Annotated in this window: 61 protein-coding genes and 1 tRNA gene (1 of these 62 running past the window's edge); 11 read left to right on the top strand and 51 right to left on the bottom strand. The window is 41.2% G+C overall.

The window, feature by feature from the left end:
* On the bottom strand, positions 1-661 hold the 5' portion of the coding sequence (gene typA / locus HA044_RS08775) for a translational GTPase TypA (protein ID WP_187540818.1). The gene continues 1,187 nt to the left of window position 1, outside the view; 661 of the gene's 1,848 nt are visible here — the first part of the coding sequence; the start codon lies at positions 659-661; its stop codon lies off the left edge, out of view.
* A 177-nt stretch (positions 662-838) separates the two neighbouring features.
* Here typA and HA044_RS08770 point away from each other — a divergent pair, with 177 nt between their 5' ends.
* Positions 839-1,561: a pseudouridine synthase gene (locus HA044_RS08770; RefSeq protein WP_187540817.1), complete on the top strand. Its 723-nt coding sequence runs from the start codon at positions 839-841 to the stop codon at positions 1,559-1,561.
* Between the two features lie 34 nt (positions 1,562-1,595).
* Here the strand turns inward: HA044_RS08770 and HA044_RS08765 are convergent, their stop codons facing one another.
* From HA044_RS08765 to HA044_RS08755, 3 genes are all read right to left on the bottom strand, one after another.
* Positions 1,596-1,829 (bottom strand): hypothetical protein, encoded by a 234-nt coding sequence (locus HA044_RS08765; protein ID WP_187540816.1) that lies wholly within the window; start codon positions 1,827-1,829, stop codon positions 1,596-1,598.
* An 81-nt stretch (positions 1,830-1,910) separates the two neighbouring features.
* A complete protein-coding gene (locus HA044_RS08760) occupies positions 1,911-2,291 on the bottom strand; it encodes a rhodanese-like domain-containing protein (protein ID WP_187540815.1) in 381 nt (126 codons plus the stop codon).
* A complete protein-coding gene (locus HA044_RS08755; RefSeq protein WP_187540814.1) occupies positions 2,291-2,509 on the bottom strand; it encodes a YqgQ family protein in 219 nt (72 codons plus the stop codon). Before HA044_RS08755 ends, HA044_RS08760 begins: the two co-directional genes overlap by 1 nt.
* 85 nt (positions 2,510-2,594) lie before the next feature.
* On the opposite strand from HA044_RS08755, the gene HA044_RS08750 reads away from it, so the two are divergent.
* On the top strand, positions 2,595-3,254 hold the full coding sequence (locus tag HA044_RS08750; protein ID WP_187540813.1) for an A24 family peptidase: 660 nt from the start codon (positions 2,595-2,597) through the stop codon (positions 3,252-3,254).
* Between the two features lie 6 nt (positions 3,255-3,260).
* Here HA044_RS08750 and trpB read toward each other — a convergent pair whose 3' ends face one another.
* From trpB to asnA, 16 genes are all read right to left on the bottom strand, one after another.
* Positions 3,261-4,448 (bottom strand): tryptophan synthase subunit beta, encoded by a 1,188-nt coding sequence (gene trpB / locus HA044_RS08745; protein WP_187540812.1) that lies wholly within the window; start codon positions 4,446-4,448, stop codon positions 3,261-3,263.
* A 427-nt stretch (positions 4,449-4,875) separates the two neighbouring features.
* A complete protein-coding gene (locus tag HA044_RS08740; protein WP_187540811.1) occupies positions 4,876-5,400 on the bottom strand; it encodes a VanZ family protein in 525 nt (174 codons plus the stop codon).
* Positions 5,387-6,475 carry a 23S rRNA (adenine(2503)-C(2))-methyltransferase RlmN gene (rlmN, locus tag HA044_RS08735; protein ID WP_187540810.1) on the bottom strand — a complete coding sequence of 363 codons (1,089 nt, stop codon included), beginning with the start codon at positions 6,473-6,475 and terminating at the stop codon, positions 5,387-5,389. Before rlmN ends, HA044_RS08740 begins: the two co-directional genes overlap by 14 nt.
* A gap of 3 nt (positions 6,476-6,478) precedes the next feature.
* Positions 6,479-7,054, bottom strand: coding sequence for a YutD-like domain-containing protein (locus HA044_RS08730; RefSeq protein WP_187540809.1), 576 nt, complete (start codon positions 7,052-7,054; stop codon positions 6,479-6,481).
* Between the two features lie 135 nt (positions 7,055-7,189).
* A complete protein-coding gene (locus HA044_RS08725; protein WP_187540808.1) occupies positions 7,190-8,902 on the bottom strand; it encodes a sensor histidine kinase in 1,713 nt (570 codons plus the stop codon).
* Positions 8,899-9,633, bottom strand: coding sequence for a response regulator (locus HA044_RS08720; RefSeq protein WP_187540807.1), 735 nt, complete (start codon positions 9,631-9,633; stop codon positions 8,899-8,901). The genes HA044_RS08725 and HA044_RS08720 overlap by 4 nt, the downstream gene beginning before the upstream one ends.
* 58 nt (positions 9,634-9,691) lie before the next feature.
* Positions 9,692-10,813, bottom strand: coding sequence for a peptide-methionine (R)-S-oxide reductase MsrB (msrB, locus tag HA044_RS08715; RefSeq protein ID WP_187540806.1), 1,122 nt, complete (start codon positions 10,811-10,813; stop codon positions 9,692-9,694).
* Between the two features lie 11 nt (positions 10,814-10,824).
* Complete coding sequence (locus tag HA044_RS08710) at positions 10,825-11,385, bottom strand: redoxin family protein (RefSeq protein ID WP_187540912.1); 561 nt, start codon at positions 11,383-11,385, stop codon at positions 10,825-10,827.
* Between the two features lie 56 nt (positions 11,386-11,441).
* Entirely contained in the window at positions 11,442-11,765 is a 324-nt protein-coding gene (locus HA044_RS08705; protein ID WP_004219828.1) for a hypothetical protein, read from the bottom strand.
* Positions 11,766-11,791: 26 nt separating this feature from the next.
* The gene (ccdA2, locus tag HA044_RS08700) at positions 11,792-12,502 is read right to left on the bottom strand and encodes a thiol-disulfide oxidoreductase-associated membrane protein CcdA2 (RefSeq protein ID WP_187540805.1); all 711 of its coding nucleotides are present in this window, start codon (positions 12,500-12,502) and stop codon (positions 11,792-11,794) included.
* Between the two features lie 99 nt (positions 12,503-12,601).
* A complete protein-coding gene (locus HA044_RS08695) occupies positions 12,602-13,555 on the bottom strand; it encodes a hypothetical protein (RefSeq protein ID WP_187540804.1) in 954 nt (317 codons plus the stop codon).
* Positions 13,556-13,611: 56 nt separating this feature from the next.
* A complete protein-coding gene (locus tag HA044_RS08690) occupies positions 13,612-14,001 on the bottom strand; it encodes an insulin activator factor (protein ID WP_239649397.1) in 390 nt (129 codons plus the stop codon).
* Between the two features lie 62 nt (positions 14,002-14,063).
* Positions 14,064-15,143, bottom strand: coding sequence for a SepM family pheromone-processing serine protease (locus tag HA044_RS08685; RefSeq protein ID WP_187540803.1), 1,080 nt, complete (start codon positions 15,141-15,143; stop codon positions 14,064-14,066).
* On the bottom strand, positions 15,127-15,615 hold the full coding sequence (coaD, locus tag HA044_RS08680; RefSeq protein WP_187540802.1) for a pantetheine-phosphate adenylyltransferase: 489 nt from the start codon (positions 15,613-15,615) through the stop codon (positions 15,127-15,129). Before coaD ends, HA044_RS08685 begins: the two co-directional genes overlap by 17 nt.
* Positions 15,605-16,144 carry a 16S rRNA (guanine(966)-N(2))-methyltransferase RsmD gene (rsmD, locus tag HA044_RS08675; protein ID WP_070589649.1) on the bottom strand — a complete coding sequence of 180 codons (540 nt, stop codon included), beginning with the start codon at positions 16,142-16,144 and terminating at the stop codon, positions 15,605-15,607. The genes coaD and rsmD overlap by 11 nt, the downstream gene beginning before the upstream one ends.
* Before the next feature lie 95 nt (positions 16,145-16,239).
* Positions 16,240-17,232 (bottom strand): aspartate--ammonia ligase, encoded by a 993-nt coding sequence (asnA, locus tag HA044_RS08670; RefSeq protein WP_187540801.1) that lies wholly within the window; start codon positions 17,230-17,232, stop codon positions 16,240-16,242.
* A gap of 159 nt (positions 17,233-17,391) precedes the next feature.
* Between asnA and HA044_RS08665 the strand changes: the two genes are divergently transcribed.
* From HA044_RS08665 to HA044_RS08650, 4 genes are read left to right on the top strand one after another with little or no spacing between them, the layout of a single operon-like run.
* A complete protein-coding gene (locus tag HA044_RS08665; protein WP_187540800.1) occupies positions 17,392-18,069 on the top strand; it encodes an XRE family transcriptional regulator in 678 nt (225 codons plus the stop codon).
* A gap of 2 nt (positions 18,070-18,071) precedes the next feature.
* Positions 18,072-19,484 carry a Y-family DNA polymerase gene (locus HA044_RS08660; RefSeq protein WP_187540799.1) on the top strand — a complete coding sequence of 471 codons (1,413 nt, stop codon included), beginning with the start codon at positions 18,072-18,074 and terminating at the stop codon, positions 19,482-19,484.
* The gene (locus tag HA044_RS08655; RefSeq protein WP_187540798.1) at positions 19,481-19,852 is read left to right on the top strand and encodes a hypothetical protein; all 372 of its coding nucleotides are present in this window, start codon (positions 19,481-19,483) and stop codon (positions 19,850-19,852) included. Before HA044_RS08660 ends, HA044_RS08655 begins: the two co-directional genes overlap by 4 nt.
* Positions 19,833-20,159 carry a DUF5960 family protein gene (locus tag HA044_RS08650; RefSeq protein ID WP_187540797.1) on the top strand — a complete coding sequence of 109 codons (327 nt, stop codon included), beginning with the start codon at positions 19,833-19,835 and terminating at the stop codon, positions 20,157-20,159. Before HA044_RS08655 ends, HA044_RS08650 begins: the two co-directional genes overlap by 20 nt.
* Before the next feature lie 52 nt (positions 20,160-20,211).
* Here HA044_RS08650 and HA044_RS08645 read toward each other — a convergent pair whose 3' ends face one another.
* From HA044_RS08645 to HA044_RS08575, 15 genes are all read right to left on the bottom strand, one after another.
* On the bottom strand, positions 20,212-20,928 hold the full coding sequence (locus HA044_RS08645) for a YebC/PmpR family DNA-binding transcriptional regulator (RefSeq protein ID WP_187540796.1): 717 nt from the start codon (positions 20,926-20,928) through the stop codon (positions 20,212-20,214).
* Positions 20,929-21,027: 99 nt separating this feature from the next.
* A complete protein-coding gene (locus HA044_RS08640; RefSeq protein WP_187540795.1) occupies positions 21,028-23,997 on the bottom strand; it encodes a type I restriction endonuclease subunit R in 2,970 nt (989 codons plus the stop codon).
* A 34-nt stretch (positions 23,998-24,031) separates the two neighbouring features.
* Positions 24,032-26,773, bottom strand: a complete 2,742-nt coding sequence (locus HA044_RS08635) for an SIR2 family protein (protein WP_187540794.1) — start codon at positions 26,771-26,773, stop codon at positions 24,032-24,034.
* A gap of 53 nt (positions 26,774-26,826) precedes the next feature.
* On the bottom strand, positions 26,827-28,134 hold the full coding sequence (locus tag HA044_RS08630) for a restriction endonuclease subunit S (RefSeq protein ID WP_187540793.1): 1,308 nt from the start codon (positions 28,132-28,134) through the stop codon (positions 26,827-26,829).
* On the bottom strand, positions 28,127-30,235 hold the full coding sequence (locus tag HA044_RS08625) for a class I SAM-dependent DNA methyltransferase (protein WP_187540792.1): 2,109 nt from the start codon (positions 30,233-30,235) through the stop codon (positions 28,127-28,129). Before HA044_RS08625 ends, HA044_RS08630 begins: the two co-directional genes overlap by 8 nt.
* 120 nt (positions 30,236-30,355) lie before the next feature.
* Positions 30,356-30,610: a Txe/YoeB family addiction module toxin gene (locus HA044_RS08620; RefSeq protein WP_187540791.1), complete on the bottom strand. Its 255-nt coding sequence runs from the start codon at positions 30,608-30,610 to the stop codon at positions 30,356-30,358.
* Between the two features lie 3 nt (positions 30,611-30,613).
* A complete protein-coding gene (locus HA044_RS08615; protein WP_187540910.1) occupies positions 30,614-30,868 on the bottom strand; it encodes a type II toxin-antitoxin system Phd/YefM family antitoxin in 255 nt (84 codons plus the stop codon).
* Between the two features lie 230 nt (positions 30,869-31,098).
* Entirely contained in the window at positions 31,099-32,193 is a 1,095-nt protein-coding gene (locus HA044_RS08610; protein WP_187540790.1) for a nucleotidyltransferase, read from the bottom strand.
* A 6-nt stretch (positions 32,194-32,199) separates the two neighbouring features.
* The gene (locus HA044_RS08605) at positions 32,200-32,940 is read right to left on the bottom strand and encodes a class I SAM-dependent methyltransferase (RefSeq protein WP_316250455.1); all 741 of its coding nucleotides are present in this window, start codon (positions 32,938-32,940) and stop codon (positions 32,200-32,202) included.
* A gap of 445 nt (positions 32,941-33,385) precedes the next feature.
* Positions 33,386-33,739, bottom strand: coding sequence for a ribosome silencing factor (rsfS, locus tag HA044_RS08600; RefSeq protein WP_003014310.1), 354 nt, complete (start codon positions 33,737-33,739; stop codon positions 33,386-33,388).
* Positions 33,740-34,333, bottom strand: a complete 594-nt coding sequence (yqeK, locus tag HA044_RS08595; protein WP_187540788.1) for a bis(5'-nucleosyl)-tetraphosphatase (symmetrical) YqeK — start codon at positions 34,331-34,333, stop codon at positions 33,740-33,742.
* The gene (locus tag HA044_RS08590) at positions 34,333-34,962 is read right to left on the bottom strand and encodes a nicotinate-nucleotide adenylyltransferase (RefSeq protein WP_187540787.1); all 630 of its coding nucleotides are present in this window, start codon (positions 34,960-34,962) and stop codon (positions 34,333-34,335) included. The genes yqeK and HA044_RS08590 overlap by 1 nt, the downstream gene beginning before the upstream one ends.
* A gap of 21 nt (positions 34,963-34,983) precedes the next feature.
* The gene (yhbY, locus tag HA044_RS08585; protein WP_003005853.1) at positions 34,984-35,295 is read right to left on the bottom strand and encodes a ribosome assembly RNA-binding protein YhbY; all 312 of its coding nucleotides are present in this window, start codon (positions 35,293-35,295) and stop codon (positions 34,984-34,986) included.
* Positions 35,296-35,520: 225 nt separating this feature from the next.
* Positions 35,521-36,627: a ribosome biogenesis GTPase YqeH gene (gene yqeH / locus HA044_RS08580; RefSeq protein WP_187540786.1), complete on the bottom strand. Its 1,107-nt coding sequence runs from the start codon at positions 36,625-36,627 to the stop codon at positions 35,521-35,523.
* 2 nt (positions 36,628-36,629) lie between these two features.
* Positions 36,630-37,157, bottom strand: coding sequence for a YqeG family HAD IIIA-type phosphatase (locus HA044_RS08575; protein ID WP_187540909.1), 528 nt, complete (start codon positions 37,155-37,157; stop codon positions 36,630-36,632).
* Positions 37,158-37,340: 183 nt separating this feature from the next.
* On the opposite strand from HA044_RS08575, the gene HA044_RS08570 reads away from it, so the two are divergent.
* Positions 37,341-37,955, top strand: a complete 615-nt coding sequence (locus HA044_RS08570) for a TVP38/TMEM64 family protein (RefSeq protein WP_187540785.1) — start codon at positions 37,341-37,343, stop codon at positions 37,953-37,955.
* A gap of 77 nt (positions 37,956-38,032) precedes the next feature.
* Here the strand turns inward: HA044_RS08570 and HA044_RS08565 are convergent, their stop codons facing one another.
* The 3 genes from HA044_RS08565 to HA044_RS08555 all read right to left on the bottom strand — a co-directional run bounded on the left by HA044_RS08565 (position 38,033) and on the right by HA044_RS08555 (position 42,490).
* The gene (locus tag HA044_RS08565) at positions 38,033-39,382 is read right to left on the bottom strand and encodes a hemolysin family protein (RefSeq protein ID WP_187540784.1); all 1,350 of its coding nucleotides are present in this window, start codon (positions 39,380-39,382) and stop codon (positions 38,033-38,035) included.
* A gap of 366 nt (positions 39,383-39,748) precedes the next feature.
* Positions 39,749-41,230, bottom strand: a complete 1,482-nt coding sequence (locus tag HA044_RS08560) for a M protein trans-acting positive regulator PRD domain-containing protein (RefSeq protein ID WP_187540783.1) — start codon at positions 41,228-41,230, stop codon at positions 39,749-39,751.
* A 132-nt stretch (positions 41,231-41,362) separates the two neighbouring features.
* Complete coding sequence (locus tag HA044_RS08555; RefSeq protein WP_187540782.1) at positions 41,363-42,490, bottom strand: AI-2E family transporter; 1,128 nt, start codon at positions 42,488-42,490, stop codon at positions 41,363-41,365.
* Positions 42,491-42,564: 74 nt separating this feature from the next.
* Between HA044_RS08555 and HA044_RS08550 the strand changes: the two genes are divergently transcribed.
* Positions 42,565-43,371, top strand: coding sequence for an ABC transporter ATP-binding protein (locus HA044_RS08550; RefSeq protein ID WP_187540781.1), 807 nt, complete (start codon positions 42,565-42,567; stop codon positions 43,369-43,371).
* Between the two features lie 52 nt (positions 43,372-43,423).
* Here the strand turns inward: HA044_RS08550 and HA044_RS08545 are convergent, their stop codons facing one another.
* The 12 genes from HA044_RS08545 to rlmD form a co-directional block, all read right to left on the bottom strand.
* Positions 43,424-45,478 (bottom strand): sodium:proton antiporter, encoded by a 2,055-nt coding sequence (locus HA044_RS08545; RefSeq protein ID WP_187540780.1) that lies wholly within the window; start codon positions 45,476-45,478, stop codon positions 43,424-43,426.
* Positions 45,479-45,489: 11 nt separating this feature from the next.
* The gene (locus HA044_RS08540; protein ID WP_187540779.1) at positions 45,490-45,744 is read right to left on the bottom strand and encodes a hypothetical protein; all 255 of its coding nucleotides are present in this window, start codon (positions 45,742-45,744) and stop codon (positions 45,490-45,492) included.
* Positions 45,737-46,294 (bottom strand): class I SAM-dependent methyltransferase, encoded by a 558-nt coding sequence (locus HA044_RS08535; RefSeq protein WP_187540778.1) that lies wholly within the window; start codon positions 46,292-46,294, stop codon positions 45,737-45,739. Before HA044_RS08535 ends, HA044_RS08540 begins: the two co-directional genes overlap by 8 nt.
* Positions 46,278-47,234 carry a TIGR01212 family radical SAM protein gene (locus tag HA044_RS08530; RefSeq protein WP_187540777.1) on the bottom strand — a complete coding sequence of 319 codons (957 nt, stop codon included), beginning with the start codon at positions 47,232-47,234 and terminating at the stop codon, positions 46,278-46,280. Before HA044_RS08530 ends, HA044_RS08535 begins: the two co-directional genes overlap by 17 nt.
* 65 nt (positions 47,235-47,299) lie before the next feature.
* Positions 47,300-49,948 (bottom strand): valine--tRNA ligase, encoded by a 2,649-nt coding sequence (locus HA044_RS08525; protein WP_187540776.1) that lies wholly within the window; start codon positions 49,946-49,948, stop codon positions 47,300-47,302.
* Positions 49,949-49,978: 30 nt separating this feature from the next.
* A complete protein-coding gene (locus HA044_RS08520) occupies positions 49,979-50,548 on the bottom strand; it encodes a GNAT family N-acetyltransferase (RefSeq protein ID WP_187540775.1) in 570 nt (189 codons plus the stop codon).
* On the bottom strand, positions 50,535-51,113 hold the full coding sequence (locus HA044_RS08515; RefSeq protein ID WP_187540774.1) for a flavin reductase family protein: 579 nt from the start codon (positions 51,111-51,113) through the stop codon (positions 50,535-50,537). Before HA044_RS08515 ends, HA044_RS08520 begins: the two co-directional genes overlap by 14 nt.
* Positions 51,114-51,486: 373 nt before the next feature.
* Positions 51,487-51,834, bottom strand: coding sequence for a helix-hairpin-helix domain-containing protein (locus HA044_RS08510; protein WP_187540773.1), 348 nt, complete (start codon positions 51,832-51,834; stop codon positions 51,487-51,489).
* A 180-nt stretch (positions 51,835-52,014) separates the two neighbouring features.
* On the bottom strand, positions 52,015-52,269 hold the full coding sequence (locus HA044_RS08505) for a DUF1912 family protein (RefSeq protein ID WP_013903179.1): 255 nt from the start codon (positions 52,267-52,269) through the stop codon (positions 52,015-52,017).
* Positions 52,270-52,271: 2 nt separating this feature from the next.
* Positions 52,272-53,618, bottom strand: a complete 1,347-nt coding sequence (locus tag HA044_RS08500; RefSeq protein ID WP_187540772.1) for a DUF438 domain-containing protein — start codon at positions 53,616-53,618, stop codon at positions 52,272-52,274.
* Positions 53,615-53,851, bottom strand: coding sequence for a DUF1858 domain-containing protein (locus HA044_RS08495; protein ID WP_003014300.1), 237 nt, complete (start codon positions 53,849-53,851; stop codon positions 53,615-53,617). The genes HA044_RS08500 and HA044_RS08495 overlap by 4 nt, the downstream gene beginning before the upstream one ends.
* 32 nt (positions 53,852-53,883) lie before the next feature.
* Positions 53,884-55,236, bottom strand: coding sequence for a 23S rRNA (uracil(1939)-C(5))-methyltransferase RlmD (gene rlmD, locus HA044_RS08490; RefSeq protein WP_187540771.1), 1,353 nt, complete (start codon positions 55,234-55,236; stop codon positions 53,884-53,886).
* Between the two features lie 55 nt (positions 55,237-55,291).
* On the opposite strand from rlmD, the gene HA044_RS08485 reads away from it, so the two are divergent.
* The 3 genes from HA044_RS08485 to HA044_RS08475 all read left to right on the top strand — a co-directional run bounded on the left by HA044_RS08485 (position 55,292) and on the right by HA044_RS08475 (position 57,504).
* A complete protein-coding gene (locus HA044_RS08485; protein WP_187540770.1) occupies positions 55,292-56,068 on the top strand; it encodes an aminoglycoside 3'-phosphotransferase in 777 nt (258 codons plus the stop codon).
* Between the two features lie 10 nt (positions 56,069-56,078).
* A complete protein-coding gene (gene recX, locus HA044_RS08480; protein WP_187540769.1) occupies positions 56,079-56,861 on the top strand; it encodes a recombination regulator RecX in 783 nt (260 codons plus the stop codon).
* A 109-nt stretch (positions 56,862-56,970) separates the two neighbouring features.
* Positions 56,971-57,504 carry a DUF402 domain-containing protein gene (locus HA044_RS08475; RefSeq protein WP_187540768.1) on the top strand — a complete coding sequence of 178 codons (534 nt, stop codon included), beginning with the start codon at positions 56,971-56,973 and terminating at the stop codon, positions 57,502-57,504.
* A 92-nt stretch (positions 57,505-57,596) separates the two neighbouring features.
* Here HA044_RS08475 and HA044_RS08470 read toward each other — a convergent pair.
* A tRNA-Pro gene (locus HA044_RS08470) sits at positions 57,597-57,670 on the bottom strand.
* Position 57,671 lies beyond the last annotated feature (1 nt).

The following is a 57,671-nucleotide window of genomic DNA, read 5'->3' as shown; positions in this document are numbered from 1 at the left end:
CGTTGTAATCCAAAAGGGAAACTTGGAATTGTAGAGGTTCATCAGAGTTGTCCACTGGAGCAGGGATGTGATCGATGATGGTATCAAAGATTGGAGCCATGGTATGCTCTTGATCTGCTGGATCATCTGAAAGTGAAGAGGTACCGTTAATCGCAGATGCATAGACAACTGGGAATTCCAATTGGTCATCATCTGCACCAAGCTCGATAAAGAGTTCCAAAACTTCGTCCACAACTTCTGCTGGACGAGCAGATGGTTTATCGATTTTGTTGACAACCACGATTGGCACAAGATTTTGTTCCAAAGCTTTTTTCAATACGAAACGAGTTTGTGGCATGGTCCCTTCATAAGCATCCACGACAAGAACAACCCCATCGACCATTTTCATGATCCGTTCCACTTCTCCACCAAAGTCCGCGTGTCCTGGTGTATCCATGATATTGATACGAGTACCGTTATATGCAACGGCTGTATTTTTCGCAAGAATGGTAATCCCGCGTTCTTTTTCAATATCATTTGAGTCCATTGCACGTTCTTGCAATTCTTTGCGTTCGTCCAAACTGTGCGATTGTTTCAACAATTCGTCTACCAAGGTTGTTTTCCCATGGTCAACGTGGGCAATGATCGCAACGTTGCGAATATCTTCTCTTAATTTTGTCATGATTTCCTCTATATAATTTAAATAATATTTCTAACTGAACAATTATACCACAGTCCTATCTAAAAAACACAGTTCAGCTAGTTGTAAATGTTTTCATCTTCATTTCTTTTCTCCCACTCGCTTTCCTTATCTTTTCATGATACACTGGTTACAAAACTTTCAGAAAAAGAGGCGCCTATGAGATTAGATCAATTGTTGGCTCACTACCAAATTCCTCGTAAGGAAATCAAACAAAGCCTAGCAAAAGGGCTGATTCTGGTCGATGGGCTTGTTGCAACAAAGTTATCCCAAAATGTAGATACAGGTCTTCAAGAAGTTCGCTGGAAAGAACGCGTCCTCACCGACTGTTCTCATTGCTATTTTCTTCTCCACAAACCCCAAGGACTGGTGACAGCTACCAAGGATGCCCAACATGCTACGGTACTTGACCTCCTTCGAGCAGAAGACCGGACACCCAATACCTATCCTATCGGCCGGCTAGATCGGGATACCACCGGTCTGCTCTTACTCACAGACAATGGACCTCTCGGTTTCCAACTCCTTCATCCCCGATACCATATCGAAAAAGAATACGCGGTAACAGTCAACGGCCCTCTCGAACCCGCTCATATAGAGGATTTTCAAGAAGGTATCACTTTCTTAGATGGAACTAAGTGTAAACCTGCCAAACTAGAAATCCTTACCTCCAGTCCCAAAGAAAGCCGGGCACTAGTCACCCTGTCTGAAGGAAAATTCCATCAGGTAAAAAAAATGTTCCTCTCAGTCGGTGTCAAGGTCACTGCTCTAAAACGAGTTCAGTTCGGGGATTTTACATTAGATTCAGAGCTAGCAGAGGGTCAATACCGCCCCTTGAACCAAGATGAATTACAGATTATTAAAAACTATTTAGAAAACAGTTGATAAAAAAAAGCTTTAGTTTTAAAGCTTTTTTGTTTTAATTAATTCCCGAAAGTTGTGAGATAAATACGATACAGAAAACTACAGAAAGGAAAATCCCTATAATGGAGAGAATTTTTTCTGTCGTATAGTCCAGTCCAGACTCTTTTTGATGTAAACTAGCCGAGACCAAACCCAAAACACCAAAAATAATACTTAACAGTGGAAGTCCAAAGACAAATATGATAGATAGGATACTCAAAACAAGTGAGTCTTTTTCCTTTTCTTTCATGTTCATAAAGCCCCTTAAAATTCATACTATAAAAAGTCCGTTATTAATATAACTATTATATGGCAACTTTTTTACATCCTATTAACTAGACTTTACCTTACCTGTCCAAGAATTTAATCCATAAGACAGGATATAGATATCTGAATACCCTTCTTTTTTCAAATAGACGGCCGCATTGGTCACACGAGAACTACGGCTATTTTCGTACAATAAAATTGGTTTGTCCTTGCGTAAGGCACCTGTACTCAGCTTCAATTGACTGGAAGGAATATTACGTGCACCCAAGATATGCTTGGCATGAAACTCGACAGGCTCCCGCAGGTCAATCAATTGTCCCTTACGAATGAGTTCTTCAAAGGCTGCATTGTCTACAAAATTCGCAGCTTTTCGGATGCGGAAATAATTGAATATCATCCATCCGACCAAGCCTAAAATTGCCAACCACAAAATAATATTTCCCATTACTCTACCTCACTCTTTTTCAAAAATTCCAATTCTTGTTTGTGTTCTCTTCTTAAAATCGTCTCGGCTTCTAAATAATCGAGCCGTTCCATCAAGCCTGCATCATAGAGGCGTTGAAGTTCAATTTTCATCAATTCAATGTCATAGAGACGTTTTCCAACATAAATGATGATTCCAAAACGTTTTAAAAATTGTTGAACATCATACAGGTTTTTCATGTTCATTATTGTATCAAATTTAGAAAGTCTTTACAAGATTTTCCAACAAATGATCTTTTTTAAATTTTTTTACGAATAAATAAGTATGATGAACTTTTATTTTTTTACCATCGGCACTTGTATGGCCTCGTTTTTAGGATTGGTTGTTGATCGCTTTCCTAATCAATCCATTCTAACTCCCCGCAGTCACTGCGCTCAGTGCCAGCACGTTCTTGGATTTTGGGATCTGATTCCCATTGCTTCACAAATCTTCCACCGTTTCCGTTGCCGCTATTGCCATCAGGCCTATCCTGTTTGGTATTGTCTTTTTGAAGCCTGGAGTGGGCTGCTCTTTTTAGCCTGTACCAATGGGTTTCTGTCCCTTTCTCAACTCTTGACCCTACTCGGTTCAGCTGTTTTAGCCATCTATGACCTTCGCTCTATGGAATACCCCTTGATGATCTGGTGCTGTCTCCATACTCTGATCCTTCTTTTTTCAGGAGGCAATCTCCTTATGCTAGTCTTTGTCCTCCTTGCGATCGGTGCCCATTTTTTCTTCGTCGGAATGGGGGCGGGGGATTTTCTCCTACTCGCTACCTTCTCACTGACCTTCTCTTCTACCAAGATTCTCTGGCTCATTCAGATCGCTTCTGTCTTTGGGATACTCGTCTTTGTTCTCAAAAAAGAAAGAGACCGGATTCCCTTTGTTCCTTGTCTCTTTCTCAGTTATCATGCTCTACTGCTGTTTACAATGTTTAGCAAATAAGCCTTCTTATTTTGCAGCTTTAGCTTCTAAATAGTCTGCAATAGCTGCCACGTCCTTGTCTCCACGTCCTGAAACATTGATAATGATGATCTTGTCTTTGTCCAATTGTGGAGCACGTTTAATCGCTTCTGCAATGGCGTGTGAACTTTCGATGGCTGGAATAATCCCTTCAGTCTTGCTAAGTAAGAGCAAGGCTTGAACAGCTTCATCATCTGTTGCTGCTACATACTCGACACGACCAGAGTCTTTAAAGAAGGCATGTTCAGGGCCAACACCTGGATAATCCAAACCGGCAGAGATAGAGTAAACAGGTGCGACTTTTCCATCTTGGCCAAAGACAGCGTAAGTCTTCATGCCATCAACAACCCCTACAGTCCCCTTGGTCATGGTCGCCGCATGCTGATCGGTATCCAAGCCATGACCAGCTGCTTCTACCCCAATCAAGCCAACTTCTTCTTCTGCGACATACTCAGAAAAGGCACCAATGGCATTGGATCCACCACCAACACAGGCGATGACATAATCTGGCAAGCGTCCTTCTTTTTCCAAGATTTGGCGTTTAGACTCTTCACTGATGACTTTTTGGAATTCATGCACAATGGTTGGGTAAGGATGGGGACCAACAGCAGAACCCAATACATAAAAGGCATCCAGATCCGCCATCCATGCTCCAAACGCTGCATCAACGGCATCTTTCAAAGTCTTGGTTCCTGTTTCAACTGAATGGACGGTTGCCCCCATCATTTCCATACGGAAGACATTGAGACGTTGACGCTCCACGTCTTCTGCTCCCATGTAGACATCACAGGCCATGCCGAACTTAGCTGCGGCAGCTGCTGTAGCCACACCGTGTTGACCAGCTCCTGTTTCAGCAATCACACGCGTCTTACCCATGCGTTTGGCCAAGAGGATTTGCCCTAAAACGTTGTTCAATTTGTGCGAACCTAAGTGATTTAAGTCTTCACGCTTCAAATATATTTTTGCCCCACCTAAATGGTCTGTCAAACTTTCCGCAAAATAGAGAGGCGTTTCACGACCAGAGTAATCTTTGAGGTAATGTTTGTATTCTGCGATAAATTCAGGATCATCTTTGTACTGTTCAAACGTTGCTTCTAATTGATCCAGTAAGTGTTGAATGGGTTCTGGTACGAAAGAGCCGCCGAATTGTCCGAAATAGCCTTTAGTTTCTGTCATAATGTTATCCTCTTTTCTATATCCTCATTCTTGTTTATGACGTTTGTCTCTCTCCGTCCACATGAGCTGCAGTCTCACAGAGTCCTTTGAGATACAAAAAACCTCACACAGAAAAATCTGTGTGAGGACGATTCGATACCGCGGTGCCACCTCAATTGTAGGAAGATAGTCTTTCTCCTATATCTCTGACCTGTCTAACAACAGGGTGCACGATAAGGTGTGCTCACCGAATTTTTATTGTTTCAAATTCATCATCATAAACCGCCATCAGCCCACTTCGAGATCCGCCACTGCTTGTTCACAATCACCACAAGCTCCCTGAAAATGGTTAGAATCTTTACTTTTCTGATGTCTTGAAGCTATTATAGCGTCCACCCATCACTTTGTCAACAAAATTTTAAAAATCTTCCTGAAATGTTCGGGTTTTCTATTTGTTTTCTGAAAGGCCCAGTCTATCCTTTAGGTAGCAAAAGCCTAGATAAGCTAGGTAAGCTCCTAAGGTGTTGGTCCACAAATCATCCACTTCAAAGACACGGTTGGCATCAAACAAAAGATCTAACAACACTTGACTGCATTCAATCCACAAGCTCATGGAAAAGCCAAAGAGCAAGACTCGTTTACGACTTCTCAACCAAGGCCATAGCCAAAGGAGTTGAAAGATCAGCGGACTTAATAAAAAGATATTGGCTACATTTTGAAGGATGACCTTAATGAGTTGGAGGACACTCGTGATCTGGCCGAGATTCATCAGCGAATTAAGAGGAATCAATAACACGACAATCCGTCCAAAATGTTGAATACCGGGTGTTTCCATACCTGGTTCTGGATGTTGGGGCAAAAAACACATCAGACACAAGAGGAAAAAATAGAAGAAACTGCCACATAGTAACAGTTTTCTTCCTCTTTTCGTTGGTTCTGTATGATCCATTAGCCCTTGTCTAAGGTTGCGCATGTTCAACAATCGCTTTCTCCCGATCCCGTTTCATCGTATTGGAACGCAATTGGCCGCAGGCAGCATCAATATCTGTCCCGTGTTCTTGGCGGACTACACAGTTGACACCATGTTTTTTCAAGGTATCATAGAAGGCCATCACCCGCTCTTTTGGACTACGACTGTATTGGTCGTGTTCCGTAACTGGGTTATAAGGAATCAAGTTAACATAAGACAATTTCTTAATATTCTTGAGCAATTCTGCCAACTCTAAGGCTTGCTCGACCCCATCATTGACTTCATTGAGCATGATATACTCAAAGGTTACCCGACGGTTGGTGGTCTCGATATAGTATTCAATCGCCGCAAACAATTTTTCAATCGGGAAAGCGCGGTTGATCTTCATGATACTAGAGCGCAAGTCGTTGTTTGGAGCGTGAAGAGACACTGCCAAATTGACCTGCACACCTTCATTTGCAAAGTCACGAATCTTATGAGCCAAACCAGAGGTCGATACGGTAATGTGCCGAGCTCCAATTGCTAGCCCCTTATCATCGTTAACCGTCCGGATAAATTTCAAGACATTGTTGTAGTTATCAAATGGTTCTCCAATCCCCATGACAACGATATGGCTGACTCGTTCATCTTGGCCCCGTTCGTCAAAGTATTTTTGAACTAACATGATTTGGGATACGATTTCGCCATTGTTCAAATCGCGTTGTTTTTTGATCAAACCTGAAGCACAGAAGGTACAGCCAATATTGCAACCCACCTGTGTGGTCACACAGACAGATAAACCATAGTGTTGACGCATCAGTACTGTCTCGATCAACATGCCATCTGGCAATTCAAAAAGATACTTGACCGTCCCATCTGCTGACTCTTGTACGATCCGCTGTTTGAGCGGGTTGACCACAAACTGGTCATTTAACTTCGCAATTAAGTCTTTGGATAGATTGGTCATTTCTTCGAATGACTGGACACGTTTACGGTAAAGCCATTCCCAGATCTGTGCTGCTCGGAATTTCTTTTCGCCGTTTTCTAACGCCCAGTCAATCATTTCTTGGCGCGTTAAACTATAGATGGATGGTTTCATTTTTTACTCCTCTTTCTGTCGAATCACAAAACGGTGTTTGGTATCTGGCTTGCTAGCGTTTTTGTTTTCACCAGATGATCTTGTTTTTTTCGTATTCTTTGATGGCTGGCTCTTGTCTCGTTCTCGTTTTTGGAAACGATCTCGTTGCTTACGATTGCGCGAACGTTTTTTGGGTTCTCTTTCTTCCGTATGAGTTTTTCTGCCTGGTGACTTTTTATCAAAGGAGGCACGATGAGGCTCCTTATTTTCAAGGACAAAATAAGCACAACCATAGCTACAATATTCCAATAGATAATCGTCTAGGCGACTCAGCTTATCCATCGTTGCGACATCGCGATCTTCCTTATAGAAGCCACGCAAACGTAATTGCTCGTTACTCCAATCACCAACAATATAATCGAACTTGGTTAAAATCTCAGAAAAGCGTTGACCAAAAACAGTCGCATCAAATGCTTCCTTCTCATTTTGCAAGAGCTCAAAGGTGAGTTTTTCTGAAAGGATCTGGTCTCCCACCTGACGAAACACAGGTCCAGGAAATTTATTGTAATTATATAATTCGGGGTCAATCTCTTTTCGCATAGTGTTCCTTCATCAAAATCTATTTACTGTAACACTTTATTTTATCATAAATTTGATGACTTGCGTCAGATTTGACTAGAAAAGAGTTGAAATTCCTTTGACAGCAAAAAGAGACAAAGAAGGCAATCTTTGTCTCTATGAAGATTCATCGCCAGATGAAAGGGGCAAATAAAGTGTGATTTTCGTATAGCTATTGGCCTTAGAATCTATCTCCATATGATAGGCTTCACCAAATTGGATACGCAATCGTTGGTCCACATTTTTCAAGCCAACGCCTCCTAAACGAAGAAGGGTTTGGTCTGTTGATCCGGATAAATCGAACCCTTGTCCATTGTCAAAAATCGATACGCAGGCAGAGTCTCCACTGACTTCAGTTGTCACTCGAATGAGACCTGGCCGATCGATCTCTTTAATGCCATGGTAAATCGCATTTTCCACTAAGGGTTGAAGCACTAATTTGGGGAGCTGATAATCGCCCAACCGTTCATCTTCTAGAATTTCATAGTTGAGCTTTTCACCATAACGTTGTTTTTGAATGAAAAGATACTGGCGAACATGGTCGATTTCATCTCTCAGTAGGATTTGTTCCTGGCCTTGGTTGAGAGCCAGTCGAAAATATTGGGCCAGAGACTTGGTGATGTCAACCACGCGCCGACTATCATTAAACTCCGCCATCCAGACAATCGTATCCAAGGTATTGTAGAGAAAATGCGGATTAATCTGAGCCGAAAGTGCCCGCAGCTCGTAACGCCGTGCGTTCTGCTCCTCTTCCTTTACCTGTTGCATGAGGTTATCGATTTGATCCAACATGGCATTAAACGCTTGAGCGAGGTCGACTAATTCTGGAGATCCTTTGGCTGTAGCCCTCAAGTGTGCATCTCCTGCTCCAATCCTCAAAATGATGGTCTGAAGGTCTCGTAAGGGTTTGATCCACAAACGCAAAACAAAGCCGATCCCTATTAAGCACATGAGCAAGGCCAGTAATCCTAGACCAATGAAAGAGTATAGGAGTTGCGACTGAAGCATCTGAAGTCCTTCAAGTGAAGCTACTCCAATCAAGGTCCAATCACTATCTGGAATCGGAACCTGATAGATAAAATTCTGTCCTCCTTTAGCATAGCCATCTGTCACAGCAATATAGGGCTGCATGGCCTGCATCTCTTGGCTGGAGGAATAGACCGCTTTTTTAGGATGGTAGACAAACTCATGCTTTTGATTGATGATAAAACTAAAACCTTGTTTTCCTAGCTGAAGGTGATCCAAATAAGCCTGAAGGCTATCATAGCCAATATCCAAGCGTACGACCCCGAGATTTTGACCAGCCTGATCGACCACTTCTTGGGTAATAGAAACCACCCATTTTTCTTTTTCCGAGGTCAAGGATTCCTTTCGAGCTGGCGTCAAAACTGGCATGGCTCTTTCCTTAATTGCCTCTTGATACCAGCTTTCATTCATCATGTCTGATGAAGTCTGCATGCTGATTTTGGAATCTGTCGCAACCAGACGTCCATCCTTGGTCACCAAGACCGCTGAGACCAAGTCCGGATCTGTTTCAATCATCGTTCGCATCAGGTGTTGAACCGTTTCTTGATTCGCACTCTTGTCTTGGGCAAATTGGCGAACAGCCTCTTCTTTACTAAGAACCGTCGTGGTCTGCTTTAATTTTTTTAGATAGGAGGTAATAAACTGACTGCTTTGATCGATACTATTTCTTGTCGTCCGCTCTGTTAGCTGGCGGATCGTTCCTGAACTCGTTTGATAGTAAAGGCTACCGATGAGACCAAAAAGTAAGAGAATGAAGAGAAAAAAGTAGAGGACCAGCTGGATCAGCAAGGGATATCGTTTCATTCATGATCTCCTTTTTTGTACTGCCTTGGTGTCACCCCAACCACCTGCTTAAAGCGTTGAGAAAAATAGTTCATATCTTCAAAACCAACCTGATCGGCGATCTCATAAATCTTTAGATCCGTCGTGAGAAGTAAGAGTTGAGCCTTTTTCATTCGCTCTTGGATGAGGTATTCTTGGAAAGGAAGTCCCAATTTTTTCTTGATCAATACACTTAGATAAGAGGAACTGAAACCAAGTTGATAAGCCAAATCCTTCAGGGTTAACTGCGAATCTGCTAAACGAGTATGAATGGCTTCTTCCAATTCTGTCGAATAACCATGGCTGACCAAATCTTCGACTTGCGCCTTCTTTCGCTCTTTGTCTAGCTTTTCTTTCACCTTGGCTAACATCTCTTCAATATCATCTTTTGAGAAAGGCTTCAGCAAATAATCATCTGCACCTAACTTGATGGCTTTCCTCGCAAACTCAAAGTCATCATAACCTGTCAAAAAAATGATATGACAAGATGGATATTGCTCTTTAACGAGATGGGCCAGATCCAAGCCATTCATTTGTGGCATATTGATATCGGTTAGAAGGATATCGGCTGGTTGCTTTTGAAACTTCTCCCAAGCCTCACGCCCATTTTCTGCCTGATTGATGACGGTCATTCCAAACTGTTCATAGTCTACTAAGGAAGTCAGACCCTGCCGGATAAGCTCTTCATCTTCCACAATCATGATCGCATACATGTCTTTCACCTACTTGTTTTTGCTATACTTATTATAGCAAATTATAGACTGAATTGTCTCAGACATAGTCTAATAAATAACCGTAGCCCTTTTCTTTCATTTCTGCTTTGGGAATGAAGGTAATAGACAAACTATTGATACAATAGCGAAGACCTCCTTTTTCCTTGGGTCCATCTGTAAAAACATGGCCCAGATGGGAATTTCCCACACGGCTCCGAACTTCTGTCCGAGTCATATTGAAACTCTTATCCTCCTTATAGATCGCCACATCAGGACTAATCGGCCGACTGAAACTTGGCCAACCACAGCCAGAATCAAATTTATCCTTAGAGGAGAAGAGGGGCTCACCGGTCACGACATCTACATAAATACCAGCATCAAACTGATCCCAGTAACGATTGGAGAAGGCTCGTTCGGTATCATTTTTTTGTGTCACCGCATACTCTTCAGGAGATAACTTCTTTTTGATCTCCTCATCACTCGGCTTGGAGTAGCGGCTTGCATCAATCACTGGATAAGAAGCTTGATTGACATCGATATGACAGTACCCATTTGGATGTTTCTTTAGATAATCCTGGTGGTAGTCCTCAGCCTTGATGAAATTGGTCAGTGGCTCTTTTTCCACTGCTAACGGTTTGTCGTATTTTTTTGCTTCTTCTTCAAAGACTTGGTTAATGGTTGGAAGGTCTTCTTGGGAGACATAATAGACACCTGTTCGGTATTGAGTCCCTTGATCATTTCCTTGACGATTCTTCGATGTGGGGTCGATAATTCGGAAATAGTGCAGGAGCAATTCTTTCAGAGATACCTTCTTGACATTGTAAGTGATGTGAACTGTTTCAGCATGGCCTGTTTGAGGGACCAATTCATACTTGGTTGTATCTCCCTTCCCATTGGCGTAGCCTGATACAGCATCAATCACACCTGGAACACGGGAGAAATATTCCTCTACGCCCCAGAAGCAACCACCAGCCAAATAAATTTCGCGCTGATCCTTTGGATCAACTTTTTCATTTGTTTTCTTTTTGACTACTGGAGTCTGACTCATCGATGCTTTTTTAATCATCTCAGTGCTTGTTTCTGATTGATTCATTCCATTTGATCCCTTACTAAAGAAAAAGAAACCAATCGATAATAAGCCAATGAGAAGGATAGCAAACACTTTCCATTTTGTTTCCATTGTCTATCTCCTTACTGCATGTTCTCTAGGGTCTTGAGGATATCCTCTTTATTCATATAGCCAATATGACTCTTCGATAAAGTTCCATCACTATTGATAAAGAGTGCCGATGGATAAGACCGAATCCCATATTCTTTGAGCAGCTCTCCTTTATTATCCAGTAAGACCGGGAAATCCTTGTAATCCAAAGACTGATACCAGTTTTTGAAATCTGCTGCTGATTTTTCACCATTAAAGGTTGGAGCTACAACGGATAAAACCACGTAATCCTTACCTGCCTCTTCTTTTGCCAATTCATTGGTATCCTCTAATGTCGACAGGCAAATAGAGCACCAGGAAGCCCAAAATTTGAGGTAAACTTTCTTCCCTTTGTAATCAGATAAGCGGTAGGTCTTGCCATCCACTCCTTGCAAACTAAACTCCTTCACTTTCTTACCAGATGGTTGCCTATCCCCAGCTTTGGCTGTTTGTTGGCTCATATCCTTACTGGAAGTGGCCATTCCTTGGCTTGAACAAGCGCCCAGAAGTCCAGCGCATACGAACCCAGTAGCTACTAAAGCTAATTTTTTCATCATTATCACCTCTTTAAACAAAGGGAAAGTCATCCTCAGATGACCTCTCCCTTCTTTCATTCCTTGTCTGATTTCATATCGGATGATCCACTCTTTTCATCTTTCATTTCTGAATCGCTGGATTTCATCTCATCTTTTTTCATATCGTCCTTCATTTCAGAACTGCTGTCGGACATCATAGATGAATCTTTCATGTCTTCTTTTTTCATTTTATCATCGGACATGGATGAATCCTTCATGTCATCCTTCTTCATATCGTCCTTCTTCATCATACTACTATCGTCTGTTTTTTTCATGTCTGAATCTGATTTCTGTCCAGAACAAGCTGCTAAAGTGACGATGCTAAGTGTAGCAATGGAAAGTGCAAGAATTTTTTTCATGATTTTTCTCCTTTAATCATTCAAGATTAGTGAAACAGGGATGCTAGGCTGTTGAGATTACCCAGCATCAGCAAGATGCCCATCAAGATGATGAGGGCACCACCAATTTTTTTCAAGGTTCCCATATGGGGCTTGAGTTTAGCGAAATGTTGTAGAACCCAGCTAGAAGCCAGAGCCAAGACTAAGAAGGGGAGCGCCAAGCCTAAGGTATAGACCAACATCAGGAAAGCGCCTTGCAATGCACCATCTCCTCCTGAAGCGGCAATAGCTAAAACAGAGCTCAAAACTGGTCCGACACAAGGGGTCCAACCAAAACTGAAGGTGACCCCTATCAGAAAAGCATTGAAGAATTCATTGCGTTTTTCGTCCTTCTTCAGTTGGATACTCTTTTGTTTTTGGAGTTGCTGAAGATTGATGAGGCCCATCTGATGGATTCCCAATAAGATGACAATCCCTCCTAGTAGGTAACGGAACCAGGGAGCATAGAGTACCTGACCAAGGGCACCTGCACCATAACCTAGGATGAGAAATACGGTTGATAGACCAGCAATAAAACAGAGGGTCTTGACCAAACCATACCAAGAAATATCTCTTCCAAAAATACGCACCGTTTTTTCATGCTCAGAATCTAATAAGATCCCTACATAGACTGGCATCAGTGGCAAAATACATGGGGAGAAAAAGGATAGAACTCCCGCTAAGAATACTGAAATGGAAAACAAACTGGTTTGAATCATTTCACTACCTCCCTTTCTTTCTGATACCAGTATAAAGAAAAAATCCCTCTAAAAATAGAGAGATTAATAAGCAAAAACTTGAATTTGATTAGAAGGTGATTAATTCTTTGGATGAGCCTTTATCCAGGCTACAAACTCGTCATAAGAGTGAATTTGTGTTTTGTCTCCGCTCGTTTCGTCTGTGGCATAAAGTTCCATGACATCTTGACCTTCCGGCGCAAACCAATGAATGATGTTATCAAACCATTCGCGCTCATTGTATTGTTTCGGACGGAAATATAATGCATTTAGATATTTTATATTTTTTTCTAATTCTGGATATAATTTAGAAAAGTTAGAACCAGAGACATTTATTTGAGACGGTTTATAATTCATTGGATAAAGTGAATTTTCGTTTCTTGAAAGATTATACTTTGCTAGATTCGCGTCGATCTGTTCAGAGATCCCACCCCTATACCAATCATATTTGTTTTTAAAATATTGTTGTTGCTTTTGGTTGATCTTCTGCATCTCTTTTTCAGAAATGTCATTATATCCTCCCCCATTAGCTAAAAACAGGATAGGTCTAATATTATCACCCATCAAGTCGTGATCACTTAATTTTTCCAAATTAAGTGTAAGATAATCGTCTCCGTTTTGTAAATAGGTCTGAGGAGCATTATTTGGTGCACGGTACAAATTATTTTTCCCAAGCAATTTATATAAGTCAAATTTAATAATTTTTTCTTTATCACTTCGTATATCATAACTAATAATTTGATAATATTCTTCATTTCCAATCGGAGGAATCTTCTCAAAATTGCCTGTATAAAGAGTGTGCGAAGAAACAGATGTAACATAATTTTCTCCATACAAAACAACACCATCCAAATAATTATTTACGGCAACAAAAACAAATTTATCGTTATCAAATAATTGTATTTTTCTAATTTTAGACGATATATCATCTCTATATATCTTCTCAGATGATTTTTTAAGTCTCATAAAAATTATACTACCAACAATAAGCATAATTAGGAATATGAGCAACCTAGCCATATTTTTGTTTCGCATTATGAGTTTCTCCTATTTTTCTTTTACTTCACATCACCAAATACCTTTTTCAAAGCCTACTCCTTTTCATTTGATAACTGTTGATAATCGAATAGATATAACAAACTTGAAATGATTGCTAGCACACTAGTTAAAGACGATACAAAAGGAACGAAACCAACTATAGAGGCAACGAAGAGAATTTTATGACTTTTCTTATTTACTTTTGGATTTTCATTATAGTTGGCCATTGCAAGTATAGAGATAACAAGATACAAGAGACTGATTGTATTGATTATCAATCCCCAATCGCCTTTCTCAACCAGCTCAGGAACAGCATGAACGAAAGTCCACTCCCACCGTTGAAAAGAGGCATAGCTGATTACGATCGCTCCTAAAATCCCAATAATCCCATTCATTAACAACATATTATATGATTTCATAAACTCATCACTTTCTTGATCCATAATTCTTCATAAAAATGAGAAATTTATTCTCCCTCACTTCATCACTTGTCCAGCAGACTACTCTACTTTTTCAAATAATCAATAGCGTCTTGAAGGGTTTTGACGGGCACAATTTTCATCTTCGAATGAATTTGTTTTGCTGCATCTTTAGCGGTTTCGTAGTTTGATTTAGCCTTGGGATTGGCTTTCTTTTCTTCTTTGGAAACAGGGTTATTAGGGGCGAAGAAGATTTCTGCTCCTTCTTTATCTGCTGCGACGACTTTCTTGTCAATCCCACCGATATCGCCAACCGTTCCATCTTGGTTAATGGTTCCTGTCCCTGCAATATGGCGTCCCTGACGAAGATCTGGATCCGCCACTTGGGTGTAGATGGCTAGGCTAAACATCATGCCGGCACTCGGTCCACCAATTCCTTGAGTCGCAAACTGGACAGGAACATCGCCTTTGGCTTCCGTCCGGTCGATCAGACTAATCCCGATTCCGTTTTTCCCGTTGGTTAATTTGATGATCTTACCATCCACGGTCTTGGTTTGTCCATCCTCAATGTAGGTCACCGAAACGGGATCGCCAATTTTTTGAGAACCGACATAGTCAATCAATTCTTTGGAACTCTTAAAGGTCTTGCCATTCACACCAGTTACAGTATCCGCAATGTTCAAGACTCCTTTAAAGGTCGAGTCATCTGCCACCTGCATGACATAGACTCCTAGAAAGTCCATCTGGGTTTCTTTGCCAGCTGTCTTCAATCCTTGGTAGATGGCCATATTTTGCGAGGTTTCCATATAAAATTGGTTGATTCGCGTGAATTCTTGGCTCGAACTACCACCTGTCATATCCTTGGCAGAGTAGATATCTGTAAAAGGCGTTGCCCAGGCATAGATCAAATCAGCCGGAGTCGCTTCTTTCACTGCTACGGTCACAAAATCATAGGTTCCTGACTTGGTATCCGCTTTTCCATCGACGGTCATCACTGTCCGAATATCTTCTGCCGTTCCTGGCATTTCAATATAATAGGGAAGAGGAATGGCGAAGGCCAATAGCAAGAGGAGCAAGAAAAGAACTCCTGCAATCGGCCATCGGTATTCTTTTAACCGTCCTTTTTTCTTTTTAGGGGTCAAGCTTGGTTTATTCGCTTGCGTCATCTTTTATTTCCTCCATTACACTCTCTGGTACATACGGTGAGATATCCTGCTGAAAAGCCAGCAATTCTCGAATACGGGTAGAACTAATGGCCTGATAAGGAGGCTGGGCGTAGAGATAAATCGTCTCCAATTCAGGCGCTAACTGGTGGTTAAAATAATCCATATTGGCTTCGTAAACCAAATCCTGTGCATTGCGCAAGCCCCGGATCAAGGTGATGACACCAAGATTGCGCGCCACTGTCACAGCCAACTCTTGAGTTGACGTCACAATTTCAACATTTTCCAAATGAGCCAAGGCCCCTTTCACCATGCGCACGCGCTGCTCAATGGAAAAAAGCCCGACTTTTTCCGAATTATAAAAAATTCCGACATAGACACGGTCAAACAAGCGGCTCGCCCGCTCGATCAATTGCACATGCCCAATGGTAATCGGATCAAACGATCCTGTAAACAATCCTGTTCTATCTGACATATACTGTTACCTTACTAATTCCATAGATTTTTTCTTTCCAGATTCCCACTTGTCCAATTTCCTCAGGAAGTTCTACATGTTTATCGGTTTCGCACACAATTAGGATATCCTCTGACAAGAGTTGACGCTCGCACAAGGTTTCGATATCGCGGACAATCTCTTCCTTGGCATAAGGAGGGTCCAAAAACACCAAATCAAAGGTACCCGTTAGAAGCCCCAAGGCTTGCTTGGCCTCCATTTTTAGCAGTTGAAACCGTTCCTTTTCCTTGGTCATGGCAATATTAGCTGCCACAATTTCCTGCGCTCGACGATCTCTTTCCACTAGAACCGCCTCTGACATGCCTCGAGAGACTGCCTCAATAGAAAGCCCACCGCTTCCAGCATAGAGATCTAGCACTCTTCCACCATCAAAATAAGGACCAATCATATTGAACATGGCCCCTCTGACCTTATCAGAAGTCGGCCTGGTTGTTTTTCCTTCAAGTGTTTTGAGGGGACGTCCCCCATAAGTTCCAGATACTATTTTCATAGGGACCATTATACCAAAAAAAATCAGAAAATTGCGATTTGATATGGTCAAGCGACAATTAAAAGAGCCGAGCGCTCTGCTCGACTCTTTCATCCTTATAAGATATTTTCATATTCATCGCGGACAGATTGAGGCCAGACACTGGTTTGGACTTCACCGATATGTTTCTTACGAAGCAAGAACATAGCCAAACGAGATTGCCCGATCCCTCCACCAATTGTGAGTGGGAAGAGACCATTTAATAAAGCTTTGTGCCACTCTAATTGAAGACGATCCTCGTCCCCTGTGATGGCTACTTGGCGACGAAGGGTTTCCTCATCGACACGGATTCCCATTGAAGATATCTCAAAGGCGGAACCTAAAACGTCGTTCCAGACGAGGATATCACCATTCAAGCCCTTGTAGCCATTTTCAGATTCGGTTGTCCAGTCATCGTAGTCAGGTGCACGTCCATCGTGTGGCTTGCCATCTGCAAGCTCTCCACCAATCCCAATCAAAAAGACAGCTCCAAACTCTTTGGCAATGGCATTTTCACGCTCTTTTGGAGTTAAATCTGGATAGCGTTCCACCAATTCTTCTGTGTGAACGAAGGTAATTTGTTTTGGAAGAACTGATTCAATATCATATCGCGCTTCTACTGCTAGTTCTGTTAAGCGAATTGCCTTGTAGATTTTTTCAACCGTTTCTTTGAGGTAGGCGATGTTGCGTTGACCATTTGGAATGACTTTTTCCCAGTCCCATTGATCCACATAAACGGAGTGAATGGCGTCTAGTGAATCTTCATCTGGACGAAGAGCCTTCATATGGACGAAGAGGCCTTCGCCTTCGCCAAAACCAAAACGGGCCAAGGTATGGCGTTTCCATTTTGCAAGTGAATGCACGACTTCATAAGTCTCATCAGGAATTTGAAGGACCTTTACAGATACTGGATGTTCAATCCCAGAAAGGTTATCTTGCATCCCGTCGCCGACCTTGCTCAAAATTGGCCCTTGAACTTCAATGATGTCCAATTTATCTTTTAAATATTGTGTGAAAGTCGTTTTTACAAACGAAATTTCCTTTTGTTGATGGATAAAACTTTTTTTCATATAGTTCCTCATTTATAGACATTTTAGAATTGATTATACTCTTTTTTCAATCAAAATCAAGTCTTTTCATTCGTTTTCAACTGAATTTTTCTCTTGCAAAAAGGATTCGTTTTTGATAAACTATATGTAACTTTTAAAACGTTACATAGGAGAACTGACATGTTTGATGCAAAAAAACTAAAAGAAAGACGCCTAGAAAAAGGCTTGACCCAAGCTGATGTCTATGAGGATCTCAAGATTTCTCGCAAGACTTACTCTAGTTGGGAGAATGGCTTGGCGGAGCCACACGAAAAAAATCTCAGGAGGTTGGCCAAGCGCCTCTCCGTTAAAGAGGACTACTTTGTTAACAAAGACTCCGCACTCTACACCTACCCTTTATTAACCCCACCTCACCAAAAGAAAGTCGACCAATTGGCCAGCCAGTTATTGGAACAGCAGCAAAAAGTTGTTTCCTTAACGGCCTATAAGGTTCTTTCGATTGAGCTAGCAGCTGGTTTAGGACATACCTTTTATGACAATGAGACCGACTATGAAACCGTCTATTTTGACAAAGAGATCCAACACGACTTTGCCTCTTGGGTATCCGGAAATTCGATGGAACCTCTCTATCCCAATGGCTCTGTTGCCCTCATGAAGCAGACCGGATTTGACTACGATGGGGCTGTCTATGCCCTCATCTGGAATGGAAAAACCTACATCAAGAAAGTCTATCGGGAGGCTGAAGGTTTACGCCTAGAATCCATCAACCCTGACTACGGTGATTTATTCGCTCCTTATGAAGACGAGCCAAAAATTGTCGGGATTGTGGTCGGGCATTTCCTACCGCTTGAGGTGTAAGTATGCTATTTGATTATTCACGTGAGCCTCATTCGGATATTGCTTTTGTGGATATGAAAAGTTTTTATGCCAGTTGTGAGTGTGTCCGTCTGGGCCTCAACCCCTTAACGACTTCTCTTTGTGTCATGAGCCGAAGCGACAATTCTGCTGGTTTGATTTTGGCGAGCTCTCCTGTTTTCAAACAGGTCTTTGGCAAGAAGAATGTCAGCCGGAGCTACGACCTGCCTTTTGATCTCAAGACCAGAAAATTCAATAGCTACGTCGCAAAAAAGCAAGGATTGCCGACGGATCCAGGCTTTATTGCTTACATTGAATTCTGGGCCAAAAGGACCCTGATTGTGCCACCACGCATGAATACCTACATTCAGGTCAATATGGAAATTCAGAAGGTTTTTCAAGAGTTTGCGGCACCGGATGATATTTTCCCTTACTCGATTGACGAAGGCTTTATCGATCTGACTTCTTCCTTAAATTATTTTATTCCAGATTCCTCCCTCTCGCGAAAGGAAAAACTGGACCTTCTTTCTGCCAGGATCCAAAAAAGGATCTGGCAAGAAACTGGAATCTATTCTACCATCGGCCTCAGCAACGCCAATCCCCTTCTTGCCAAGCTAGCCTTGGACAATGAAGCCAAGCATTGCCGAAATATGCGCTCCAATTGGTCTTACGAAGACGTAGAAAGCAAGGTCTGGAAACTGCCCCAGCTCACTGATTTTTGGGGCATTGGACGTCGCACTGAAAAACGATTGCAAGGGATCGGGATCACGTCAATTAAAGAACTGGCCCAGGCTCATCCCGATCTCTTAAAGAAAGAATTCGGAGTCATGGGGCTGCAACTTTGGTTCCATGCCCATGGCATTGATGAAAGCAATGTCCACAAGCCTTATCGTCCGAAGTCACGAGGCATTGGCAACTCTCAAATCTTGCCCTATGACTACCATCTACAAGCTGACATTGAGCTGGTGTTTCGTGAGATGGCTGAACAGGTGGCTATCCGCTTGCGACGGAAAAAAAAGAAGACCCAGCTAGTCTCCATTCATGCCTCCTACTCCAAAATTGAGGGGCTTCCGTCCATTCATTGCCAGCAAAAGATTGAACCTACCCAATCCACCAAGATTCTATCCGATACGGTTCTACGACTCTTTCGCTCCAAGTATGAAGGCGGAGCCATTCGGCAGATTGGCGTTTTTTATGGAGAATTGGTCGAGGAGTCCCTCCAACTTTTTTCTCTCTTTGATAACCCAGTAGCCCTAGAAAAAGAGGAAAAACTCCAGCAGACAATTGATCGCATTCGGGACCAATTTGGCTTTGCCTCTCTTCAGAAAGGCTCCTCACTACTAGAAAACTCTCGAGCTATTGCACGCAGTAAACTAACAGGCGGACATTCCGCAGGAGGCTTAGATGGATTAACATGATCGACCGTTCTTATCTCCCTTATCAATCCGCACGCGAATTTCAAGACCGTGGCATGGCCAAATGGGCCGGCTTCTTTTTATCTGAGCACACAACTGCCCTTCAGACAAAAGAAATCAACCGCAATCAACTCAACGTTCTTCCTCTTTCTGAGCAGATTCAGCTCCTCGAGCAGTCCTTTCAACAACAAACGCCGGTCTCGATCACAACTCTAGAAAGCAATCAATTTGCAACCTACACAGGTTCGATTCACACCTTATCTGCTTCTGAGCTTCTTCTCAAAGGCGAGGACCACTACCACCGGCTCCTTCTGACCTCTATCATTTTTATTGAATCTGAGGAAACACCGTATGAAACCTATTCAGACTAAACACGAGTTACAATTTGATTATTTTTCGGAGAATTACCACCAATTTGAGATGGACTTTTACAAGTGGGCCGCTACTTCTACACCGCTTGTATTTCTAGAAGACGATATTCTCCACTCTATGGCCGCAGGCCAGCGAAACTATTTTCGTCTTCACCATACTAAAAGTCGAGATCATCGAGACCATTATTTCTACTTTAAGGTTTCCACTCTTTCCCAATCACCCCTGACCCGTATTTACACTTATACAGGACATCACTTACAAAAGATAGATCCTCATCAGACAGATAAAAAGGATAGCTTGATTTGAGAAGCTATCCTTTTTCTTGATTTATGCTATTCACTACAGTCCGTACGAGTGATTAGAATCCATCCACGTTTGTGTAGATTTTTTGAACGTCCTCATCATCTTCAAGAACGCTGTAAAGTTTTTCAAAAGTTTCCAAATCTTCACCTGACAACTCAACTTCTGATTGAGGAATCATCGCCAGTTCAGTAACTTGGAATTCTTCCACACCTGATTCACGCAAAGCAACGATGGCTTTGTGAAGATCAGTTGGAGCAGTGTAGACTGTGATGGTTCCTTCTTCAGCTTCAACATCATCCACGTCGACATCAGCTTCTAGCAACTGCTCAAAAATGGCGTCGGCATCATCACCAGCAAAGACGATAACACCTTTGTTATCAAATAGGTAAGATACAGACCCTGAAGCGCCCATGTTTCCGCCGTTTTTACCAAAAGCAGATCTTACGTTAGCAGCTGTACGGTTGACGTTTGACGTCAAGGTATCAACGATCAACATTGAACCATTTGGTCCGAAGCCTTCGTAACGCCCTTCTGTAAAGGTTTCATCGGTGTTCCCTTTTGCCTTATCGATCGCTTTGTCAATCACGTGTTTTGGTACTTGCGCTTGTTTCGCACGGTCGATAACGAATTTCAAAGCAGTATTTGATTCTGGATCTGGTTCACCCTTTTTAGCAGCTACATAGATCTCAACACCAAATTTGGCATATACTTTTGAGTTGGCACCATCTTTGGCAGTTTTTTTGGCAACAATATTGGCCCATTTACGTCCCATGAGGATTCTCCTTAAATTTTTTCAAATTATTTTCAATCTTTTATATTATATCACAAATCGCGGAACTTAGACTAGATTTTTCTATTTTTAGAAAGGATACTATTCTGCTTTCAAATGTCTATAGACATCATCAATGAAGATATTAGCCATTCGTTTTTTAAAAGCTTCATTGTTAAGAAGGGCTCCAAACAAATCTTGACTTTGAGAGTAACCCTCTGTTAACGCATTATCAATTTCTTCTTCAAAAGCAAATTTAAAATCTTCCCGAGAGTTAACATGCGCTGATTGTTTAAGCCTTGGATTCTTTTTCAATAACTCACGAATAGAGACTGCACCACTTATTCCAACTTCTGGTTCAATATCCAAATCTAACTGTTCATTTATTTCATCCAGAATTTCTGACAAGCGCTTTTCCTGATCTTCTGTCACTGATGTTAAACTTGGTTTAGGTAAGTTCACCTCATACTTTTGATCCAATTCGGAAACTCCCACAAATGAACCTGTCTTTTTATGTTTCATATAATCAACGACTATCTTATCGGCGATTGTAAAGTCATCACTACCAATCCGAACGTCAATCATCTTCACTAAGCGTTGAAGATAATTGTATCGCTCGTGTAAGACCTCGTTTTGGTAAGCTGTAGCTTGAATCAGGAAGGTGTACATCCGTAAGAAACCTCGAATCACCTTACGAATAGATAGCTGTTCTTTATCAGTGTAGCGTCTGACTCTCTCATATCCTTGGTTTAGAAGAGCCACCATTTTTTGTTTATCCCGACTAGAACGTTTCTCTTGGTACAGATATTGGTTGAACTCATGGACAATATCCGTATCTAAAATGCTATACTCATCCAATTTTTTATCTAAGTCTAAAACATCTCGAGGTGAAATCGTTTCTGATAGAATCGTTGTTCGGTAATATGGGGCAAAAGCAGATTGAATATCTTCATAAGTGTTTTTAAAATCAAGAATAAAGGTCTTCTTGTTGTAACCTCTGAAAATTCGATTCAGACGAGACAATGTCTGAACAGCCGCAACGCTCCGTAATTTCTTATCGACATACATGGCTACCAACTTGGGTTGATCAAATCCTGTTTGGTATTTATTAGCCACAATCAAGACCTGATAGTCATCTGTATTAAACTGATCTTTTAAAGCATCTTCTTTACAGTGATTCATCTGTAATTCAGAGTATTCCTTACCACGATAATTTACCTTACCTGAGAAAGCAATCAAGGTCCCAATGCTCGTAATACTATGATCTTCAAAATACTTCTGAAAGGCTAGCTGGTACTTAACCGCAGCTTCACGTCCAGATGTCACAATCATTGCCTTCCCATGTCCACCTAACTCAGCCATAATATCATGACTGATAAAATGATCCATGATGATCTCCACTTTTTGATTGATATTTTCATCAGATAATTCAATAAACTTAGCAATCTTACGTTTGGCAATAGTAGTTTTCAGTTCAGGATCTTCTTCTACAGCCTTGTTTAGCTTGCAATAGGTCTTATAGGTCGTGTAGTTATTGAGGACATCCAAGATAAAGCCTTCATTGATTGCTTGTTTCATACTGTAGACATCAAAAGGAGCTTTAGAACCGTCTGACTGGGTCGTACCAAACAACTGTAGGGTGGTTGCCTTAGGAGTGGCTGTAAAGGCAATGATTGAAACGTTATCTTGCTTACCTGTACGCGCAATCTCCTGCTCAATCGCATCCGCAACGATTACTTCCTGCACCTCATCGATGTTTCTATCTTCTGTATCCGTTTCAGTCAAGACCTGACTGATAGAACTCATATAAGAGCCTGTCGTCGAACTATGAGCTTCATCAATCAAAATAGCAAACTTCTTATTGGCGGTATTGCCAACAGACATCCAATCAGACTGATTAATCTGGGCGAACTTATGGATTGTCGTTGCAATGATTTTTGTATTTCCTGCAATGGCATCAGCTAAATCACTTGATGTTTCACGATCACCCATCACTTTCACGACACCGTTCTTATGGTTAATCTGTCTAACAGCATCTTGTAACTGACGGTCTACTACAATACGGTCTGTGACAATCAAGACTGTATCGACAATATTTCTGTTTTGGTCATCATGAAGGGACACTAAGCTGTGGGCAAGCCAAGCAATAGTGTTCGTTTTTCCTGAACCCGCTGAGTGTTGAATCAAATAATTGTTATCTGTATGATTGGTCTTCATATCTTCCAGAAGGCGACTAACGGCTCTACGTTGATGATATCTTGGGAAGATAAGAGTTTTCTTTTTAGAGTTGCTCTTATCGACTTCATAAAAGATGAAACTCTCAACCAGTTGGAGAATACTGTCCATGGTCAGGACGTCTAGCCATAAATACTCTGTGTCCACTCCGTCTGGATTATGGGGATTCCCACTTCCCGTTTCAATCCCTTCTCCTTTCCCCATGTTAAAAGGTAGGAAATAGGTTTCTTGGCCTTTTAACTGGGTAGTCATGTAGACTTCCAAGGTATCTACAGCAAAGGAAGCCAAGACCCCCTGCTCAAAACGAAAGAGGCGATTTTTGGGATTGCGACCCTTGAGTTGCTTGATAGCATCCTGGACCGATTGACCATTTGGATTGAACTTGAGCTCAATAGCAAAAAGGGCTAATCCATTGATAAAGATAACGAGATCGATGCGATCATCTTCTTCATAAACCGCTTCTTCAATCACTGACAAGCGATTGGCTTGGTATTGCTGAAGGGCCTTTTCATTAAAACTAGTCGCAGGTTTGCGATAGAGAAGACGCAATTGCTTGTTTTCAATAAAGACACCCTCTTTTAAGGCGAACAAAAATCCACCCTTGACGATTTCTGTATTGATGAGATTGATGATCGTCTCCTTACTCAGTTTTTTAAGGAGATAATCCATAGTCTCCTCCTGGGTCTCCAACAGAAAGTCCCAGAGGAGCTCCACATCCATGGCTAATCGAGGCTCGTAGCAAGTAGCATCCCGCTGGATATAACCATTTTTTTCTTTCAAATCTTTGATAATCCACTGCTGGAAATCATAGCGCTCCTTCAAGCCCAAATTTGCCATAGTTTCTCACTTTCTAACATTTCGTTGGTTCAGTTCATTTCTTAAACGTAATTTTTTCTTCATTGAGAGTTCTGATTATATACTCATCAATCAATTTATTATCTTCTTCATTTTTTGAAACATAAGTTTTAATATTAATTGGAGTTCTACGCTCTAATAAACGATGAATAACTTCATCACTTCTATCATTGTACCAAGTCCAGTCTACTTCAGGGTAAAGCCCTCGGATATTTTCTTTGATATCTTTTAAAATGTCAAACTCTGAAAAATATCCTTCTATGCTTAGATTGTATAAATCACCTACTGACTGTTCTCTTGGATCTGGGAAGGTTTTTATACCATCCTCATAACTTTTATTAATTCTTTCAATCAAGTATTGGTAGATTTTATTTTGTAGCTTAGAAAAATCATATACTTTAGCAAGCATCAGTTCAATTACTTTGTAATAATCAATATTTTCTGAATCCTCATAAGTGCTTAGAATTTCTAGAACATCTTGTTTAGTATCCTCTTCAAGATTTTTAAATATATAACGTAACAAATCAGAATACTCCATAATATTTTTAACATCATTATTTTGATATTTAATTTTTAAAATATCTATATTGAGCTTTTCAAGCATTATTTTCGCAGTTTCTTCTTCAGTTGAGCAGTATTTTAATAACTGAGAATATAATGGATACGCTGAATGATATAAAGAAAAATCATTCCCTAAAATTATGTTTAAATGTTTATTAACAATCTCAAGTATCTTAGATTTCGACAAATCATTGTTAATTGCACTTTTATTATCAAGGACGACTTTAATAAGCCCCTTAATTTCTTTATCTAAATTAAAATATAGTGTTTGAGAGTCTAAAACATTTATTATTTTTGATACATCTATATCATCAACCAGAGGTAAAAAATTTAGTAGATTTCTGAGTTCATGGAGATGAGTATCTACATGAGATTTAACTTTTTCTTGCAGATAGGCTATTCTATTAAATAAAAACTCTTTTGCTTCTTCAGTAACTTTTATTTTACTAAATGAATAATTTCTAAAATATAAATTTACTACTTTAAAATCTATACTAGGAAGAATCAATTGAACGTCATCCAAATCAAGTTCCCAAATCATTGATGCTGTTCCTTCAAAAATAGATTTTTCATGGTTTACATATGAATTATCATAACTGAGTAATAACATTTCTAAATATCTATTAATGATTGATTTAAACATTTTATAATGTTCAACACATAAACAGTTTAGTTTTATAAAGTTATAAAGATTTTTCACTTCAAATTCAGCATTATAGAGATGGTTATTAAAAGAATGTCCTCCCCTCCTATAGTTTTCATGCTCTTCACGAATTTCATCGAATAATTCATTAATCGCTTCTAATTTTCTGTATAAAAAATTGAAGTTAAGGATTGAATCTCTAAAAAATTCGATTATTTTTTTCTCATTACCTGTAACAGAGTTAATGATTTGTTCTGTGAGTTCATTTAGTTCCCCACTATATAATGATTCAGCATAATTATGTGTTTCTTCAAAAAGATTTATGGAGATACGTTGGAAATTAAATTCACACACAAGGAAATTAAAATAGTCTTTTTGACGAAATGCTGTATTCGCTAACTCTCTAAACTTTGCTTTTGCTAAATCATATTGTTTTTCTTCATATAACTCGAACGCCTCCATTAAAAATCCATTTGCTTTGAATTCTCTGGTTTCTTCAAAGTCAAGATCAAAAAAATGTTTTAAGAGAGATTTGTTAGTGACCATATTTCGTAGTTCTTCATGATCCTCAATTTCAAATCTTAAGTCATCTTTTCCAAACCAGCTATAGCTATCACCGCTGTTTAAAGCTCTTCTCTTTAAAGTGGAGTATGTCGAAAAATCTTTCGAATCGATAAAACTGAGTCTATCTAAAAAAGCAAGTTGATTCCATAAATCTTCAGCATTCTTTACCGTGCTTTTCCTATTTTCAGCAAGAGTCTCTAAAAATCTCTTTGTACTAAAATACTTTTTGTTCTGATTGTCCGTTTCTTCATCAGAAAAAGTTTCGTTAGAAACAATTATAATGCCTTGTTTCTTATAATACTCTCTAATAATCATCGAAGGTTCTTCAGGTGTATAAAAATAGGCAAATTTAGCATCCAATTTAAATGTGTTCTGAATCAATCGAAATATAGAATTAAAAGTAGAATCACCTAAAGAATAACCTACGAACAATAAGGTATGGTTCATTATCAATGACTGAATTAAAGTAGAAACCATTGGGAAATTCAACGCATAGTCTAAGTAATCATCCTCTTTTAAAACAATATTTTTCTTGCTGAAGTCTCCATGCATTTTAATTAAATATCTTTCAGAACTTGTGTATGGGATATCTTTATCCTCTGCGACTATATTGTACTTCAGCAAGCCATTTTCAAACTGATCTTCCAGTAGAGAATCATAGTTTGTCGTAATAATATGTTTCGGAGCTATTTTCTCTATTAGTGTATGTAACTCATTTGGTTTACTTGTTCCCTTACTAAAGAAAACTTCCTCTATCTTTTTTGTATACTGATTTTTCCCAAAGGTATCATAATAATATTGAGCAACTCTTAGGGGATCTTTTGTTTTTTCTTCTGGTAAATTCAACTCTTTTTTTAATGATTGAATCAATTCTCCCCAAGTTGGCAAATTTGAATTAGCTGATATGCCTGCACCAACAAATAAGATTAAAGAATTTTCCTTAATAGATTTCTTTATTTGAGATACAGATAGACTATAATTTTCTTCCATATTTTAAGACCATCCTATCATTCACTTGTTTCAACCAAATACAAGTTACTATACTATACTCTTCTCTTCCCCGTTACATAATCATAAATAAGAGTTTGTCGTTGTTTATTAATATTTTCAATTTGTTGGTTCTTGATTTGAATTAGTTTATTGATACTTTCAAGTTGATTATCTAGATATTTTACACATTTTTGAATTACTACATCATCAGGAATGGCAACTTTAAAATCAGATATTTCACCAGAAGATATATTAGGTTGGGCAGAACCATTTGAATTCAATTGAATATAGCTCATGAAGGAATCAGTAGATAAACAATAATATATCCATTTGTTTATCTCAGATTCTATAATACCTACGCGTTGATTTATAACACTATATACATTAGGTTCTTGATTAACAAATGATATCTTACCTACAGTTGCACCACTCATAGCTATTAAAATTTGACTTTTTCTAATTCTGTAAAGGTCTAACTTACTATTAAAACTAGTAAAAACATTTAATGCCGTATTAAAATCTATACCGGATGACTTAAAATCTCCAATTCTAATAACCTTGACTCCTGTTTGCTCCATAGTTAATTGTTTACTATCAAAAGCATAACCATTTTTAAACTTAATTAAATACTTAAGTAGCTTCACTCCCCACCCTTCGGGTACCTGTCCGATCCAGTCGATTTCTGAATCTTTCATAGGAACTGTTTTATCCAATCCTTTTGTGACGGTCTCATAAATCAAGCTTGCGCGGTAGTCTTTAAGTTTTTGAATCTGCTCTTCCAATAGGGCTTTAACCTTATCTAACTGGGCGGTTTTCTTATCTAGAATCTCTACAATTCTTTCTTGTTCTGATATAGGTGGCAGGATAACTTTTATTCTTTCTATAACTCCCATACCTATATTTTGTTGAGTTCCAAAAGACCAATTAAATTCTACCTGAGCTTTAAAGATAGTAGATAACAAATAAAAATAAATGTATTTTTGAATAGCTAATGTTTTTGTGCTTCTAATTAAAGCTAACGGAGACCAAATATCAAAAATTTCATCAGTAGTTACTATGCCAACATTTCCTGTTGTAGCTCCAGATTTTACGATATAAATATCATCTTTTTTAGGTGATACTTTTTTCTTAAAACGTTCATGGTCTCGTAATGAAATGTATCCACGCTTGTAATTAAAATCTAAAATCCCGTCTTTTACAGCTTCTGCAGATAGGAATGGGATGCCTGTTTCATATAACACTGGTGTTTCATGCGGTCCATCTGTAACAGGTGTCTCTACAATGTTCTTTATTGGTCTCACTTCCCACTCTTGAGGTATCTGTCCGATCCAGTCGATACCACTCTCTTTCATCCTAGTCATGTTTGAGTTCCTCCAAAAACGTCTGTAGTTCTGCTTCCAAGTCATAGAACTCTGCCAAGAGCTTTTCTGCACTTTCTGGTGCTTTGTATTGATAGAAATAGCGGGTAAAAGGGATCTCGGCTCCATAGCCCTTTTCCTCATCAAACCAGTAGTGGGCGTCAGGTACATGTGGGTAGACTTCACGCGCAAAGTAGGCTTCCACATTCTCTGTCAGCTTAACGATTTCACTATCTTTGGTTGTCTTATCATAGACAATCCCATCAGCAATCTCATTTGGCTTGTCTTTCTTGTTAGTTCGGATGACTTCTGCTGTCTTGTCCATTTCACTCATAGCAAGAGCTAACGCATTGATATTAGCAGGCGTGACCTTGATATCCCCCAACAAGTCCTTGATGACTTGGACAAAGATTTCGAAGTTAGGATAGGTCTCTTTAGAGATTCCCTTACGAAGAGCATCTAAGATAGCTTCTTGCTTAGCCTTTCCAGCTTCGAAGTCTTGTAATTTCTTTTCATCCTTGGCTGAGCGTGGTTCCATCTCTAGCAATTCTTGATACTGGTATTCGTCAAATAGTTTAGCTAGGAAAGGAGCACTTTTTGCCTTCTCAATGGTTTCCTCAGTAATCCAGCCACGACGTTGTAGAGGCTGCATGACAGTATATTCTCGGTAAAGAAATTCTTCCTTATCAAAAATCTTCACATGGTCATTTTCTGTAAAATTGTCATACCATTGGAGTATTTGGCGGATATTATCTTGAGACAATTCACGACGTTTTTGTCCTAGAGATTTGCGCAGAGGAACAAACTCCTCTGTCGCATCGATAAATTGGACCTTGTTTTGACGCTCAGGAGATTTGTTTTTATTGTAAATCCAGATATAAATCCCAATTCCTGTATTGTAGAAAAACTGTCCTGGTAGGGCAATAATAGCTTCAAGCAAGTCATTCTCAAGGATATAACGTCGGATCTGACTCTCCCCAGATGAAGTACCACCAGAAAAGAGAGGAGAACCATTTGAAATAATAGCTGCTCGTCCATTTTCTTCTAGTTTAGCTAAACCATGAAGATGGAAAAGCAATTGGGCATCGCCAGTTCCCGGGGTCGCAACAAAACGTCCTTGTCGTCCTTCTGTAGTCACAAATAGTTTATGATCTTCCTTAACAGCTTCTTCGACACCATCGTCCGCATCTTTCCCGCCCCAAGATTGACCAAAGGGAGGATTGGCAATGACAAAACTCATCTTCGTATCTGGGAATGGATCGGGATCTTTTAGAGTGTCCGCCTTCACAAAATAATCCGAATCTTCTTGACGAATCAACATATCCGCTCGGCCAATCCCGAAAGTCTCATCTAAAACTTCCTGACCAAAAAGACGGACATTTGCCCCTGTATCAAGCTTACGGATATAACTTTTGGCTGTCGCTAGCATGCCACCTGTCCCGGCTGCCATATCTAAGATTTTCAACTCTTTTTTATCAACAAATAAGTCTTCATCGGCTTCGATTAAGAGCAGATTGACCATTAGAGCAATGACTTCACGAGGAGTATAGTGAGATCCAGCTTCCTCATTTTCAGAAAAGCGACGGATAATATCCTCAAACATATAGCCCATCACCATATAGTCCACAGAACTTGGCGATAGGTCGATCTGAGAGAATTTTTTGATGACAGTAAAAAGACGTCCAGACTTTGCAAGCGTGTGGACCTGTTCTTTAAACTTCAGATTTTCAATAATGTCCTTCACACGACAAGAGTAACCATCTAAATAGGCAATAAAATTTTCCTCAATCGCATTGGGATCATTTTGGAGGTTTTCAAGCGTAAAAGGACTGGTATTATAGTATTTATAGCCAGACTTGTTCTCAAGAACTTTCTCTGGTGTATTGGAATTTGACTGATAAAGCGCAACTACTTCGTCTTTGGTCGGTAATAGGGCAGCTTCTAGACGAGTCAAGACAAACATTGGAATGATAACATCTCGATACTTATCCGCACGATAAGCCCCACGTAAGGTATTTGCTATCGACCAAACTGCATTGACCACATTTGAAATCTGAACATCGTTCGATTGAAATAATGGTAGTTTTTCTTTAAAATTAGACATTTGCTTCCCCTATTTTTATATTAACATTCGCTTTTATTATACCATAAAAGCCCACTTATAAAGCAGGCTCAAATAAGATTTTAAGTAAAACGATTATACAAGATCTTTAAATACAAAAACTTAGTAATGATCTTTAAATGACAGAAAGGCAACACCTGACTCATCTAGCATATAAATCAGGCGATTTTCTGCATCAATCCGCCTTGACCACGCTCCTTGAAAGTCATATTTCAAGGGCTCAGGCTTACCAATCCCTGCAAATGGATCCCTTTGTATCTCTTTGATAAGGGTATTGATTCGCTTCAGTGTTTTTTTGTCCTGACGTTGCCAGTAACAATAATCCTTCCAGGCATCTTCTGTAAACTTGAGTAACATCCGTTACCCCTCAATCTCATGGAGTTGAACCTGACCAGCTCGGACTTCTGCCATGCCCCGCAAGACCTTATCCGACAATTCCTTGTTCTGGGCTACTCGCAGGGTTTCTTGAATGCTATCCCACTCGCTTTTAGAGATGACCACAATATCTTCATCTGGATTCTTATTTACAACCGTCAAAGGCTCAAACTCATCATTCACCTTCTTCATATAATCCTTCAAATGATTGCGGAATGTTGAATAAACGACTGCTTCCATTACCATACCTCATTCTACCTCTTTTCTTTTATTATACATGAAAAAGATAAACTTGTCAGGAACTTGTACAAGTTTTTCCCTCTCTACCTAATTATTCGTAAAAAAAAAATCTACTGTCTAAAAACATTTTTTAGACAGTAGATTAATACTGATTTCGTGCATCATCACTTTCTTGCCTAATGTGACAAAGATGCCTTTGTTATGTGGGCATAGGGGGAGCGTAAGACCGTTTATTTTTCCACTCTCACTGGCACCCGACCCCAGATCTGCTCTGGCAATTGGGGATGGCCCAATTGATAGACTTGGTCTGCTTGCTGGGTCAAGGCATCCCAAGGTTCCTTTCCAATCCGCGTCACCAGGTCCACTTGACCTTTTAGTGACTTGAGGTGGGCTTGGCCCTTTGCGGAAAATCCTAAGACATGGATAGCGGTCGGCAAGATTTCTTCTCTCGCACCTACTAAGATATAAGTCAAAATGCGGCGCACTCGCGCCTTAGTATAGCGCTTGGTTGAGACTTTCTCCACCAGGTCTTCCACAGAGCCAGCATTTCGAATGGCCTCCTTTATCCGATTGGCCAGTTCTTCATTGACTTGAAACACCTGTGTCAGGTCCGGATGAGTTAGGATTTGATAATTGAGTAGTTGGTCATAATCCTCCCAAGTCACCTGCGAAGCCGACTGAAAGAGTTGACTATTGGGCATAAACTTGTCGACAAAGTTCTGATCTTCCTTGTGTAGGCGTAGACTAGTCGCAGAAGCATAGGCCACGTTTTTTTCTTCTGAGTGATAACCCGCACCCTGCCGTTGGATGGGCTTCAGCGCAATCGCCTTTCCAGCACAAGCCTTGGCATAAGCTAGCCCCAGGATATGGTTGGGAGTATCTCCTGTGAACTCCACTCCAGCAAAGGTTTCCCACATTTTTTGGGTCTTTTGTGGATAGGATAAATCGTCAGGAAGACTTCGCAGGAAAGCTTCCATTTCCGCTTCTTTCTCCGAATAAACAGTCGCAATCGCTTGGTAATCTAAGACCTCTTCTGTCCCAAAGGTCAATTGGTCGATTCCCAGACGGGACAAGATCTCTACCGCACCCTTAGCAAAATGATCGGCCGACTGAACAGCCACGAGAAAGGGGAGCTCGACCACCAGGTCCGCTCCATTTTCCAAAGCCATCTGGGCCCGTGTCCACTTATCTACAATGGCAGGCTCACCACGTTGGACAAAATTGCCGGACATGGCAACAATCTTCAGCCCTTCTGCCTGATCCAACAGGTACCTGTGGCCATTGTGAAAAGGATTAAATTCTGCAATAATTCCTGTAACTGTCATGCTGTCCTACTTCTGTGCTACGAAAAACCAACGTTTGCTGGTCTTAGTTGGCTCTTTGTCTTCAAAGTCCGCGTAGAGTTTAAAGGATTGAAAGCCAGCCTGCTCCAGCAAAATATCATAGGTCAAGACTTCATAGGTGCGCTCTTCATGGACTTCATCGTGCCGACTAAAGGAGCCATCTTCTTCTTGGACGAAGAAGGTCAGCTCATGGACAATCGAGTGAGGGGCTTCATCTTCATAGGTATCCCAGAGCATGGCAAAATCTTCTGCATTTTCATGATAAGAATAGCCTGGGAAAACCTCATCCGTCTGGTAGGTTGAATGGACATCAAAGATAAAGACCCCGTCTTCATTAAGGGCATTGTAGACCTCTTTGAAGACATCCCCCACTTCCACTTCGTCCTGCATATAGCAGATGGAATCCGAGTAACAGGTCACAAAATCGTATTTACCAGCCTTGGATAAGTCCAGCATATTGCCCTCGATAAAAGCAATCTTTTGCTTGGCTGAAGCCGCTCTTTTTTCAGCAATCTTCAGCATGTCCGCACTCAAGTCTAATCCTGTTACGTCAAAGCCAGCTTGGGAAAAGCGGACAGACTGAATCCCTGTCCCACATGCCAATTCCAGTAATTTTTTCTTATCTTTTGTCTTTGGGAGATTACGGAGGGAAAAATCCGTCCACAAATCATACAGACTGTCATCCATGACCGCATCATAGACCGCTGCAAACGTTTCATAAGTCGCCATATTCATGATACCAAGTCCGCCTGTAATCCGATAGAAAATTAGGGGAGTGAGACAGAACGAGTTTTCTTAGAAAATTCGGTCGTTGTCTCACACCCGCAAGGCTGATTAGGTACTCTTCTGTGCTTAAAAAGCGAATAAAGAGTCCAATCAGCTACTGCGTCAAACAATAAATTTTATAGTTAACAATTTGACGTAGCCCTATCTATTTTCCGAGGATTACAGGACGGGTTCAAATCCTTTCTAAGATACAAAGAGCGTTAAAAGCAAAGAGAAAATAGGAAACTTTCTGCCGTATCGTCAGATACAAAGGAAATTACTCTTTTTCTCACAGCTTTTAGCTCGTGTTTAATTAAGAAAACAACCAAACACGAGGCCCCATCCTTTCTTTCCATAGAATTTCAATTTAACCAACAAAACTCAGTTGCTACCAACTGAGTTTACCTGCTTATGCTAGGGCTGCTGAAAGATCGACAGCACTTGCTTCGTGCCATAGCTTTTCTAGGTTATAGTGGGCACGCATTTCTTCTGAGAAAACATGGACCACCACACCACCTAAGTCAAGAAGGACCCAACCTCCAGCTGAATCACCTTCGACGTGGCTGGCATTGCCACCAGCTTCAACGACTTTCTCGCGAATGTTTTCAGCGATTGCCTCCAATTGGCGACTATTCATAGAGCTTGCGATGACAAAGTAATCTGTCACGCTAGTTAAGCTTTGGACATCCAAAGCGACAATGTCTTCTGCACGCTTTTCATCGGCAGCTTTAACAACAAGTTCAAGTAGTTCTTTTTCTTTCATTTAATCCTCTTTCAAATACTTCACAAAGGCGTTGTAGGTTTCAAGGGTTTGGGGATAAATCGGCAATCCTTGGTGAGCCAGGTGTTCGACTGTACGAGCCGTCTCATAGGCCACGGCACGATCCAAGGAGACTTGAGCGATTTCCCGCGCTTGCTCTACCCCAGGGAAATCCCGATTGTGTTCAATATAATCTGCCACATAGACAATCTTGTCTAAGGTTGACATCTGTCCACTCCCAACCGTATGAATCTCAATACTGCGAAGAATGGCTGGATCTGTCAGTCCGAGATCTTCTTGGATCTTATAAATCCCGACCATCCCATGCCAGACATTGTTGCCCCAGTTTTTTAATGATGGATCTAGCTCATAGCGATCAATCAAGTCCAAAAATTCCTGATCCGATAATTTCTTGGCATAGTCATGTAAGAGACCTGCTAGACCAGCCTGCTCTTCATCAGCCCCATAACGTTTGGCCAAGTCACGCGTAGCCTTCTCAACCCCTAAACAGTGGGTTATCCGCTTTTCTGGCAGGATTTGACGCATTTTTTCAAGCAAGACCTCACGAGAAAAGCCAAGGTAGTTTTCATAGGTCATTAATACAAACCTTCTTTCTTGATGTAGTCCAAGACTGGTTTTGGCAACATAAAATTCGGCGTCCGGCCTTTGGCTACAAAATCACGCACCATACTAGAGGAGATGTCCATTAGAGGAACGTCCACCCAGATCACCGGATAAGAAGTCCCCGCCTTATAGCGTGGCCGCTGTACCCCGACAAATTGCACAATCTCCACCAATTCATCGATGCGGTGCCATTTGGGTAAATAATCCACCATATCTGCACCAATAATAAAGTAATAATCTGTGTCTGGATCGCGTTCATTGAGCAAGAGCATGGTGTCGTAGGTATAGGAAATTCCTTTGCGTTCTAGCTCGATCGTCTCGATTTCCAGACCTTCAATGCCTTCAATCGCTAATTCCAGCATCTTAAGGCGATGGTGCTCTGCAATCGTCCCCTTGGCATCGACATGCGGTGGTAAATACTCAGGCATCAAGAGCACCTTATCTAACCCTAATTGTTGGCGCACTTGATCCGCAACGACCAAATGGGCATTGTGGATCGGATTGAAATTCCCACCCAAAATACCAACTTGTTTGCGTTTCTTGTTTTTGATCTCTGGCTCTAACTCTACCTTGGTAAAGGGAGTCAATAGTTCAATTGCCATAGGTTTGCTCTCCTCGATGTCTTAAATTTCTTTTACCTTCGCTGAAATTTTACGATTTTCTTTTTTACTCGATTGTTTGAACAAGATGAGAATCCGACCAATCTTTTGGACCGTTTCCACACCGATTTCTTCTTCCAAGATTTCTGCTACTTCATGGATATTCTCATCCGTATTTTGAAGAAGGGTCACCTTGATCAGTTCGCGCGCATCAAGCGCTTGACGCACACTGGTTTTGATTTGATCATTAAGCCCGTTTTTCCCAATTTGGATAATGGGTTTGAGGCTGTGGGCTTGGCTATTGAGGAAAGCCCGTTGTTTGGATGTTAATGTCATGTTTTTACTTCCTTATTTTTTGATCATTATTTTAAGTGGTGGGGACGGTCGAAACTAATTTTTCAAAGATCTCATCTTTGAAAAATGGATTTCCTTACCTCAAAATGGAGCCTTGGTCTCCATTTTGCCCTTGCCAATCGATCGATTGGCAACTACACCACGGCAATAACGATCCCTATTTGAGCTCACTTCGTTCGCTCTTCAATTTCATTCTATTTCATATTTTTAAATAATAGCTTTGCGGGTGACGACGGCAACGCCTTCTGGTGCCCAGACGGCAACTTTGGCTTCTCCATTGACGCGGATCCAGCCGAGTCCAGAGATGACGAGGTCTGTCTTGTCCTTGATGGTAAACTCATGAGAAACCAAGGGTGGGAATTCTTCTTTTTCCTTGCTGTTAGGGGGAGTTAATAAGCCACCGACATGCTTATCATAAAAGGCCGTCGCTCCTTCGAGTTTGGTCCGATGAAGCTTGAGTTCGTTATCAAAGAAGGCGGTGAAACCTTGCTTTTCTCCCTTGATAAAGTCAAAGCGTCCCAAGCCGCCCAAGAAGAGGGTTTGCTCTGGATTGAGCTGGTAGGTCTTGGGCTTGATTTCCTTTTTAGGGCTGACATACTTGAGGTTTTTCGCCGTCAAGTAGTGTGCCATTTGGTGGCGATGGATAATCCCCGGTGTATCGTAGATGTAGGAACCATCATCCAATGGGATTTCGATCTTGTCCAGTGTCGTCCCTGGGAAGCGAGAAGTCGTGATGATATCCTTATCCCCAGTGATTTCTTGGATGATTGCATTAATGAGGGTCGATTTCCCAACATTGGTCACACCCACCACATAAACATCACGGCCTTTGCGGTACTGCTCGATCTTTTCCATCAAGTCCTTGATCGCACTCTTGTTTTGGGCAGAGGTGAGGACCACATCGACAGGACGCATGCCTTCTTCGTGGGCCCGCTCCATCAACCAGTGGGTCACCTTGCTATCCTTGACAGACTTGGGCAAAATGTCTTTTTTGTTTCCGACCAAGAGGACATCGTTTCCTGCTACAAAGCGTGGTAGGCCAGGGATAACCGATCCATTAAAGTCAAAAATATCCACTACATTGACCACGAGAGCATCACTATCACCTACTTCGTGAAGGAGCTTTAGGAAATCATCATCTGTCAGATGCACATCTGTGATTTCATTGTAGTGACGTAGACGGAAACAGCGTTGACAATAGACTTCGCCTGTTTCCAAGCCCTTTTCAAGAGCTGATTGGGGGGTATAGCCTAGCTCCTCTTTGTTTTCTGTCTGAATGGGCGCTCCACAGCCAATACAGAATAATTCTTCCATTCTTAAATTCCTTTTTTATATACAATCGGACCATATTTTTCGGCCATTTGCTTCATCACACGGCGTTCACGCGCCCGGTTGATCTGGGTCTTGATGGAGTCATGCTCGACCAAAGGCTTGACTAAGATCGAACGAATACCCGCCCGATGAGCTGCCCGGATGTCGGTCATCAATTGATCCCCTACCATGACCACCTCATTTTTTTCATAGTGGAAACGTTTGAGAGCACGATCAATCCCAAAAGTAAAGGGTTTGAGCGACCAAGCTTCATAGTCAATATCAAATTTCTCAACCGCGCGCTTGACCCGTTTGGGACTATTATTGGATACCACGATAACCCGAATCCCCCCATCACGAAGGTCATGCAACCACCGGCGCATCTCAGGGGTACCATCCGGATTGTTCCAAGCAATCAAGGTATTATCCAAATCCACAAGTACCGCCTTGATGCCCTGTTTTTTCAAGTCTGCAACGGTGAGATCATAGGCTGCTTCCACCGCAAAATCTGGTTTGTAATTTTCGATTGACACGTTTTTCTCCATTTTTTATACTCCTTTCATTGTAGCATAAAAAGGCCTATTTTGCACTTGCTTCACGACTAAAACAGCAACAGACTCCGATCAGGTCACTTTCACTACTCAAAAAAATAAACAAAATCCTTACAAAGTTCCAAAAACATGGTATAGTAGAAGAAAAAGAACTCGGAATTTTTTATGAAACAAACAACCTTAAAAGAAGTGTCTCCTCTTCTCCAGCGCATCATTAATTGGTCCTCCATCATCGGAGCTCTTGGGACCTTGGCCTTTTGTATCTGGGCCTACTTTTCTGGAATCCTTCAATCCAAAGAAACCCTGTCGTCCTTTATTTTGCAAGCCGGAATCTTCGGGCCTCCTCTTTTTATCTTTCTCCAAATTCTCCAGACAGTGGTGCCTATTATTCCAGGCGCCCTCACCTCTGTAGCAGGTGTCTTCATCTACGGCCATATTATCGGGACCATCTACAATTACATCGGGATCGTGATTGGCTGTGCCATTATCTTTTACCTTTCCAGGATGTACGGACCCAAGTTCGTCCAATCAATGGTCAGTCAGAAGACCTACGACAAGTACGTTGGCTGGCTCAATGAAGGCAAGCGGTTCGATCGCTTCTTTATCTTTATGATGATCTGGCCCATTAGTCCCGCTGACTTCATCTGTATGCTGGCAGGTCTGACCAATATGACCTTCAAACGCTACATGACCATCATCATCCTCTGCAAACCCATCACCCTGGTCATCTACACCTACGGCCTGACCTATATCATCGATTATTTCTGGAAAATGGTCTAAAGCATGACACCACCTCATGTATAACTATTTCTCTCAACCATCAAAGGCTGGACAATTTTTGTCCAGCCTCTTTGTTTCTATTCTTCTTTTGTCTTTGTTTCTTCATCTTCTTCGATGATTTCAGAAATTTCAACCTTGACCTTAGTCACACGACCACTTTTCACCTTATTATTGGTTAAGACTAAGTGTTTCTTTTGGCTATTGACTTCACAGCTCAGACGTTCTTTTGACGATGGAATCCGTCCAACTTCTGTCAGGTAATAACCTGCAATCGTATCGACATCATCACTTTCCAACTCAACATCAAAATATTCATTGAAGTCATTGAGAGACATAGCTCCTTGCACGACATAGGTATTTTCAGCAATCTCGAAAACATCGATTTCAGCTTTGTCCGTCTCGTCATCGATCTCACCGACAATTTCTTCCAATAGATCTTCCAGAGTCACCAAGCCAGACATCCCACCGTATTCATCAAGCAGAATAGCCATTTGATTTTGTGTATTGCGCAATTCCTTCAAAAGATCATCCACAAAAATGGTCTCTGGAACAAACAAAGGTTCTTGTAAAATCTTTCTTAGGACAATGTTGTCAAAGCCATTAACAAATCCCTCATTCAACAAACGTTTGGTATGGATGAGCCCAATCACATTATCCTTGTCATCATCATAGACAGGAATCCGTGAAAAGTTTTGCTTAAGGATACTTTCGATAATCTCTTTAGTATCATTGTTGATATCCACCATGAAGGCATCTGTCCGTGGGACCATGACTTCACGCGCTACCATTTCATCTAATGAAAAGATTCCTTGGAGCATCTCAATCTCGTCCGCATCTAGTGTTTCTTCACTATTAGTTAGCATATACTCGATTTCATCCCGCGTCATCTTTTCATCCGCATCATCAAACTTCATCGGTGTCAAGCGACTCACGAGGTTGGTCGATGCTGAAAGCAACCAAACAAAGGGGCTGACAATTTTTCCTAATAAAATGACAATCGGAGCTGTTCGAACTGCCAACTCATCTTTCAAGTTCATGGCGATTCGTTTCGGGTATAATTCCCCAAAGACGATCTCAATATAGGTCAAAAAAGCAAGAGATAAAAAGCTTCCAGTTGCAAGTGCTGTTTTGGTATTGCCCATCCAACCAGCAATCACACGACCAAGACTATCTGCCAGGCTAGCCCCAGATAAGATGGTAATCAAGGTGATTCCTACCTGAATGGTGGACAAGAAATGGTTAGGCTGTTCCAATACGCTGAGCAGACGAATGTATCTCTTATCCCCTTCTTCAGCCTTTTGCTCGACACGCGCACGATTCAGCGATACCATTGACATCTCAGTCGCCGAGAAAAAGGCGTTCAATAATGTCAAAACAATTAGTAAAATAAATTCCAGTAAAATTTCCTGACTGCCAGGGTCTTCCATGGATAGTTTCCTCCAGTATATAATATTGTATATTATACCACAAAATATGAGAGCCTGCATTCTTCTATGTCATTTTCTTTTTTACCATCAAAAAATCAGGACCAAGTCCTAATTTTAGAATGTGAACAAATTGTTTTTTCACACAAAATAACCTAAGTGTCGCTGAAAACTTAAAACGATATATACTATCAGTTTCATTCAAAAATACACTGAAACTTTCCACCGTGAGAAAAGTGCTAGAAACACGATTGTTTCTAGCACTCGGAATTATTGAGACCTTAGGCTCAATAATTAGTCATGGAACTTCAAAGAAGTTCGCTGACGTCCGTACTCACCTAAGGAAAGTTTCTAAGAAGGCTTTGTATGTTAGTGTTCTGCACTTGTAAAATCATAAAAGAAGGCATTGAGTTTTTCAACCAACTCGAGTGATGATAGGCTGCTTGTACAAATAAATGGTTTTTTCTTTAATTCTGGCATCATAAAGTTGGCCACTACAACATCTGCATCTGAAGCTTCGATATCTTCCACCGTTAGATTGTACTTGATCATCTGGGTGAATTCAAAGTTATCGGTACAGTAGAAATCAAGGAAGTCAATCATGGATTTGGCATGGTGATCATCAAAACGACTAATGATCAAGACCTTGATCGATTTCCGACGGCGCAATAACTGTGGCAAGAGGCGTTCCCAGTGAGTGTATACCGTGTAAATCATGTGCTTTAAGATCTCTTCGTTCAGATCGTGTTGCATCGTCTCCATATAAGCGATCAGATCTGCCTTCAAATCGTCATAAAAGGCTGGGAAGATACTCATAAAGTCATCATTGGTATTGGTTTTGGTATCAAATAAGAGAAACTCTGAGAACAATTCCTTACGCCCCAGATGGGCCGTATTGTGGACGTGCATCAACATTTCATCCAGGTTTTCAATTTCCAAATCATAGGTCTTGCAAAGATCCTTGAACATCTTTCGGATCAAATTCGTCGATTCTTTGGCATATTGGTCTGTTTCCGCTGCTTCAATAAGACTCTCTGGGCTAAAATAGAAATTCTCTTGAATAAAGATAATGAAGAACTGCTCTAGCACTTTTTCATTCAACTCAACCCCCAGCTGCAAACTGAAATAACGCAACATCTCTTCAACATTGGTCACCCCTTGATACTGATCCTTGTATTCATCAAAGGTGGTCGGCATATCGATGAAATAACCCTGCTTGATACGGGACAAATAAACCGTCAAGAGCACCTTATAAGACTTGATAACTGAGAAGGTTAAAGGATAGCCGTAGAGCTTAAAGAAGAAAGTGATCAAATCGGTTACGGCATTTTCCTTGAACTCAGGGAAAGGCCACTCCATATAGTAATATCGCTCTGCAAAATATTGGGCATAGAAGAAACGAACATCCGTTTCATCTCCAACCAGATTTAAAGGTTTCAAATCAATTTTTACATTGTACTTGGTTTGGAGCTTTTGATTAATGGTACGGATCAAACGATAGAATGATTGGTAACTAAGGTCAAATTTTCTACAGATATAGTCATTGGATACATCTTTATGGAAAAAAAGATATTCAATCAAAGCAAATGCTTGTGATTCTTTAAAGAAGTGATGGTAAACCACCTCTAATCCCACTGAATCTTCATAACTGATTTTGATCCCGTTTGTTGAGGATTCAATCAAAAACTCGGTAAACGTACTACGAAGATTGGATAAATCTTCTTTTAAGGAGCGCTCCGTGCAATCCAGGCGTTTAGCCAATTCTTTCAAATGAAACCATCTTTTTTCCTTGATCAAGATTTCCAATAATTCCAATTGGCGTCTTTGTTTTTTCGATAAGAGGAGTCTCATCTTTCCCTACCTTTTTCATTTTATCTTTAAAATACCTTTATTTTAACACATTTTATAGGACTTGTTGATTTTTAGATGCATTTTTTACAAAAATGTCCAAAAAAACTCTAAAGCCTCTTTGGGCCTTAGAGTCTATGATTTGTTAATGATTCCAAATTCTTCTTTTTTCTTTTGTTCTTTTGCCGCTCGATGGTTGTCATAAAGATTCATCAAGAATTTGATGATTTCCTTACCGATCGAATAGACTGGAATTGCAACTAACATCCCGATAATCCCGTAGATGTTACTAGAGAGTAACAAGAGGACCATGATCGTAATCGGATGGACCTTCATCACACCTCCAACGATTCGAGGATAGAGGATATTCCCGTCGATCTGCTGAATAATCAACATATAAATGACGGCTTTGACCATCATATCCATATCTGTAAACGCGTAGGTAATGATCATCGGGATCAAGCCAATTGTTGGTCCCACATAAGGAATGAGATTGGCAAAGGCTGAGAAAATGGCAAAGACCAAGGCATACTTCAAGCCGATAAAACTATAACCAATATAAGCGAGGGTCCCTATGATCAAGGCATCGATCGAAATACCGCTGATATAACGTGAAACTGTTTGATTGAGACTAACCAACAAACTCGAAATTTGTAGTTTGTCATTTCGTAGGATGGTCCGCTCCAACATCGGAAGTAGCTTCTTCCCATCTACGAGGAAGTAAACCAAAAAGATCGGTGTCATGATCAAAATAAAGACCGTATTGACAATAGTAGTGAGCACACTACCCAAACTATTGGTAACACTGTTCAAAAGATTTTGGAGGATATCCATGTAGGAGAGATTCAACTGTTGAATGGTTGATTGAATATTGATATTTTGAAACAAGGCATTGGTTGAGAGTTTTCGAACCAAGCTTTGGACTTCCCAATAGAGACCTTGCGTCGAATTGATCAAGCTGGATAGCTGATTGATCAAGATAGGAAGAAGATAGAATATCCCTAAACCGATGGTACTGAACAAGATAACTAGGGTGATCAAAATTCCAAAAATTCGCTTAATCTTTAAGTATTTCTCCAATAACTCAACAATTGGATTTGTAATGTAATATAAGAAACCTGCAATCAAAAATGGCAAGAGGATGGTATTCAAAACGGACACAAATGGGGCAATCAAGGCTCCCATGGATCTCCAAATGTAGAAAATCACTGTCAATAATAAGATCTCACATGTCCAGAATAACAATTTACTATTTCGAAACATTCCTTACCTCCTGTTTTCTATTCTACCATATTTTATGATAGAATAAAGGAGATTTTAATCAAAAGGATAAAGTTATGACGAATTTAATTGAACTAAAAGATGTTCATTTCATCCGCAATGGAAAAACGTTATTAAAAAAAATCAACTGGCAGGTGAAAGAAAAGGAATGCTGGGCCATTTTAGGTCTTAACGGGGCCGGAAAATCAACCCTTCTAAAGCTTCTCATGTCAGAATATTGGGCTAGTTCGGGTCAGGTAACGGTCCTTGGAACTCGTTTTGGGGAAGGTGGTATTCCTGAGCTTCGGAAACGCATTGGTGTTGTCAGCTCTTTTATCTCAGAAAGACTGCCTGAACACCTCCTCACCGAACAGATTGTCCTGACTGGGCAATACAAGAGTAGTATTTTGTATGCGGCATATGGAGAGGAAGAATTGGGTTGGGCACGCGATATGTTGACTTCGATTGGAGCTAGCTCTTTGATTGGACGAAAATACCGTGAACTCTCTCAAGGAGAAAAGCAGACGGTTCTCATTGCACGAAGCCTCATGGACCATCCAGATCTAATCATTTTCGATGAAGCCTCAAGCGGTCTTGATCTCTTTGCTAGAGAAAAGTTACTCCAGCAGATTCACCATATCAAAGAGTTGAAGCATGCTCCTACCATCCTCTACGTCACCCACCATGCTGAGGAAATTACCAAAGACATGACCCATGTCCTCTTGCTAAAAAATGGTCAAGTCGACCATCAAGGACCTAAAGAGAACATCCTTACTCCAAATATTCTCAGTCACTTCTACCAAGCACCGGTTTCCTTGATTGATTTGGGGGAGGGTCGCCTCTTTGTCAAACCTGAAGTACAGTATTCTAATAAAACTGAATAAAATATACAAAAAGTGACTAAGTCGATCGGCCTGGCCACTTTTTTATTTTAGCTTAGCGATTTTGGGTATAGGCAATTACATCATAAGGGAGCGTATTGGCACTTTCTCTTAATGAGTAGTTCTCCAATTCGTTAACATTTTTGCGCATGCGACGTGCTTGTTTAGAGGTGATCAAGTGTCCCGCCTCGTATTCAAAAATGATCTTACGTTCAAGATAATAGCCTCTCAACATTTCATCGATATTATTTGGCTTCATTCGGTTAATAACCCGCTCGACAAAAGCTCCGCTAGAAATAATAGCTGTTTCTCTCAGACGAGATTCCTGGAGGTAAGAGATGAGACTACTCCGATAGATACCCTTAAGGTCTTCTAGACTTTCAATGATGATTTCTGTATTGGCCAAATAAAGAGCCGCAATCTGATCACAATCAATGGTTTCTAGTTGTCGATCTTCGTGTTTCCACCAATTCCTAAAACCAGATCCAAATGTGACAATTTCATGGCCCAACAAGCGCAAAAGTCGGAAGGAGACCAAGAAATAATAGGTTAAACGAGAGGAGAGATTCCGATTGATGCGCTGCTCCATGTTCCGCAAATAGCGTTGATAAACACGGTAGCTGCGCTCTCTAATCCGACCTTCTTCAAAAGCTTGCTCAAGGCCATCACTTTCAATACTTAACATCAAGAGCTTCAACTCTTCCCAGTCCTTTTGAATGAGCTTATTTTCTTGACTTAAGATCAGATTTTCAATCCGTCCATGGTAGTTATCAATGGCAGCGTATAGAGGCCCTTTTAAGTGACTATTTTTTAAATCAGCTTCTAATTCAGTCACAACATCATTTAGAATCGCAATCTGCATCAGGTCATCATTACCTTCTTCCTTATCATCTGATAAGGTTGGAAGAACGACTAAGCCCACGAGAAAGCTAAGGAGCGTTACCCCTGCAACTAAAAAGAGCAAGATCGGGTACTCTTGTTCGAGCTTTGTTGGAATCAAAAGAATGGTCGCAATCGAAACCGTTCCTTTGACTCCAGAAAAGGTCAACAGCAAGGTATCTTTTAGATAATTTTGCAGCGATTTTTTCAGACGAACTGTCCGAAGCCAGTAAAAGAGGTAGACCATGACAAAACGAATCAAAAAGAGCAAGGCTGTTAAAAGAAAAACAGAAGCTAATAAAAGCAGATTATTATAAAGTGGACTGTCTAAGATAGGCTTGGCAATCATTTCTAACTCCATACCCAAGATGACAAAGACGGATCCATTTAAAATAAAATTAACCGTATTCCAAACAGTATGGGTCACTGTATCTACCCGTGCCTCTAGGAGCGTGATCTGTTTAAAGCGGCTAGCTTTGAGGATACCAGATACGACCACTGCGATAATGCCGGATACATGGAGTTCCTCGGCTAAGAAAAAGGTCAACAGTGGCAAACTCAGTTCTAACAACAGTTCACTAGCAATATCGCTTGCTCTCACACTCAAAAGTAATTTTTGCAACCACCGGTTGACAAAGCCTGTCAAAAGACCGACTAGCAAGCCACCTGTTATGGAAATCCCCAAAGAAATCCCTGCTTTTCCAACAGAAAAAGCACCTGTAGCAAGGGCTGCTAAAGCCATTCGAAAAGCAACCAGTCCAGAAGCATCATTGAGCAAGCCTTCTCCTTTTAAGATATTGGAGACTCGCTTTGGGAAGCTAAAGCGCTCAGAAAGAGAGGCAAAGGCTACTAAATCCGTAGGGCCTAAAGCTGCCCCCACAGCCATACAGGCTGCCAAAGGAAGGCTCAACCACAAGGAGTGGGCAAGCCAGCCTAAACTCAGGGTTGAAAGAAAGATAACGGGGAAAATTAAATAGAGAATAACCCGCCAGTGCTTCAAGATAGAAGTAATATCTGCTTCTTCTGCTTCTCGAAACAAGAGTGGGCCAATCACAAGAGCTAAAAATAGCTCCGTATCCAGGTGAAACTGCTCTGCAGGGATAAACAAAGCCCAGCCAATCCCCAAGAAAATTTGGATCAAAGGTAATGGTAGACGGGGAAACAGTTTATTGGTAGCATTTGAGATGATCAGAACCATCGAAAAAATCACGGCATAAAGGAGAAGTTCCATTTTCTACCTCCTTAACGATCTTTGCAACAAATTTCAAATTGCTGTTTGATCTCCGCAATCTTTTGATCTGTCTTGGTTACATCCTTGTGCTCAATCTTCTTTTGGCACCGTTCCATTTCCAGTGCAACCAACTTCTTTTTGATTTTGAGCATCTTTTTGGTCATATGCACTTCGTCATAAAATCCTGTGGCCCGCTCGTGAACCGTGGACTCAACAAAATGTTGTCTTAGTCCCTCAATTTTATTCTTTAAATATTCTTTATCCATGCCGGTAGCTTTCTAATTTTTCAATCATGACCAAAAATGGAGGCTGATTCACTTGATTTAGCGTCCGGTAGATGGTCGCTGTGTAGTCTTTTTGAGGAAGCTGGCTGACAAAGTCCAGCACCGCATCGCGCTCAAGGTCTCCCCCCGCATGACCGTAATAAATCATAATTGCGATACGCCCACCTTTTTCTAAGCGAGTGCAGATTTTCTCCATGGCTTCAATCGTAGTAGCTGGCAGGGTAATCACTGATTTATCCGCAGCTGGCAGATAACCAAGGTTGAAAATCGCTGCTTTGAGATTCGTTACATAGTGATCCACATGCTGGTGGCCATCCAAAATCAACTGGACGTTTTGAAGCCCCAGCTGGTCCAATTTTTCTCGGGTATTGACAAGGGCCTGCTCTTGAATATCAAAGGCATAGACTTGACCTGCTCGTTTTGCTAAAAAAGCCGTATCATGTCCATTCCCCATGGTTGCGTCCACCACCACATCTTCTTTGGTGATGACTTCATTTAAAAACTGATGGGCCATTTCAAGTGGTCGTAACATGATCATCCTCCTCTTCTACTTTACAACCTTGGGTACTCCCACGACGCTGCATTTCCGCTTCAATGGCATTCAACACTTCCCATTTGTTGAGGCTCCACATAGGACCGATCAACATGTCGCGCGGGGCATCCCCGGTAATCCGATGGATCACGATGTGCTTAGGAATAATCTCTAACTGATCACAAATGACCTTGACATATTCCTCCTGGCTCATGAGTTGGAGACGCCCTTCATGGTAGTCGCGTTGCATGCGTGTATTGGTCATCAAATGCAAAAGGTGCAACTTGATCCCGTTAATCTCATTGTCCGTCACACAACGGCGAACATTTTCCACCATCATCTCGTGTGTTTCCCCCGGAAGCCCGTTGATCAAATGGGAGACAATCTCAGCCTTCGGTACTTGTTTTCGAATGCGCTTGACGGTTTCAACATAGAGTTCATAACTATGAGCTCTGTTAATCAACTCAGAAGTCGCTTCATAAGTGGTCTGAAGTCCCAACTCAATCGTCACATGCATGCGCTCAGTCAGCTCTGCTAGGTAGGCCAAGGTATCGTCAGGTAAACAATCCGGACGTGTTCCGATATTGATTCCGACAACTCCTGGCTCATTAATAGCCTGTTCATAACGTTCTCGAATGACTTCCACCTTATCATGGGTATTGGTGAAATTTTGAAAATAGACCAGGTACTTCTTCACATCTGGCCATTTCCGATGCATAAAATCAATCTCTTTGTAAAATTGTTCTCGAATCGGAGCTTCTGGAGCCACAATGGCATCTCCTGAACCTGAGACCGTACAAAAAGTACAGCCACCATGGGCGACTGTTCCATCTCGATTGGGACAATCAAATCCCGCATCAATAGGGACTTTAAAGGTCTTTTCTCCAAATAAGGTTCGATAATAATCATTCAAAGTATTGTAGGATTTCATACCCTTCATTATAGCAAAAAAAGAGTTGAACTCAAAACGCGAGTTCAACTCCTAGTTGTTAGGATCTTATTTTATCAGATCAACTTCTTCATCTCATCAATACGTGCAACAGTCGCGTCGTATTTCGCTTGGTAGTCGGCTTGTTTGTCGCGTTCTTTTTGGACAACTTCTGGTTTGGCATTGGCTACGAAGCGTTCGTTAGAGAGCTTCTTACCAACCATATCCAGTTCTTTTTGCCATTTAGCCAGTTCCTTGTCGAGGCGAGCGAGTTCTTCTTCGACATTGAGGAGGTCTGCGAGTGGCAAGTAGATTTCTGCTCCTGTGATAACACTTGACATTACTAATTCAGGGACTTCTACATTAGCTGCGATTTCCAAGTGTTCTGGATTTGTGAAGCGTTTGATGTAGTTGACATTGCTGTTAAAGAAGGCTTCCAAGTCGCTATCGCTAGTCTTAACAAGAATGGTGATAGGCTTGCTTGGAGCTACGTTTACTTCCGCACGCGCATTACGAACGGCACGAATCAAGTCTTTGAGGCTTTCGACACCTGTGTGAGCCGCAAGGTCTTCAAATGCTGGATTAACAGTTGGGTATGTTGCTGTAACGATAGAACCTTCTGAGATTTGTCCAAAGATTTCCTCTGTCACAAATGGCATGATTGGGTGGAGGAGACGAAGGATCTTGTCCAAAGTATAAAGGAGAACAGAACGTGTGATAACTTTCTCTTCTTCGTTGTCGCTATAAAGGACTTCCTTGGTCAACTCAACGTACCAGTCCGCGAACTCATCCCAGATGAAGTTGTAGAGGATATGACCTGCTACACCAAATTCAAATTTATCAAAGTTTTCAGTGACTTTTCCGATCGTTTCATTGAGGTTGTGGAGAATCCAGCGATCTGTGACATTTCCAGCTTCCTTGTTGACAACTTTTTCGACATTAGCAGTTGCTTGCTCAAGGGTCAAACCTTCATTGTTCATGAGGATGTAGCGAGAGATGTTCCAGATTTTGTTGATGAAGTTCCAAGACGCATCCATTTTCTCGTAAGAGAAGCGCACGTCTTGACCTGGTGCAGAACCGTTTGAAAGGAACCAACGAAGGGCATCGGCGCCGTATTTCTCGATGACATCCATTGGGTCAATCCCGTTACCGAGAGATTTAGACATCTTGCGTCCTTGCTCATCACGGATGAGACCGTGGATCAAGACGTTCTTAAATGGTTGGCGTCCTGTAAATTCCAATGATTGGAAAATCATACGAGACACCCAGAAGAAGATGATGTCATAACCTGTAACCAAGGTTGAAGTTGGGAAGTAACGTTTGAAGTCTTCTGAGTCCACATCAGGCCAGCCCATAGTTGAGAATGGCCAAAGGGCAGAACTGAACCAAGTATCCAAGACATCTTCGTCTTGTTTCCAGCCATCACCTTCTGGTGCTTCTTCGCCAACGTACATTTCACCCTCAGCATTGTACCAAGCAGGGATTTGGTGACCCCACCAGAGCTGACGAGAGATGACCCAGTCGTGGACATTTTCCATCCATTGAAGGAAGGTATCGTTGAAACGAGGTGGGTAGAATTCTACCTTGTCCTCTGTGTCTTGGTTAGCGATGGCATTTTTCGCCAATTGATCCATCTTCACGAACCATTGCGTAGACAAGCGTGGTTCAACAGGCACACCTGTACGTTCTGAGTGACCAACCGAGTGAGTCATTTTCTCGATTTCGACAAGAGCACCAATTTCTTCCAATTTCTTAACAACGGCCTTGCGTGCTTCAAAGCGGTCCATACCCTTGAATTCACCAGCCAATTCATTCATGGTACCATCATCGTTCATAACGTTCACTTGAGGAAGATTATGGCGTTGTCCAACCAAGAAGTCATTAGGGTCATGGGCAGGCGTGATTTTAACCACACCAGTACCAAATTCAGGGTCTGCGTGTTCATCGCCAACGATTGGGATCGGTTTGTTCAAGATTGGCAAGATAACATTTTTACCAATCAAATCTTTATAACGATCGTCATTTGGATTAACCGCTACGGCAGTGTCTCCAAACATAGTTTCAGGACGAGTAGTTGCCACTTCAAGAGCACGTGAACCGTCTTCCAACATATAGTTCATGTGGTAGAAGGCACCTTCGACATCCTTATGAATCACCTCGATATCAGAAAGGGCTGTACGGGCTTTCGGATCCCAGTTGATGATAAATTCACCACGGTAGATCCAGCCTTTCTTGTAAAGGTCCACAAAGACTTTGCGAACGGCTTTTGACAAGCCTTCGTCAAGGGTGAAACGTTCACGAGAGTAATCCACTGAAATTCCCATTTTGCCCCATTGTTGCTTGATGGTAGCCGCATATTCATCTTTCCATTCCCAAACTTTTTCAAGAAATTTCTCACGACCCAGGTCGTAACGCGAAATACCACTTTCGGCCAAACGAGCTTCAACCTTGGCTTGAGTGGCAATCCCAGCATGGTCCATTCCTGGAAGCCAAAGCGTATCAAAGCCTTGCATGCGTTTTTGACGGATGATGATGTCTTGTAAAGTCGTATCCCAAGCGTGACCAAGGTGGAGTTTCCCAGTTACATTTGGTGGTGGAATCACGATGGAATAAGGCTTCGCCTTTTTATCGCCTGAGGGCTTGAAAACATCTTCGTCAAGCCATTTTTGGTAACGACCAGCCTCAACCTCAGCTGGATTGTATTTAGGTGAAAGTTCTTTAGACATGTGTGTGTCCTTTCTAGTTATTTCTATTCTTTAGTGTTTAGCTTGAGTTTCCCACTCACTCTTCAGCAAGCCATATCTCAAATCATCACAGCGATTGCCTTGGGCATCTTTGCGGTCTCGGATCCGTGCTTCGAGGGTGAAGCCAAGTTTCTCAGCAACTCGTTGACTTTGAAGGTTATAGTCAAAGCAAGTTAGTTCAATCTTGTGAAGCTCCAGTTCTTTAAAAGCTAAATCAATCAAAGCACGCGCTGCTTCTGGTACATAACCTCGTCCCCAATAATCGGGGTGCAAGGTATAGCCAATCTCAAGTACATCATCTTCGTGGCGATGGTTGAAATCAACAGAGCCGACGATGTTATCGGTTCCTTTGACCACAATGCCGTAACCAGCTGGGAGATTATCCTTTTCATTACGCTCAGGAAGGATATGTTCTAGGTAATAAATCTCATCTTCCAAGATCTTAACAGGCGGAAAGCCCGCTGGATAAGAGACCTCTGGGAGACTAGCGTAGGTATAGATATCCTCAGCATCTGCCACTGTACGGACTCGTAAAACGAGATGCTCCGTTTCGATTCGTTCTGGCAGTTCAGCTCTTACCATTCTTCTTCCTCGCTTTCTTGATAAAGCTTCCCATGGGGTCGACTCGGTCATCTAGATAACGGTAAACACGCTGATGACCATCCCCCATAAAGTAAGTCGGCGCAAAGCGGTCATTTTTAAAATGGCCCTTGTCATCTAAGAGCTCTGGATCAACCAGTCGATTAAGAATTTTGGCAAAGATATGACAGATACCATCTTCCTCGATGATTCGATCTACCTGGCAGTCCAATACGACTGGACAAGCCTCCAAAATCGGGGCCTGAGTCTGCTCAGAAATCTCGTAGTCAAGCCCCAGGTGTTTCAACTTTTCCCGATGGGTAATAAAGCCAGCCTGCTCCATCTCAAGCATGAGGTTTTCGTCAGGGATGTTCACAGAGAACTTCTGGTAATGCTTAATCTGGTCAGCCGCATTTTCCTCAGCACCAACACCGATGACCAGCCAATCGCCCAGGCTATAAGAGGAACTGCAGGTTGTGATATTGTACCCAAAGCTCTGGTCCTGATACCCTAAGATGAAAATCGGAAAGCCATAGTAGAGTTTACTAGTTTTAAAAGATTGTTTCATGACAAGCTCCTTTGACTAGGGGTAGAAAAGAAAAATCGCCCCTGCCATCAATCTGACAGGGACGAATGTGTTTATCCGCGGTACCACCCAATTTCGGGCAGATGCCCGCATCTTTAATCTTCTTATTGCACTTTCATGACGTTGTTAGCTTGCTTTGGCGTACTTGAGTACAGCCTGCAACTCGCTGCCTAGACCTAAAAGGAGACAAAAAGATTTATATTTCATTTTTTTATTTCATCCATTAGCAACCAGTTTTGACACATTTGTGGACTTCTCAGCTCCGCCACTTTCTGTAAAATGTGGGATTCAAAACACCTCTAACAGGTTCATTTTATCAAGATCTCCTGGAAATAGCAAGAAATCACAAAAGCGATTATTTAAATTTAACACCTAGTTCTTTCAATTTCTTGATTGTAGCTGGGCCAATTCCTTTAAGGGCCAACAACTCTTTCTCCGTCCAGTTTGCGAAGTCCGCAACAGAGCGAATACCTTCATCATAGAATGTTTGCGCACGATCAAGTGCCACACCTTCCAAACTTGCAGCAAATTCTTCCACTGAAGAAGCCGCTTGTTTCACTTCTTTCGCTACTGCTTTTGTAGCTTTTTCAACTTTTTTCGGTGCTTCTTTCACAGCCGCAGTTACAGTTGCAACAGCTTTTTTCAAGACATGTCTATTTTGATGTTTGTATTGTTTTGCACGGTTTACGTTCTTCTTTGCCATTTTTCCTCCTAAAAATAGTGATCAATTCCTAAGGCAACAAGGTTTCATCACCATCATTACTTTCAATAATCCGTTGATGTCATTTCAACTTTTTTATTGTATCATAATCCCTTAAAAAATCAAGTCATTGCCCAATTTTCAGCTAAATCCAGCTGGTAAAACGCCTTCAATAACGTCATTTTAGTATTTTCTTTCACCAAAGAGGCCATCTGGCAAATCATGAAATCCCTTTCCAGCGTGGAAATTTTCAAACTTCCCTTGCAAGAACTGATAAGCATCCAAACGGCTTTCATAGCGAATCATGGCGATTTTAGCTCGCTCATCCTGGTCTTCATCAAAAACCTTCTTACTTTCTTCGAGAGCCATTTCATTGATCATGACTTGGGTCTTGATCCACTCCTCAAACTCCTTCATAAACTCTGTTTCGTAACTCATCTTTACTCCATTCCTCTATAAAAATCCGTATCGATCTCTCGATAGGGTTGAATGTTCTGAACATATTCCAAGACACCTTGAAAGTCTCCAGCTTCATCACGCACGGCTGCATAGGTGACATGGACAAATTTCCCACGCGATTCTGATTTAAACCACATTTCGTACTTGTCTTTTTTTCCTTCACGAAGTCCTTGCATAATTGCCTTGACCTTCTTCAAGTATTTTGGTGGATGGCACAATTCGACGTTGCGCCCCACCTGCGACGGTGTCCGTTTGAAAATCATCTCCTCAAAAGGCGCTACATCATTGTAATATTGGAAAATATCATCCTTATTGACAAAGGTGATCTCCATCGGCAGATGATTCAAGATCAAATTCGCTTGCTCAACTGACAAATAGCCATTACCAAACGGTTGAGGTTGGTTGCGGTCGAAACTCTCTTCTTTTTTCTTAGGCGTGAAGGTAATGGTCAATTGTCCCTCAGGAGTTTCAATGACCTGACGTTGTTCTTCTCCTCCTGAAGAAGAAAGAAGTTCAGTAGAATCTTCTGGCTCCTTCAGTGGTTCTTCTTTGAAACCTACGCGTTTTGGCACCCATTTCTCACTTGGGAGAATAATGGCATAACCATAAGCATCACTTTCCTCCGCAATGGAAAGCCAATCATCCTGAGTAAAGGATTCCAACAATATCATCAAGAGAATTGATTCTTCTTTAAAGATCATTCCCTCAAACTCTTGCGCAAAGGCTTCAAAACACTTTTTGACTTCTAAGATGTCGGAATCCGGTAGTCCCTTGGCCACATCCAATGCTTTCGCAAAGAGTTCCCGGATCTGGTCATCTACTCCCCACATCACTTTTGGTGGGGAATCATGCCCATATTTTTCCATAATCGGAAACATCAACTCTTCCTTACGACGGTAATGCCGGTCAAATTGGCCCACCAAGCCCAGCTGACGCAGTAAACCCTTCTGAATCTCCTGAATCATCTCAGGATCCTCAGTTGTCTCATAATTATCTAGCAAGCGGCGGACCCGCATCATAGCGGCCCGAAGAGCCAGGTTCTCCTGCTTAAAGATTTGAACCGGATGGCCTGGATGGTCAGTATCTGCCACTTCGACCCCTTGGACAGCGTTCTTAAAGAGATTAGCATGGACATCACAAAGTTCCATAACATCTTCAAACGTAACACCTGCATCAGAGTTCATCAGCTCATGCTCCATGAGGGAAATCTCAATCGCAGAAACCCCGCTAAAAGTCGCGTCAAACCGTTCCTGAACCGATTCAGGAGAGGCTCCATGATGAAGCTCTAATAAGATATCTCTTAAGACATGAATTCGTTCATCACTCATTGATCTAGCCCCACTACTTCATACCCATTAGCCTCTAAGGTTCGCACAATCTTCTCCATAGGAGTACCTTCTAATTTTGATCCTTGTTTCAAGGAAACCTTGCGCCCAACTGTATTGCGCATGATGGGGTTGGCTAAAGGTTTAAAGCCCAACTCCACCAATAAGTCCAATACTTCCGGATGTTGATCAATGACTTGAGCCACTGGAATCGATACATCAATAACATTGTCCATTTTCCTATTTCCTTTACTCATTTCGTTCATTTTCACTTCTTCACTAATTTCACAACTGCTTCTGTCCGTGCTGTATGGGGGAACATATCCACTGATTGAATGTATTCAACCTGATAAACCTTCGTCAAAGCCACTAGATCCCGTGCCAAAGTAGAGACATTACAAGAGACATAGACCATCTTTTCAGGTGCATAGTGCAACAAGGTCTCGATCAATTTTGCCCCTAAACCCGTACGGGGTGGATCCACAATGACTGCATCTGCTCGATAGCCTTCTTGGTACCAGCGAGGAATGATCTCTTCTGCTGTACCAGCCTCATAGTGGGTATTCTCAAATCCCATCCGTTTAGCATTGTATTTGGCATCTTCAATCGCTTCAGGAATGATATCCATCCCACGAACACTTTTCACCCTATTCGCAAAAGCAAACCCAATCGTTCCAACCCCACAGTAGGCATCTATCAAGTGATCCTCTGGAGAAACATCTAGAGCCTTAACCGCCTCACTATACAACACCTCAGTCTGCTCTGGATTCAGTTGATAAAAGGCTCGAGGAGAGAGGGAGAATTCATAATCCAAAACGCCTTCAAGAATAGCCTCTTCACCCCAAATAATCTGTGTTTGGTCCCCATAGATTTCACTGGAGCGAGACGTATTTTTATTAACAGCAACGGTGACAATCTCAGGGTGTTTCTTAACCAAGTCTTCCACTAAATCCTTTAAATTAATCTGCCGACTAGTGACCACAATGATCTGAACCTGACCAGACTTCCGAGCCCGTCGAACCATCATGGTTCTGACACCCAGTTCTTTTCGCTCATCAGCAATCGGGATCTGATAGTAGGTCAATAAATCTGCTAGATCAGTAGCAATCGCTTGAATAACCGGATCTTGAACCAAACAATCTTTTAATTCTACCAAATAATGTGAATTTTGAGCATAGAGCCCCGCCTTCACCTGACCCTTGAATTTCCTTGTTTGAAATTGCAATTTTGCCCGATAGTAAAGAGGCTCCTTCATTCCGATTGTCGGCCGAATAGCATACTGTTCAAAGCCTTCAGGTGAGAACTTCTTCAAGGCCTGCTGCAATAAATCTGTCTTAAACTCCAACTGCTTGTCATACTTCAAATGCATGATTTGACAGCCCCCACAGGTCTCATAGATATCACACATGGGTGTCACCCGATACTTAGACGCCTTATTCACAGATAGGAGTTTGGCTTCCGCAAAATTTTTCTTGACACTTGTAATTTGACAGAAGATATCTTCGCCCTTTAAAGCCCCAGGCACAAAGACAAGTGTTTTTTTATAAAAGCCAATCCCTTCTCCGTTGATTCCCATTCGTTTAATTTTCAAAGGAATTTTTTGTTTTACTTTAAGACTCATAAGTCTATTATACCACGTAGTTTCTCAATGTTTAAGAATATGTTACAATAAAACCATGAATACAAAGATATCTCATTTTTCCCCATTGGATTTTCCTGAGCAATTACGAACTTATATAGAGGGAGCAACTCTTTCTGACAGCTCTTCTCATTCAGGCGCAACGGTTCTCTATCTTGATTCAGGTTACTATTTGAAAATAGATCAAAAGGGAAGATTAGAGCGAGAAGCTAGAATTGCAAGTTTGTTTGAACAAGAGGGAATAGGAACTCCAGTCATCCACTATCTATCTACAGATAAAGACTACCTCCTGACTAAAGAGGCTATTGGTCATGATACTCTCGCTTTTTTAGACCAGCCAGAAAAAATCTGCCGAACCATGGCCGAAGCTCTTAAAAAACTTCACAGCTTTTATCCGCAAAATTTCCCATCAGAAAATCATTTACAGGCCTATAAAGACAGAGCATTAAAAAACTATGAAAAAGGTGAGTTCTATGCCAAGGCTCTCCTACCCCAATTCCGGATTAGCAGCCGTGAAGAGGCCTTCCAGCTCATTCGAGAACAAGGGCACCTTTTAAAGACAGATGCCTTTATTCACGGGGATGCCTGTCTACCAAACCTTATTCTAAAAGATGCTGACCACTTCTCTTGCTTTATTGACCTTGGCTTAGCTGATTTCAGTGACCGACATATCGATCTCTTTTGGGCAGTTTGGTCCCTCAACTATAACCTACATGACCCTAAATACGCTGAACTATTTCTTAACTATTATGGGAGAGAACAGGTCGATGTAAATAAACTTCGACTCGTTGCTGCCTTTGAAGCGTTTGGATAAAAGGAAAATCATGAAAATCACAAAACTAGAAAAGAAAAAACGTCTCTACCTGCTAGAACTTGATAGCGACCAAACCTGCTATATTACAGAGGATACCATTGTTCGCTTTATGTTGACCAAGGATAAGGAAATTAGTCCTCAAGAGTTTGCAGAAATTCAAACCTTTGCACAATTTTCCTACGGAAAAAACTTGGCGCTCTACCACTTATCCTTCAAGGCCCGTACTGAAAAAGAAGTCAGAGACTATTTAGTTAAACATGAGATTGATGAGAAAATCATACCACAAGTCATCCAAGCCCTCAAGGATGACAACTGGATCAATGACCGTCAGTATGCCTATGCTATCATCAATTCCAATCAGCTATCTGGTGACAAGGGAAGCTACATGCTGATACAAAAGATTTCTCAAAAAGGAGTTGCTAAGGCCGTTATCCAAGACGTCTTACAAAAATTTAACATGACGGAAGTCGCAGAGCGTACAGCCGAAAAACTACTGAAAAAATATCAGGGTAAATTGCCTGCTCGTGCTCTACAAGACAAGATAATCCAAAATCTTACCAACAAAGGGTTTTCCTACTTGGAAGCTAAAACAGCCTTTGACCAACTGGATAGCCAGATAGAAGAGGAAACCGTTCAGGAACTAATCTTTAAAGAGTTGGATAAGCAATATCGGAAATATTCGCAAAAGTATGATGGCTACGACCTCAAACAACGTTTAACACAAGCACTGGCAAGAAAAGGGTACGATTATAGTGATATAACGTCAGCCATAAGGGACTTCCTGGATGAATAAACCTCTCTTCATGAATCAAATTGAAAATATGATAGAAAAAACAGAAAATATTTGAAAAAATATGATACAATATAGAGGATATACTTAGATTGTAGAAAGTTGGTACGTTATGAAACTACCTAAAGAAGGCGACTTTATTACAATTCAAAGTTATAAACATGATGGCAGTTTACACCGAACATGGCGTGACACCATGGTATTAAAGATAACCGAAAATGCAATTATTGGAGTAAATGATCATACACTTGTTACTGAAAGTGATGGCAGACGTTGGATTACACGTGAACCAGCGATCGTTTATTTCCATAAAAAATATTGGTTTAACATCATCGCCATGATCCGTGACAATGGTGTATCATACTACTGTAACCTAGCAAGTCCTTTTCACATCGACCAGGAAGCCTTAAAATATATCGACTATGATCTCGATGTCAAGGTTTTTACAAATGGTGAAAAAAAATTGTTAGATGTTGAAGAATATGAGCAACACAAAGAGAAAATGCACTATTCAGACAACATTGACTTTATTTTGAAAGAAAATGTAAAGGTATTGGTAGATTGGATCAACCAAAACAAAGGTCCTTTTTCAGAGGAATATATCAAAATTTGGTATAACCGTTATGTTGAACTGCGAAATAAATAAAGTTGGAAAGAGCGAAAGCTCTTTTTTCTTGTCATTCACCTAAAGAAATACCAAAAAAGCCTAATGAAACCATTAGACTTTTCAATACACTATCGGGAAGACAGGATTCGAACCTGCGACACCTTGGTCCCAAACCAAGTACTCTACCAAGCTGAGCTACTTCCCGA

It is taken from the genome of Streptococcus sp. IMAU 99161, assembly GCF_014435245.1.
In the GTDB taxonomy this organism is placed as follows: domain Bacteria; phylum Bacillota; class Bacilli; order Lactobacillales; family Streptococcaceae; genus Streptococcus; species Streptococcus lactarius.
The sequence above is the reverse complement of the archived record's forward strand: the minus strand, read 5'-3'. Positions and strand labels throughout refer to the sequence as shown.

Coding starts and splice junctions, on each gene's coding strand:
- HA044_RS08530 (WP_187540777.1), bottom strand. CDS start 47,234: ATGAAGGGTATGAAATCCTACAATACTTTGAATGATTATTATCGAACC.
- HA044_RS08510 (WP_187540773.1), bottom strand. CDS start 51,834: ATGGCAAAGAAGAACGTAAACCGTGCAAAACAATACAAACATCAAAAT.
- HA044_RS08615 (WP_187540910.1), bottom strand. CDS start 30,868: ATGGAAGCAGTCGTTTATTCAACATTCCGCAATCATTTGAAGGATTAT.
- msrB (WP_187540806.1), bottom strand. CDS start 10,813: ATGGAAACAAAATGGAAAGTGTTTGCTATCCTTCTCATTGGCTTATTA.
- HA044_RS08695 (WP_187540804.1), bottom strand. CDS start 13,555: ATGCGAAACAAAAATATGGCTAGGTTGCTCATATTCCTAATTATGCTT.
- HA044_RS08635 (WP_187540794.1), bottom strand. CDS start 26,773: ATGGAAGAAAATTATAGTCTATCTGTATCTCAAATAAAGAAATCTATT.
- trpB (WP_187540812.1), bottom strand. CDS start 4,448: ATGACAGAAACTAAAGGCTATTTCGGACAATTCGGCGGCTCTTTCGTA.
- rsfS (WP_003014310.1), bottom strand. CDS start 33,739: ATGAAAGAAAAAGAACTACTTGAACTTGTTGTTAAAGCTGCCGATGAA.
- HA044_RS08630 (WP_187540793.1), bottom strand. CDS start 28,134: ATGACTAGGATGAAAGAGAGTGGTATCGACTGGATCGGACAGATACCT.
- yhbY (WP_003005853.1), bottom strand. CDS start 35,295: ATGACATTAACATCCAAACAACGGGCTTTCCTCAATAGCCAAGCCCAC.
- HA044_RS08505 (WP_013903179.1), bottom strand. CDS start 52,269: ATGAGTTACGAAACAGAGTTTATGAAGGAGTTTGAGGAGTGGATCAAG.
- HA044_RS08500 (WP_187540772.1), bottom strand. CDS start 53,618: ATGAGTGATGAACGAATTCATGTCTTAAGAGATATCTTATTAGAGCTT.
- rsmD (WP_070589649.1), bottom strand. CDS start 16,144: ATGAAAATAGTATCTGGAACTTATGGGGGACGTCCCCTCAAAACACTT.
- recX (WP_187540769.1), top strand. CDS start 56,079: ATGAAAATCACAAAACTAGAAAAGAAAAAACGTCTCTACCTGCTAGAA.
- asnA (WP_187540801.1), bottom strand. CDS start 17,232: ATGAAAAAAAGTTTTATCCATCAACAAAAGGAAATTTCGTTTGTAAAA.
- HA044_RS08485 (WP_187540770.1), top strand. CDS start 55,292: ATGAATACAAAGATATCTCATTTTTCCCCATTGGATTTTCCTGAGCAA.
- coaD (WP_187540802.1), bottom strand. CDS start 15,615: ATGTCAGATAGAACAGGATTGTTTACAGGATCGTTTGATCCGATTACC.
- HA044_RS08605 (WP_316250455.1), bottom strand. CDS start 32,940: ATGGCGACTTATGAAACGTTTGCAGCGGTCTATGATGCGGTCATGGAT.
- HA044_RS08650 (WP_187540797.1), top strand. CDS start 19,833: ATGAAACCTATTCAGACTAAACACGAGTTACAATTTGATTATTTTTCG.
- ccdA2 (WP_187540805.1), bottom strand. CDS start 12,502: ATGATTCAAACCAGTTTGTTTTCCATTTCAGTATTCTTAGCGGGAGTT.
- rlmD (WP_187540771.1), bottom strand. CDS start 55,236: ATGAGTCTTAAAGTAAAACAAAAAATTCCTTTGAAAATTAAACGAATG.
- HA044_RS08555 (WP_187540782.1), bottom strand. CDS start 42,490: ATGTTTCGAAATAGTAAATTGTTATTCTGGACATGTGAGATCTTATTA.
- HA044_RS08620 (WP_187540791.1), bottom strand. CDS start 30,610: ATGTTACTCAAGTTTACAGAAGATGCCTGGAAGGATTATTGTTACTGG.
- HA044_RS08765 (WP_187540816.1), bottom strand. CDS start 1,829: ATGAAAGAAAAGGAAAAAGACTCACTTGTTTTGAGTATCCTATCTATC.
- HA044_RS08730 (WP_187540809.1), bottom strand. CDS start 7,054: ATGCGAAAAGAGATTGACCCCGAATTATATAATTACAATAAATTTCCT.
- HA044_RS08570 (WP_187540785.1), top strand. CDS start 37,341: ATGAAACAAACAACCTTAAAAGAAGTGTCTCCTCTTCTCCAGCGCATC.
- HA044_RS08515 (WP_187540774.1), bottom strand. CDS start 51,113: ATGAAACAATCTTTTAAAACTAGTAAACTCTACTATGGCTTTCCGATT.
- HA044_RS08685 (WP_187540803.1), bottom strand. CDS start 15,143: ATGACGCAAGCGAATAAACCAAGCTTGACCCCTAAAAAGAAAAAAGGA.
- yqeK (WP_187540788.1), bottom strand. CDS start 34,333: ATGACCTATGAAAACTACCTTGGCTTTTCTCGTGAGGTCTTGCTTGAA.
- HA044_RS08655 (WP_187540798.1), top strand. CDS start 19,481: ATGATCGACCGTTCTTATCTCCCTTATCAATCCGCACGCGAATTTCAA.
- HA044_RS08690 (WP_239649397.1), bottom strand. CDS start 14,001: ATGGATCAAGAAAGTGATGAGTTTATGAAATCATATAATATGTTGTTA.
- HA044_RS08660 (WP_187540799.1), top strand. CDS start 18,072: ATGCTATTTGATTATTCACGTGAGCCTCATTCGGATATTGCTTTTGTG.
- HA044_RS08720 (WP_187540807.1), bottom strand. CDS start 9,633: ATGTATGCGATCATGATTGTGGAAGATGAAGAGCTTATCCGGCAGGGT.
- HA044_RS08610 (WP_187540790.1), bottom strand. CDS start 32,193: ATGACAGTTACAGGAATTATTGCAGAATTTAATCCTTTTCACAATGGC.
- HA044_RS08535 (WP_187540778.1), bottom strand. CDS start 46,294: ATGTTACGACCACTTGAAATGGCCCATCAGTTTTTAAATGAAGTCATC.
- HA044_RS08565 (WP_187540784.1), bottom strand. CDS start 39,382: ATGGAAGACCCTGGCAGTCAGGAAATTTTACTGGAATTTATTTTACTA.
- yqeH (WP_187540786.1), bottom strand. CDS start 36,627: ATGGAAGAATTATTCTGTATTGGCTGTGGAGCGCCCATTCAGACAGAA.
- HA044_RS08550 (WP_187540781.1), top strand. CDS start 42,565: ATGACGAATTTAATTGAACTAAAAGATGTTCATTTCATCCGCAATGGA.
- HA044_RS08750 (WP_187540813.1), top strand. CDS start 2,595: ATGATGAACTTTTATTTTTTTACCATCGGCACTTGTATGGCCTCGTTT.
- HA044_RS08645 (WP_187540796.1), bottom strand. CDS start 20,928: ATGGGACGTAAATGGGCCAATATTGTTGCCAAAAAAACTGCCAAAGAT.
- rlmN (WP_187540810.1), bottom strand. CDS start 6,475: ATGAAACCATCCATCTATAGTTTAACGCGCCAAGAAATGATTGACTGG.
- HA044_RS08545 (WP_187540780.1), bottom strand. CDS start 45,478: ATGGAACTTCTCCTTTATGCCGTGATTTTTTCGATGGTTCTGATCATC.
- HA044_RS08755 (WP_187540814.1), bottom strand. CDS start 2,509: ATGAAAAACCTGTATGATGTTCAACAATTTTTAAAACGTTTTGGAATC.
- HA044_RS08525 (WP_187540776.1), bottom strand. CDS start 49,948: ATGTCTAAAGAACTTTCACCTAAATACAATCCAGCTGAGGTTGAGGCT.
- HA044_RS08475 (WP_187540768.1), top strand. CDS start 56,971: ATGAAACTACCTAAAGAAGGCGACTTTATTACAATTCAAAGTTATAAA.
- HA044_RS08540 (WP_187540779.1), bottom strand. CDS start 45,744: ATGGATAAAGAATATTTAAAGAATAAAATTGAGGGACTAAGACAACAT.
- HA044_RS08560 (WP_187540783.1), bottom strand. CDS start 41,230: ATGAGACTCCTCTTATCGAAAAAACAAAGACGCCAATTGGAATTATTG.
- HA044_RS08725 (WP_187540808.1), bottom strand. CDS start 8,902: ATGAAACGATATCCCTTGCTGATCCAGCTGGTCCTCTACTTTTTTCTC.
- HA044_RS08495 (WP_003014300.1), bottom strand. CDS start 53,851: ATGGACAATGTTATTGATGTATCGATTCCAGTGGCTCAAGTCATTGAT.
- HA044_RS08520 (WP_187540775.1), bottom strand. CDS start 50,548: ATGGTAAGAGCTGAACTGCCAGAACGAATCGAAACGGAGCATCTCGTT.
- HA044_RS08770 (WP_187540817.1), top strand. CDS start 839: ATGAGATTAGATCAATTGTTGGCTCACTACCAAATTCCTCGTAAGGAA.
- HA044_RS08590 (WP_187540787.1), bottom strand. CDS start 34,962: ATGGCAATTGAACTATTGACTCCCTTTACCAAGGTAGAGTTAGAGCCA.
- HA044_RS08665 (WP_187540800.1), top strand. CDS start 17,392: ATGTTTGATGCAAAAAAACTAAAAGAAAGACGCCTAGAAAAAGGCTTG.
- HA044_RS08710 (WP_187540912.1), bottom strand. CDS start 11,385: ATGAAAAAATTAGCTTTAGTAGCTACTGGGTTCGTATGCGCTGGACTT.
- HA044_RS08740 (WP_187540811.1), bottom strand. CDS start 5,400: ATGCGCAACCTTAGACAAGGGCTAATGGATCATACAGAACCAACGAAA.
- HA044_RS08705 (WP_004219828.1), bottom strand. CDS start 11,765: ATGAAAAAAATTCTTGCACTTTCCATTGCTACACTTAGCATCGTCACT.
- HA044_RS08640 (WP_187540795.1), bottom strand. CDS start 23,997: ATGGCAAATTTGGGCTTGAAGGAGCGCTATGATTTCCAGCAGTGGATT.
- HA044_RS08760 (WP_187540815.1), bottom strand. CDS start 2,291: ATGGGAAATATTATTTTGTGGTTGGCAATTTTAGGCTTGGTCGGATGG.
- HA044_RS08625 (WP_187540792.1), bottom strand. CDS start 30,235: ATGTCTAATTTTAAAGAAAAACTACCATTATTTCAATCGAACGATGTT.